38 protein-coding genes and 1 riboswitch are annotated in these 45,354 nt (G+C 65.3%); of the genes, 28 read left to right on the top strand and 10 right to left on the bottom strand.

Going from position 1 to position 45,354, the window contains the following annotated elements:
• Positions 1-384: 384 nt before the first annotated feature.
• Positions 385-855: an ankyrin repeat domain-containing protein gene (locus PMI15_RS25370; protein ID WP_081499638.1), complete on the top strand. Its 471-nt coding sequence runs from the start codon at positions 385-387 to the stop codon at positions 853-855.
• A gap of 27 nt (positions 856-882) precedes the next feature.
• On the opposite strand, the gene PMI15_RS18565 is transcribed toward PMI15_RS25370, so the two are convergent.
• The 3 genes from PMI15_RS18565 to PMI15_RS18555 form a co-directional block, all read right to left on the bottom strand.
• On the bottom strand, positions 883-1,560 hold the full coding sequence (locus PMI15_RS18565; RefSeq protein ID WP_007872672.1) for a hemolysin III family protein: 678 nt from the start codon (positions 1,558-1,560) through the stop codon (positions 883-885).
• Complete coding sequence (locus tag PMI15_RS18560) at positions 1,557-4,352, bottom strand: DUF349 domain-containing protein (RefSeq protein WP_007872669.1); 2,796 nt, start codon at positions 4,350-4,352, stop codon at positions 1,557-1,559. The genes PMI15_RS18565 and PMI15_RS18560 overlap by 4 nt, the downstream gene beginning before the upstream one ends.
• A gap of 183 nt (positions 4,353-4,535) precedes the next feature.
• On the bottom strand, positions 4,536-8,444 hold the full coding sequence (locus PMI15_RS18555) for a DUF748 domain-containing protein (RefSeq protein ID WP_007872668.1): 3,909 nt from the start codon (positions 8,442-8,444) through the stop codon (positions 4,536-4,538).
• A gap of 744 nt (positions 8,445-9,188) precedes the next feature.
• On the opposite strand from PMI15_RS18555, the gene PMI15_RS18550 reads away from it, so the two are divergent.
• The 19 genes from PMI15_RS18550 (at position 9,189) to tolA (ending at position 27,145) form a co-directional block, all read left to right on the top strand.
• The gene (locus tag PMI15_RS18550) at positions 9,189-10,067 is read left to right on the top strand and encodes a lytic transglycosylase domain-containing protein (protein WP_007872667.1); all 879 of its coding nucleotides are present in this window, start codon (positions 9,189-9,191) and stop codon (positions 10,065-10,067) included.
• Between the two features lie 136 nt (positions 10,068-10,203).
• A riboswitch (ZMP/ZTP riboswitch) is annotated at positions 10,204-10,333 on the top strand.
• 44 nt (positions 10,334-10,377) lie between these two features.
• A complete protein-coding gene (glyA, locus tag PMI15_RS18545) occupies positions 10,378-11,622 on the top strand; it encodes a serine hydroxymethyltransferase (protein WP_007872664.1) in 1,245 nt (414 codons plus the stop codon).
• A 99-nt stretch (positions 11,623-11,721) separates the two neighbouring features.
• Positions 11,722-12,171: a transcriptional regulator NrdR gene (nrdR, locus tag PMI15_RS18540; protein WP_007872661.1), complete on the top strand. Its 450-nt coding sequence runs from the start codon at positions 11,722-11,724 to the stop codon at positions 12,169-12,171.
• 91 nt (positions 12,172-12,262) lie between these two features.
• Entirely contained in the window at positions 12,263-12,910 is a 648-nt protein-coding gene (locus tag PMI15_RS25360; RefSeq protein ID WP_007872651.1) for a GspH/FimT family pseudopilin, read from the top strand.
• Complete coding sequence (gene pilV, locus PMI15_RS24105) at positions 12,901-13,482, top strand: type IV pilus modification protein PilV (protein WP_007872648.1); 582 nt, start codon at positions 12,901-12,903, stop codon at positions 13,480-13,482. Before PMI15_RS25360 ends, pilV begins: the two co-directional genes overlap by 10 nt.
• A gap of 38 nt (positions 13,483-13,520) precedes the next feature.
• The gene (locus PMI15_RS18525; RefSeq protein ID WP_007872646.1) at positions 13,521-14,420 is read left to right on the top strand and encodes a PilW family protein; all 900 of its coding nucleotides are present in this window, start codon (positions 13,521-13,523) and stop codon (positions 14,418-14,420) included.
• Entirely contained in the window at positions 14,407-14,955 is a 549-nt protein-coding gene (locus tag PMI15_RS24100) for a PilX N-terminal domain-containing pilus assembly protein (RefSeq protein ID WP_007872644.1), read from the top strand. The genes PMI15_RS18525 and PMI15_RS24100 overlap by 14 nt, the downstream gene beginning before the upstream one ends.
• 29 nt (positions 14,956-14,984) lie before the next feature.
• On the top strand, positions 14,985-18,677 hold the full coding sequence (locus PMI15_RS18515) for a pilus assembly protein (RefSeq protein WP_157214673.1): 3,693 nt from the start codon (positions 14,985-14,987) through the stop codon (positions 18,675-18,677).
• A gap of 40 nt (positions 18,678-18,717) precedes the next feature.
• Positions 18,718-19,200, top strand: coding sequence for a type IV pilin protein (locus tag PMI15_RS18510; protein ID WP_036839907.1), 483 nt, complete (start codon positions 18,718-18,720; stop codon positions 19,198-19,200).
• A 42-nt stretch (positions 19,201-19,242) separates the two neighbouring features.
• Positions 19,243-20,367 carry a bifunctional diaminohydroxyphosphoribosylaminopyrimidine deaminase/5-amino-6-(5-phosphoribosylamino)uracil reductase RibD gene (gene ribD / locus PMI15_RS18505; RefSeq protein WP_007872626.1) on the top strand — a complete coding sequence of 375 codons (1,125 nt, stop codon included), beginning with the start codon at positions 19,243-19,245 and terminating at the stop codon, positions 20,365-20,367.
• Between the two features lie 86 nt (positions 20,368-20,453).
• Complete coding sequence (locus PMI15_RS18500) at positions 20,454-21,104, top strand: riboflavin synthase (protein ID WP_007872623.1); 651 nt, start codon at positions 20,454-20,456, stop codon at positions 21,102-21,104.
• Between the two features lie 3 nt (positions 21,105-21,107).
• Entirely contained in the window at positions 21,108-22,214 is a 1,107-nt protein-coding gene (gene ribBA, locus PMI15_RS18495) for a bifunctional 3,4-dihydroxy-2-butanone-4-phosphate synthase/GTP cyclohydrolase II (RefSeq protein ID WP_007872620.1), read from the top strand.
• 48 nt (positions 22,215-22,262) lie between these two features.
• A complete protein-coding gene (ribH, locus tag PMI15_RS18490) occupies positions 22,263-22,727 on the top strand; it encodes a 6,7-dimethyl-8-ribityllumazine synthase (protein WP_007872616.1) in 465 nt (154 codons plus the stop codon).
• 50 nt (positions 22,728-22,777) lie between these two features.
• Positions 22,778-23,305, top strand: a complete 528-nt coding sequence (gene nusB, locus PMI15_RS18485) for a transcription antitermination factor NusB (RefSeq protein WP_007872613.1) — start codon at positions 22,778-22,780, stop codon at positions 23,303-23,305.
• Between the two features lie 10 nt (positions 23,306-23,315).
• A complete protein-coding gene (locus PMI15_RS18480; protein WP_036839888.1) occupies positions 23,316-24,512 on the top strand; it encodes a pyridoxal phosphate-dependent aminotransferase in 1,197 nt (398 codons plus the stop codon).
• Entirely contained in the window at positions 24,509-25,048 is a 540-nt protein-coding gene (locus tag PMI15_RS18475; RefSeq protein ID WP_007872607.1) for a YbgC/FadM family acyl-CoA thioesterase, read from the top strand. Before PMI15_RS18480 ends, PMI15_RS18475 begins: the two co-directional genes overlap by 4 nt.
• On the top strand, positions 25,045-25,737 hold the full coding sequence (gene tolQ, locus PMI15_RS18470) for a protein TolQ (RefSeq protein ID WP_007872603.1): 693 nt from the start codon (positions 25,045-25,047) through the stop codon (positions 25,735-25,737). Before PMI15_RS18475 ends, tolQ begins: the two co-directional genes overlap by 4 nt.
• Positions 25,738-25,755: 18 nt before the next feature.
• Positions 25,756-26,196: a biopolymer transporter ExbD gene (locus tag PMI15_RS18465; protein WP_007872600.1), complete on the top strand. Its 441-nt coding sequence runs from the start codon at positions 25,756-25,758 to the stop codon at positions 26,194-26,196.
• Positions 26,197-26,230: 34 nt separating this feature from the next.
• Positions 26,231-27,145 carry a cell envelope integrity protein TolA gene (gene tolA, locus PMI15_RS18460; RefSeq protein ID WP_007872597.1) on the top strand — a complete coding sequence of 305 codons (915 nt, stop codon included), beginning with the start codon at positions 26,231-26,233 and terminating at the stop codon, positions 27,143-27,145.
• Positions 27,146-27,169: 24 nt separating this feature from the next.
• Here tolA and dnaE read toward each other — a convergent pair whose 3' ends face one another.
• Positions 27,170-30,652, bottom strand: a complete 3,483-nt coding sequence (dnaE, locus tag PMI15_RS18455; RefSeq protein ID WP_036839904.1) for a DNA polymerase III subunit alpha — start codon at positions 30,650-30,652, stop codon at positions 27,170-27,172.
• 86 nt (positions 30,653-30,738) lie between these two features.
• Between dnaE and PMI15_RS18450 the strand changes: the two genes are divergently transcribed.
• Together PMI15_RS18450 and egtB are read left to right on the top strand one after the other, a co-directional pair.
• Positions 30,739-31,545: a sulfurtransferase gene (locus PMI15_RS18450; RefSeq protein WP_007872591.1), complete on the top strand. Its 807-nt coding sequence runs from the start codon at positions 30,739-30,741 to the stop codon at positions 31,543-31,545.
• 76 nt (positions 31,546-31,621) lie between these two features.
• Positions 31,622-32,962, top strand: coding sequence for an ergothioneine biosynthesis protein EgtB (egtB, locus tag PMI15_RS18445; protein ID WP_007872588.1), 1,341 nt, complete (start codon positions 31,622-31,624; stop codon positions 32,960-32,962).
• Here egtB and PMI15_RS18440 read toward each other — a convergent pair.
• From PMI15_RS18440 to PMI15_RS18415, 6 genes are all read right to left on the bottom strand, one after another.
• Positions 32,959-33,654, bottom strand: coding sequence for a DUF599 domain-containing protein (locus tag PMI15_RS18440; RefSeq protein ID WP_007872584.1), 696 nt, complete (start codon positions 33,652-33,654; stop codon positions 32,959-32,961). The genes egtB and PMI15_RS18440 overlap by 4 nt on opposite strands.
• Positions 33,655-33,668: 14 nt before the next feature.
• Positions 33,669-34,556, bottom strand: a complete 888-nt coding sequence (locus tag PMI15_RS18435; protein WP_007872581.1) for a pirin family protein — start codon at positions 34,554-34,556, stop codon at positions 33,669-33,671.
• Positions 34,553-34,960 (bottom strand): OsmC family protein, encoded by a 408-nt coding sequence (locus tag PMI15_RS18430; protein ID WP_007872578.1) that lies wholly within the window; start codon positions 34,958-34,960, stop codon positions 34,553-34,555. The genes PMI15_RS18435 and PMI15_RS18430 overlap by 4 nt, the downstream gene beginning before the upstream one ends.
• Before the next feature lie 26 nt (positions 34,961-34,986).
• Positions 34,987-35,541, bottom strand: coding sequence for a flavodoxin family protein (locus PMI15_RS18425; protein ID WP_007872574.1), 555 nt, complete (start codon positions 35,539-35,541; stop codon positions 34,987-34,989).
• A gap of 102 nt (positions 35,542-35,643) precedes the next feature.
• Positions 35,644-36,054 (bottom strand): DoxX family protein, encoded by a 411-nt coding sequence (locus PMI15_RS18420; RefSeq protein WP_007872570.1) that lies wholly within the window; start codon positions 36,052-36,054, stop codon positions 35,644-35,646.
• A 129-nt stretch (positions 36,055-36,183) separates the two neighbouring features.
• A complete protein-coding gene (locus tag PMI15_RS18415) occupies positions 36,184-36,885 on the bottom strand; it encodes a pirin family protein (protein ID WP_007872568.1) in 702 nt (233 codons plus the stop codon).
• A 119-nt stretch (positions 36,886-37,004) separates the two neighbouring features.
• Here PMI15_RS18415 and PMI15_RS18410 point away from each other — a divergent pair, with 119 nt between their 5' ends.
• The 6 genes from PMI15_RS18410 to PMI15_RS24880 all read left to right on the top strand — a co-directional run.
• A complete protein-coding gene (locus tag PMI15_RS18410) occupies positions 37,005-37,958 on the top strand; it encodes a LysR substrate-binding domain-containing protein (RefSeq protein WP_007872565.1) in 954 nt (317 codons plus the stop codon).
• A 169-nt stretch (positions 37,959-38,127) separates the two neighbouring features.
• Positions 38,128-39,204, top strand: a complete 1,077-nt coding sequence (locus PMI15_RS18405) for an NAD(P)/FAD-dependent oxidoreductase (protein WP_007872562.1) — start codon at positions 38,128-38,130, stop codon at positions 39,202-39,204.
• Between the two features lie 22 nt (positions 39,205-39,226).
• Positions 39,227-40,117, top strand: coding sequence for a tRNA glutamyl-Q(34) synthetase GluQRS (gene gluQRS, locus PMI15_RS18400; protein WP_007872559.1), 891 nt, complete (start codon positions 39,227-39,229; stop codon positions 40,115-40,117).
• Complete coding sequence (gene trmB / locus PMI15_RS18395) at positions 40,114-40,869, top strand: tRNA (guanosine(46)-N7)-methyltransferase TrmB (RefSeq protein ID WP_007872557.1); 756 nt, start codon at positions 40,114-40,116, stop codon at positions 40,867-40,869. The genes gluQRS and trmB overlap by 4 nt, the downstream gene beginning before the upstream one ends.
• Complete coding sequence (locus tag PMI15_RS18390) at positions 40,870-41,814, top strand: RluA family pseudouridine synthase (RefSeq protein ID WP_157214672.1); 945 nt, start codon at positions 40,870-40,872, stop codon at positions 41,812-41,814.
• Between the two features lie 496 nt (positions 41,815-42,310).
• Positions 42,311-45,354: ESPR domain-containing protein (locus PMI15_RS24880; RefSeq protein ID WP_202948897.1), on the top strand; the 3,044-nt coding region annotated here is incomplete at its 3' end.

Here is a 45,354-nt window from a genome sequence, read left to right as displayed (position 1 = left end):
CCTGCACCTGCACCTGCACCTGCACCTGCACCTGCACCTGCACCTGCACCTGCACCTGCACCTGCGCCAGCCGCCGCACCGCAACCGACACCCCAGGCCGACAGCCGCAGCGCCAAAGCGGGCCCGCCACCGGCCCTGAAAGCCCCCGCGACGCCCCCCGCCGGAAAACCCTCACCCCAGCCCTCCGCCACGGGCTCGGTGGCACCCAAGGCCGAAACCGAAGCCGCGCCGCCGTCCCAGGCAAGCGCGGTGCCTTCACCTGCGCTTTCACCCGCGCCTTCGTCAGTCCCCGCCCCGGTGGCTCCACCGCCACCCGCGCCAGAAGTTGCCGCCGCCAAAGAAAGCTCTCAGCGCGCACGCCCCGCGCCCCAGGCCGAAGCTGTGATGGGCGGACAGGCGGCCCCCATGCAGGACGCCGCGCCGGCCGCTGCGGTTGCCGCGGCCCCCGCCATGGCGGCGCCGGCGGCACGGGCCGCCGCTGCGCCAGCCGCGACCGCCGCACCGGAGCAGAAACGTGAAAGACTCGGCGCGCCAGCGCCTTCTCCGCGCGCGGAAGCACCCGGTGTATCCGGTGCGCCCAAACTGGCAGGCGCACTGCAAAACGCGGCGCGCGCGGGCGACCTGCCACAGGTGGAGCGCCTGCTCCAGCAAGGCGCGGCCCTCAATGCGGCCGACGCGGCGGGCCGCACGCCCTTGATGCTGGCCGCCATGCAGGGACACACGGCCGTGGTCCAGCGCCTGCTGGCGGCGGGCGCAAACACGGCATTGATCGACCACGACGGCTTGAACGCGCTGCAGCATGCGCGCCGGCTGGGTTATGACGGCATCGCTCACCTGATAGCAGCGGCCCGCTGAGCGTAGGGGCGCCGTGGGCGCTGTGCTTCAGCTCGCGTAATACAGCACGGCCACACAGTGGCAGGCGGTGCCCGAGGCCACGAACAGGTGCCAGATGAAGTGGCCGTAACGCAGCCTGGAATCGGTGGCGAAAAAGCCCACGCCCAAGGTATAGAAAAGCCCGCCGGCCACGAGCCAGAACAGCCCCCAGCCTGGGATGAGTTCCAGCATGGGCTTGACGGCGATCACGGCAATCCATCCCATCGCGAGGTACAGCGCCGTGGACACACGCGGGTAGCGTATGCCGGCGACGGCTTTGACCGCCACGCCGGCCAGCGCCATGGCCCAGACCAGGCCGAACAGCGTCCAGCCCCAGGGCCCGCGCAGCACGCCCAGCGTGAAGGGCGTATAGGTGCCGGCGATCAGCAGGTAGATCGCACCGTGGTCAAGCACCTGGAACACGCTCTTGGCACGCGCGGCGCGCACCGCCGGCAGCGCGTGGTACAGCATGGAGGTGAAGTACAGCAGCACCATGCTGGCGGCGAACACCGAGGCGCCCGCGATGTCGATGGCATCGCCCTGCCGCATGCTGCCCATGACCAGGAAAGGCACAGCCGCCATCGCGGCGAGCAATGCCACGCCGTGGCTCACGCTGTTGGCGATTTCCTCGCCCAGGCTTTGCTGCCGATCCTGGGGAAAAACCTCAGCAGCGACAGTAGCGCTCATCGTTTGAGCAGCGCCTTGAGCACGTTCTGCACGCGCCTGGCATTGCCGGCGTCAAAGTCGGCCGCCAGCACCTGGGCCGTGTCTTCACCCCAGGTTTCGGCCGGCGCGGGCGCGTTGCGTTTGGTGAGCAGCTGCAGCTGCAGCATGCGGCGCGCGCTGATGTGCTCGGCCGGCGTGGGCAGGTCGGCGGCGATTTCCAGGCGCAGCAGCGCTTCGGAAGCGTCCTTGCCCGAAGGTGTGCTGACGGCCTGCACCCAGCGGTTGCGCACCGCGGCCGGCACGGCCTTGCCGAGCTCCTGCGCGCTGGGCAGTTGCGCCGGGTCGCGTTTTTCCCAGGCGCTGAGCAGGTGCGTGAGCACCTCGCCGTGTGCCTGCACGGCGAGCTTTTTCAGGGCCTGGTTGGCCGCTTCAAAGGCTTCGCGCTGGGCACGGAAGGCGGCGTCGCCCAGGCGCGGGCCGCGCTCTTCAAAGGCCGGGCGCTCGCTGGTGCGCGGGCCGCGCTCGTCACGGCCCGGACGGGCGTCACGGTCGGGACGGTAGGGCTCGAATTTGTTGTCGGTGCCCTGGCGCGGGCCGCCCGGCTTGCCGCCGGGACGCGCGTCCTTGCGGTCGCCGAACTTGCCGCCGCGCCCCGCTGCCACGGGATCGGCTTTTTTCATGCCGGGGCGATCGTCGCCGCGCCTTGCCACGATGGGCTTGGGCGCGGGCTTGGGTGCGGGCGGTGGTTCGGCGGGCGCGCTGGCCGGCTCGCCGGCTTCGGCAAATTCTGCGGCCGCGGCGGCTTCAGCGTCGGCGACAGGTTCGGCGGCCTGAGCGGACGGCTCGCTGCCGGCGGCGGCCAGCGTTGCTTCCACGGAAGGGGTGGCGGGAGCGGGTGCGGGAGCGGGTGCGGGGGCCGCTGCGGGCACGGACACCTGGCCGCGCACAATGGCTTCCAGCGCCTTGGCGGCGGCATGGATCTTCTGCGCGTCGCCGCTGGCGGTGGCGGCTTCCACGGCCTTGGAGGCTTCCAGCACCATGCGGTCGTATTCGCCCAGGGCCGCGGCGGCTTTTTCGCGCTCGGCGGTCTTGCGCTGGAACGCGTCGTCTATGGGCTTGCGGAACGCGTCCCACATCTTCTGCTCCTGCTTGCGCTCTATGGGCACAGCCTGCGCCTCATGCTGCCAGCGCTGCTGCAGCGACTTGACGGCGTCTATGCGCAGCTGCGGCTCGGCGCCCAGCACTCCGGCTTCTTCAATCATGGCCTTGCGGCGCGCGATGCTTTCGCTGCGCGCGGCGGTCAGCGCGGCGTCGGCCGTGTCCATGGCGGCCTTCCACACGGGCTGGATTTCGGCAAAGGCTTTTTCACCCAGGTGGCCGGCCTCGCGCCATTTTTCGACAAAGCCGTTGAGGCTGCGGATGTGGTACTTCCAGTCGGTATTGCCCTTGTTGGTTTCGGCCCAGGCAAGGACTTCGTCGATCAGCAGCTTGCGCTCGGCTTTGACGGTTTCGTTTTGCTCCTTGACCTTCTCGAGCCAGGCTTCAACGACCTTGTGGGCTTCGTTGCAGGCGTCGTCAAAGCGCTTCCACAGCGTGTGGTTGGGCGTGCCGCCCTGGTCGCTGGTCTTCCACTGCTCGCGCATGGCGCGCAGGGCTTCCTGCTGCTTGCGACCGCCCAGCGGCTTGGCCACCAGGGCCTCGGCCTTGACGACCAACTCTTCGCGGATCTGGTCGGCGCGCCAGCGCTGCCAGCCTTCGAGTTCGCCGGCCGCGGTGAGCGCGGCATGCGCGGCGGCTTCGAGCTTGCTGTCGATGTTGCGGATGTGCTCCTTGAGCGCCTGGCGCAGCTCGGCCGCGACCTTGGGCGTGGACTTGCCGTGGCCTTCGGTAACCTCATGCTCGAGCTTGGCAAGCGCGGCCTGCACGACGGCCGAGGACTTTTCGCGCATTTCCTTGAGCACGGCCGGATCAATCCTGGCTTTGGGCGCGCGCGCGGGCTGCTCGCCCTCGGCTGGGGCCTGGCCGCGCGCGGCGCGCAGTTCGTCGGCCCACACCGGCACGGCGGGCAGGGGCGCGCCAGCGTCTTCAGCGGCCTTCTGGGCCTGGGCAAGCGCACCCTGGAAGGCGTCCCACACGGCAAGCAGTTGCGCGCGCGATGCGTCGAGCAGCGGCGGGAATTTCGCGTCCACGCTGGCCCAGTTGGCGTCCTGGATGATTTCACCGGCTTGCGACTGCCAGTGCGTGACATCGCCGCGCAAGGATTCGAGAGCGGCTTCGGCGTCGCGCCAGGGCTTGAGCGACAGCACTTCAGTACGCTGGGCCAGCAGCACGGCGGCCTCGCGCTGCACCTGGGTGCGGTGCTGCAGGTCTTCAATGGTCTTGACGCGCTCGGCCAGTTGCGCCTTCAGGCCCGCCAGCGGTTCCTTGGACAGGGGCGCGCCGGCCTTGGCGGCGTCGCGCTGCCAGGCCAGGGCGTCGGCCAGGTTGAGCTTGGGCACGGCCAGCAGCGCCTGGGCTTTTTCGGCCCACTCGGCGGCCACGGCTTCCTGGCCCTTGCTGCGTTTGATCTCGTCGAGCTTTTCCTTCAGCGGCTTGGCCGCACCCTTGTCACGGTTGGACAGGTCCTTGTAGACCTCGGCCATCTGCTCGGCCGTGGGCTCGGTGGCCAGCCAGCTGCGGATGCGCGAGGCGCGCTCGCCGGAGGTGGGCGCGGAAAACGCGCCGCCGGTGAGGCCGTCCAGCGGATGGGCTTCGGCCTGCTTGGTGGATGGCGTTTTCACGGCGGGAGTGTCGGGTTTTGAAGATTTAAACATGGGAACGCAAGGTCAAAAAATAGTTGCCGCCGACCGCAAGGCCTCCCGGTCACGGGGAGCTTTGCGCGGCGGCAGCAGGTATTGGAATGGATGGGAGGCCGCGCCGCGCAACCGCGTTGCGCGCATTGGCCCTGGTCCCATAAAAGCTTTATCAATAAAGCGCTGGTGCTATTTTCGCCTTTTTTAAGGCATCGCCAAATTCAGCTCCGCGCGAGGCGTCCATTTGGCCTCCGGCGGCACGGCTTTGGCCGCGCCCAGGAACAGCCTTTCGGGCGGCAACTCGCGCGAGGCGAGGTAGTCTTTCACCGCCACACCGCGCTGCACGGCGAGCTCGCGCATGGCGTCGTCATTGACCTTGATGTCGGCCAGCAGCAGCTTTTCCATCTCGGGCACGGGCAGGTCCTTGGCCAGGCCTATCAGGTTGCGCGGCTTGGGCATGTCGGCGCGCTTATAGACTTCCTTGAGCAGATCCGGGTATTCGGCCGGGCTGATGCTGACGGCGGCCGAGGTGGTGCCGCCCTCCTTCACGGTGATGCGGCGTTTTTCGGCACGCACCAGCGCGTCCAGCCGCTCGCGCTTGAAGCCCTCGCGCTCGGCCTCCACGCTGCTGGTGCCCACCACGGTGAGCTGCAGCGATGGCCTGTCGGCCAGGGCCTTGGCAACCTTGTCCAACCCGGCCTTGGCTTCGGGGCGCAGCTCGGCGCTGCCGGGCGCGAAGCCCACGACGCTGAGTTCCTCGCCGCCGCCGCCGAAGGCGTTGGCCAGCAGGCTGAAAGGCGCGGTGATGGCCTTGACGATCACGTTGACGATGACTTTGACGATGATGGGGCCCAGGCTGAACTGCGGGTCGTTCAGCGAGCCGCTGATGGGCAGGTCGATGTCGATCACGCCGTTGCGGTCGGCCAGCAGCGCAACAGCGAGTTTCACCGGCAAACTGGCGGTGGAGCCGGGTACCTTCTCGCCGAAACTGAGCTGGTTCAGGATCACCTTGTTGGTGGCGGTGAGCCTGCCGTCGGGCTGTACCAGGTAGCTCACGTCGACGCTGAGCTTGCCGCGGTTGATGCCGTAGCCCGAGTACTTGACGGAGTACGGTGACAGCGGCGGCAGCTCCAGGTCGCGCACCTTGCCCTTGATGTCCAGCGCCAGCGGCTTGGCCAGGGGGTTGAGCTTGCCCAGGATTTCGAGCGAGGCCGTGCCCTCGGCCCGCCCGCGCAGTTCCAAATCCGCCATATTGGGGGCGGCCGCCGCGCCGCCCGCAGGCGCGGGAGCCACCGACGAGAAAGCGCTGAGCTTGCCGGTCAGGTCGCTGAGGTCGGCCGAGTAGTTCGGCTTGACGAAGCGGTCGGAAAACAGCACCTTGCCGTTGATCAGGCTGATGGGGCCAAAGCTCACAATGGGCTGCGGGGCCGCCGGGGCCGGCGGGCCTTTGGCATCGGCAACCGCCGTTTTGGGCGGGGCCGCGGGCGCGGAGGCCGGCGCGGCGGCTGCGGCGGCCGTATCACCGGCCGCCGCGGGGCCACCGGATTTGACGAGATCCTGCAGGTTGATACGGCCGTCGGGCATGACGATCACACGCGCGAAAAAGTCGGTCAGCACGGTTTCCTTGACCTCCACGCGGGTTGCCTTGGCCGGCTCCAGCGCCACATGAAAGCCGCGCAGGTTCAGCGCTTTCCAGGCCAGCAGGTCTTCGCTGGGGGCCAGTGTGTTGGCGCGCAGCTCTTCCAGCGACACATCGCCCGTCACCTGGGCCTGGGGCCCGCCCGGCGTCTGTCGGTAGGCCACCCGGCCCTTGAAGCTGGCATCGGCGCGCAGCAGTTCGATATTGAGGATGTCGGCGAAGTAAGGCTCAAAGGCCTGCACAGGCAGGCGGTCAACCAGCAGCCGGCCCTGGGCCTGCAGCGGCGCCAGGCCCAGGCTGCCGTTGAAGTCCACCTTGCCGGGCTCGAAACGGCCGGTGGCCAGGCGCAAGGAGGCGGTCAGCGGCATGGGCTTGGCGGCCTGGGGCCGGGACGCGAGCCTGTCGTCCAGCAGCAGCCCGCCCAGTTGGGCCTTGGCCGCGGTCACCTCAAACCCCACCGGTTTGGCGCCGGCCTTGTCGGAAAACGACATCGCACCGCCTTCGAGCTGCACGTCGCTGATGGCCACAGCCCAGGAGGGCGCGCTCGCCCGCGTGGCGGCATCGGTGGGCGGCGGCGCAGGCCTTGCCGCGCCGGAATTCACCATCCAGCGCTCATACATCCAGCGCTTGTCGCTGCCCCGCTCCACCAGGGCCCTGGGCTGGGTCAGCAGCAGTTTTGCGGCCTTGAAGCTCTGGCCGGTCAGGTCGATGTCCACCTGCGCCAGGTCCACGCGCTTGACCGACACCAGCGAGACCTTGCCCTGGGCCAGTTGCACCTCGCTCAACGCGATCTGCGGCGCGCTGAGCTGCAGCACTTGCGGCTTTTCGCCGCTGGCCGCCTGCCAATTCACGCCCAGTTCGGCGTCGAGCTGGCCGCCCAGCGCCGGCAGCAGGAACTGACCCACGTATTTGGCGGCCATGCCCAGCGGCCAGGAGGCCAGCCTGGCCGTGAGCTGGGCGGCCTGGTCGGTGGCGCTGCCCTGGAAAGTCAACAGTGCCGCAGCGGCGGGGGCCTGCGGCGCGGCGAGTCTGGCGCCGGCCTTTGCGCCAGCCTTGACGAGCGGGGGCACCGGGGCGGTCGGCGGCTCAAGTCCTACCGAGCCGTCGAATTGCAGCGGCGCACCGGCCGAAAAAGGCATGGCGATGGCCGTGGCATTGAGCGCCAGGCCGGTCAACCGGATGTCGGCGGGCGAAGCCAGGGTTTCATCGAGCCAGTTCACGCTGCCCGCGCGCACGGCCGCACGGGCCACCTGCACTTTCCAGGGCGTAGACGCCGGCGCCCTGGCCGAGGCAGCGGGCTTGGCGGTATCGGGCGTGTTTGCTTCACTTTTTGCAGCAGGCGCGGCGGCCGGCGGCAACAGGTTGAGCCGACCCGCCCGGTCGCGAACCACCGACAGCGCGGGCGCGCTCAACTCGACCGACGCGAGCTTGACGAACTGCTCGAGGGGCCGCACGTCGGCCATGGTCACCTGAAGCCGCTCAAACGCGAGCATGTCGGGACGGGCCACGGGCGCCTGGCCAGCCGCCTGCACGCGCACTTTTTCCGCCGTCACCGTGCCGGAAATTCGCACCTGGGTGGCCGGCGCCTGCTCGAACGCCACTTTGGCGTCGGCATGCAGCACGGCGCTTTGCAACTTAAAGGGCAGGCTAGCCGGCCAGTACGCCAGGTAGGGCTTCAGGTCAAAGCCGCGCAAGGTCAAGGTGGCGTCGGTTTTGTGGGTCTGGGCAAAGGGTGTGCCCTCGGCAGCGGTATCGAAACTGCTGCCATTGAGCTTGAAGGCCAGGTGCGGCGAGGTCTTGATCTCGCGCTGGGACTTGAGGTTGCTCAGGAAAGGCACGGAGAGGTTCAGGTCCCTCAGTTCATGGGTCTTGCCGACGGACTGGTCGGCAAAATCCAGACGTCCGCCGCTCACCACGATGTTGTAGACCGCAAAGCGCGGCGCATCCGACGCCGGCTGGTCCGCGGGCGCCTTCAGGCGTTCCAGGATGTCGTCGATGTCGTAGCGGCCTTCGCCTTTGTGGGCCAGAAAGGCCACGGGTTCGTCGATCTGCACAGCGTCGGCCACCGGCGCCAGCCGCAACAGGGATTCCAGCTCTGCATCTATATATATGCGCTTGACGGCCAGCTGGGGCACTTCCTGGGGGGAAGCCGGGGGAGCGCCGGCGGCCCCGGCTTTGGCAATGGCCAGGTCGCGCAGCGTCAGTTCGAGCGACCAGGGCTTGAAGTCGACCGCGCCCACCGTGACCTGCCGGCCCAATTTTTCAGAGGCGATCTTCTCGAGTTGCGATTTCAGGATGGACGGCACGGCCGCATAGGCCAGCGCCCAGACCAGCAGCAGCACGCCCAGCGCCCACGCGGCGCGGCGCCGCCACAAAGGCGACCGGGCCACGCCGGCGGCCCGTGCCGGCAGGGTTTTTGCGGTGTTTCGCCATTCGATGTCGTGCCATTTGTTCTTCAGATCATTGATTGCCATAGGCGTCGAGTTTTTAACGCTGACGTCAATCGGTCAATGATTTATTTGAAAAAGACGGTCACCCAAAAGAAAAACCCCGGGCAGCTGAGCCGACCGGGGTTGACGGCGGGCGTTTATGCTCATGCCGTCGGGTTTCGCAAAGGAGAGATGAATCGTCCCCAGTGCGATGAAAGCAAGTGATTGCTTCCAGTTTTTCCGGGGTTGGTTACCCGGTTGGATGCCCGAATGAATCAGGCAACTGCAGGTTAAACCTCCCGCAGCGTGCAGGCAAGACCATCTTTTCAATCACCGGGACCGGAGTGATTGCCGTAGCCTTCGGGCTCCCGCCGGCGCCCGGAAATCGCCTCGACCGTCCCACATGGGGTATCGGAAATCGCCTACAGCCGGACTCGCGATCCGCCGATCCGGTATTTTTCACGTCGAATTTAACTTAGAGCTTGGTCTCAAAAAGAGGCCGTAACTACCTTGATTCAGGCGGGTTCTGCCCAGAATCAAGGTTTTTATTTGCTTATTCAATATAAAGAAACGATTTGTTATTATTGACAGGTTATTTAACGACCCCATAGAATCCCGCCAGTCCCACAGAAACCTAGGGACAACCCGAATCTCCGCTGCCCTCTTCACCAAAGAAGCCGGCAACGTCAAACAGGGGTCAACACCCCACAAGGCACGCCTTGGTTTGATGGCGACCCAATCAAAGCCTGCTTGGCCCCCAAAGGGCCTGCAAGCGTAGAAAGGAGTGCTATGACAGCGCTAGGACAATTCGGCCTTGAGGCGCACTTGAAAAGTGTACGCAGCAGTGTTTTAACCATTGCTGATGACATCGCCCAAGGCTTTTTCGAGATCACCCACAACAGCTTCGCCCTTTTGGGCCTGGCGGTCGTGTTCGCGGTGATCACACTGACTGCCCGGCCCGACTTGCGTCAGGCCGGTGAATTCAAGCTCATGACCTGGCTGCAGCAGCGCCAGGAAGCGGCCATCGGCTTTACCGAGCCCGCCGCCATCGAGCGCGCCACGGCGTCAAACCCCAAGGACCTGCCGGCCCAGCAGGCGGCGGTGGCTTACTGGCTCAGCAAGAAGTACGGCGTGGCGCCGGAGCCCTTGAGCGTGCTGGTGGCCGAAGCCTTCGACATCGGCCAGAAGGCCAAACTCGACCCGACCCTGATCCTGGCCATCATGGCCATCGAGTCCGGCTTCAACCCCTTCGCGCAAAGCCCGGTGGGCGCCCAAGGCCTGATGCAAGTCATGACCAAGGTGCACCACGACAAGTACGACAACTTCGGCGGCAAGCTGGCGGCCTTCGACCCGGTCACCAACCTGCGCGTCGGCGTCAAGGTGCTGCAGGAATGCATCGCCCGCGCCGGCTCCGTCGAGGGCGGCCTCAAATACTATGTGGGCGCCGCCAACATGGAAGACGACGGCGGCTACGCCGGCAAGGTGATGGGAGAACACGCCCGCCTGCTGGCCGTGGTGGCGTCGGCGTCCAAGCGCGGCAAGCCTTCGCCCTTCTTTGCCGAACCCGGCACTTCGCGCCCGGTTCCGGCCTCCCTGCCCGGCAAGTCGGACACCCCGGCCTCGGAGGGCAAGACGCCGGAAAAAGTGGCGCTGCTGAACCAGTCCTGATCCCCGCCGGGGCGCGGCCCGAGGGCCCGCCCGCTTGTGCCGCAAAGCCGGGCCGTCGCCAGCGCCCGGCTTTTTGCTTTCCGGGTGACGGGTATGGGACGGCGTGCCGCGGGTTTGACGCGCCCTCAGTTACACTAGCCGGGTGCGCGACTGGCGATAGGCTCGAGGTTCTCGCAACCATCGAAGCTGACGTGGGACACCACTGGGAAGCGCACCGCTGAAAGCCGTTGGGCCGAAGCGTTCAGCCGTTCGCCTGGGCAGCCCTTGTTTCATTCATTGAATAGCAGGGACCACGTCTTTAAGGACTGCCATGTACCACCGCAACATCCTGGTCGAACAGACCGACCCCGAAATCTTCGCCGCCATCCAGGCTGAAAACGCCCGGCAAGAGCAGCACATCGAGCTGATCGCCAGCGAAAACTACGCCTCGCCCGCCGTCATGGCCGCGCAGGGCTCGCAGCTCACCAACAAATACGCCGAAGGCTATCCGGGCCGCCGCTACTACGGCGGCTGCGAGCACGTGGACGTGGCCGAACAGCTCGCCATCGACCGCGTCAAGGCGATCTTCGGCGCCGAGGCCGCCAACGTGCAGGCGCACTGCGGCGCCTCGGCCAACGAGGCCGTGTTCCTGGCCTTCCTGAAGCCCGGCGACACCATCATGGGCATGAGCCTGGCCGAAGGCGGCCACCTGACGCACGGCATGGCCCTGAACATGAGCGGCAAGTGGTTCAACGTCGTGTCTTACGGCCTGAACGACAAGGAAGAGATCGACTACGACGCCATGGAGCGCAAGGCGCACGAGACCAAACCCAAGCTGATCATCGCGGGCGCCTCGGCCTACAGCCTGCGCATCGACTTCGAACGCTTCGCCAAGGTGGCCAAGGCCGTCGGTGCCATCTTCATGGTCGACATCGCCCACTACGCCGGCCTGGTGGCCGCGGGCGTCTACCCCAACCCGGTGCCGCATGCCGACATCGTCACCTCGACCACGCACAAAAGCCTGCGCGGCCCGCGCGGCGGCATCATCCTGATGAAGGCCGAGCATGAAAAAGCCATCAACAGCGCCATTTTCCCCGGCCTGCAGGGCGGCCCGCTGATGCACGTGATCGCGGCCAAGGCCGTGGCCTTCAAGGAAGCCATGACGCCCGAGTTCAAGGCCTACCAGCAGCAGGTCGTGAAGAACGCGCAGATCGTCGCCGACACCCTGACGCAGCGCGGCCTGCGCATCGTCAGCGGCCGCACCGAAAGCCACGTGATGCTGGTCGACCTGCGCGCCAAGGGCATCACCGGCAAGGAAGCCGAAGCCGTGCTGGGCAGCGCCCACATGACAATCAACAAGAACGCCATCCCGAACGACCCGGAAAAACCGATGGTCACCAGCGGCGTGCGCATCGGCACCCCGGCGATGACCACCCGCGGCTTCAAGGACGAGGAAGCCCGGGCCACGGCCAACCTGATCGCCGACGTGCTCGACAATCCGCGCGACGCGGCCACCCTTGAAACGGTACGCGCCAAGGTTCACGCCCTGACCAGCCGCTTCCCGGTGTACCGCTGATCGCAGCGGGCGGCGCGGGCACTATAATTTTAATAGCATCACGCGCCGACCTCCATGGGCTAAGGACCGATTGATGTCTTTAAATTCAGGCCAACACCCATGAAATGCCCCTTCTGCGGCCATCTTGAAACCCAGGTTGTCGAAACCCGGGTGGCCGAGGACGCCGACTTCATACGCCGCCGCCGCCAGTGCGGCGCGTGTGAAAAGCGCTTCACCACCTACGAGCGGCCCGACGTCACCTTCCCGTCCATCGTCAAGAAGGACGGCCGGCGCATCGAGTACAAGCGCAGCAAGATCCTGGGCTCCATGAACCTGGCACTGCGCAAGCGACCGGTCAGCACCGAGCAGATCGACTCGGCCATCGAGCGCATAGAAGAAAAACTGCTGAGCTTGGGGGTGCGCGAGGTCGCCTCCAACCGGCTCGGCGAACTGGTGATGCGCGAGCTCAAGAAGCTCGACAAAGTGGCCTATGTGCGTTTCGCCAGCGTCTACCGCAGCTTTGAGGACATCGACGAGTTCAAAACCCTGGTCGACGAGGTCAGACGCTAGGAGCCTGGGCGACGCCGACCGTTTGTCACGCAAAGCTGACCGAGCGTCGAATACAGGAGGCGGGAGCGCCGGCGCATGCTCACAATTGCGCATGTTCGAAAATCTATCGATCGCCGGCCGTGCCACTTCCCGTCCCCAACCGCCCTGGCGCGTGAGGCACATCCAGCACGGCTTCACCCTGATTGAAATACTGGTTGTCGTCGCCATCATCGGCATTCTGGCAACGCTTGCGGCGCCTTCTTTCCTGGGCCTGCTCGCCAACTCATCCGTCACCCGGGCCACCAACGGATTTATCTCGGATACGCGCTACGCCCGCGGTGAAGCCATGCGGCGCGGAAAGAGCGTGACGATTTGCAGGACCGCAAACTCGACCGCGGCGAGCCCCGTTTGCTCCACCGGAAACGGCGCAACCGTCGGCGGCTGGATGCAGGGATGGGTCGTATTCCTCGACAGCAACAGCAACGGCAGCTTCGACGCCGCGACCGACATCGTGCTGCGCGCCCAGGAGCCCATGGCCGGCGTCAGCGACTTTTTCGCCGTTGGCGTGTCCACCCCTACGGCCGTCAGCACCGGAAACGGCATCATTTATGACGCCACGGGCCGTGCCATCGGCCAGTCAGGCCGGTGGCTGGTCCATGCCTCGGGCTCATTCGCCACCAACAATTACTACACCCGCACCCTGTGCATGAATTCAGTGGGCCGGGTCAAGGTCCAGACGGGGGATGTCGCATGCTCGTAGGCTTCACCAGAAAATCCGCTCCTTCGCGCAAGGGGCAGCGAGGCTCGTCGCTGCTGGAGGTGCTCATTTCCATACTGCTCATGTCCTTCGGCATGCTGGCACTCGCCGGCATGCAGGCCTATTCGGTCGCGGCGCAGAAGAACGCGGCCAACCGCGCCATCGCAAGCGCCCTGGCCACGGAACTGGCGGAAGTGATCAGGCTCAACCCCACCGGTCTTTCAGGGGGCAATTACGACGTGGCGATGATGACCACCGGCAACCCCCCGGCCCTCGCGCCCTGCGTCTTTCCCAATTGCACCACCCCTGCGATGCTGGCTGCAGCGGACCTCACGGCCTTCCAGAGCCGGGTTCGCGCGCTGCTGCCCCAGGGCGGGGTTGAAGTGGCGCGACCCGGCGCGAGCGCAACCCAGGCCAATATCTGGATCCTCTGGGAAGAAGCCGGCGTGCTGGACAACACCCGCAAGGTCAGCGGTGTCGACCAGTCCGCCGAATTGACGTCCGACAACTGCTCGGCCACCGCAAAAGCCCTGGCCACACTGCCGCGCTGCTTTTACATGAAGGTGCAGTTATGACTTTGCGCGCAACAGGTTGCCCACAGCAGCGTTTCCGCATGCCCTCGGCAAGGTTCACCGGAAGGCAGCAGTCAGGCTTTACCCTGATCGAGCTGCTGATCTCCATGGTATTGGGCATGGTGATCATAGGTGCGCTGGTCGTCATGTACCTCTCCGGCAGCACGGCCACGCGCAATGCGCAGGCCCAGGGTCAGATGAACGAGGACGCGCAGATGGCGCTCGGCGTTTTTACGCAGGAGTTGCGCCAGGCGGGCTACAACCCCACGCGCACCGGCGGCGTCAAGAACGACCTGGGCCAGGGCGGCTGGAACCTGTACGCCTGCAACACGGGCTTCACGGACCCGGCCGTCGCCAACATGAGCGCCCTGACCTGCGCCGGGAGCGGCGGCTTCGGCCTGGCCGTGGCCTACGAGGGCGACCTCAACACCGGGAAAAACACCGCCGGCGGCTTGCCCATGGACTGCATAGGCAACGGCGTGGCGGCCGCGGGTGCGGGGGGCTACTACACCATGCAGTCGCGTATCGCCATCACGAACAACACGCTGACCTGCCGCGGAAGCGGGAACCTGGCGCAATCGCAGGTGCTGGCCGAAAACATTGAAAGCGCGACGGTCAATTTCGCGGTCGCCGAGCCCGCCGTCCCCAACAGCCAGAATGTGCGCGGCTACCTGAGCGCCTCCGGCATCATCAACCCCACGGACGCGGCCCTGACGGCCCTGCCCATGCTGGACCGCTGGAACAAGGTGGTCGCGGCCCAGGTCTGCGTGGTGGTCAGGAGCGAAGACATCGTGCTGAAGGACCTGGGCACCTCAGCCACCAAGCCAAGCTATCAAGACTGCGCCGGCGCCGATATCGATATCACCGACGGCAGGATGCGCCGCGCCTATCGCACCACGGTGCTGCTGCGCAATCACGGAGTAGGTTATGTCAATCCCTGAATCACGCCAAACCCCGAAGATGCACGAGCAGCAGGGCGTCGTGCTGATTGTGGCCCTGATCATGCTGATGATTCTTTCGGTTCTGGCCAGCATTTCAATTCGCGGCGCCTCGTCGACCGAACAGGTGGCCAACCAGAGCCGCCAGCAGGCGCTGGCCCGACAAACGGCTGAAACCGCCCTGCGTTTCTGCGAGCAGCAGGTGCAGCTTTACGCCGCCAACCCGGCCACCGGCTTCGCGCCAGAGGCTGCCCCGGTGGGCGCCGGCACCAAATACGGCTGGGAAACCATGGCCAACTGGGACACCCTCGCGCCGACGGCCAACCTCAAGACGGTCGCGTTCACCTCGGCCGGCGACGCCGGAACCGCTGTTTACTTCACCCGCCAGCCCGAGTGCATGGCGCAGTACCTGACCCCCGCCGACACCAAGGTTTTTGTCACGACAGCCAGGGGCTTCGGCCCTGAAGTCGGCGCGAAAGACGGGAGCGCCCCCAGGGGCACCGAGGTGTGGCTCCAATCTGTAGTAACCATGAAATGATGCTCGACGCGAGCATGAAAGGCCTGGCCATGAAATTTTCCTTTATGCGCAATGTCGCGTTTTACGCGGCCGCGCTGGTCGTGGCGGACAGCTCGTTCGCTGTCGTCGCGCAAGAGCCGCTGCTGTCCAAAACCGTGAACGTCAGGCCCAACATCGCGCTGGTACTGGACACCTCGGGCTCCATGGACTGGGAATGCGTTTATGCCAAGCATGTCAGCGCCGCGCTGCTCGCCGAATCCCCCGGATCCACCAGCATCCCGGGCTTTCATGTGGATTGCATTGGCGGCGGCGACCCTCGCCAAAGTTCCCCTGTCAACAACCTGCTGTTTTACAACCCCAAAAAAGTCTATGCACCGGGTTATGCCGGAGGTGTTCTCCAAGGAAACGCCGCAGTGGATAACAGCTCGGTCGTGACCATGTTCCTGCCGAAAACAGGCGTCAACCCGACAACCTTCACCACGTCCGCCGCCCTCTCGAATACCGCAAACTACGACAGCTACAAAGTTACAAACAGCAAGTTCCAGTTCAACGGTTCCAATACTTCCGGCAACAGCAACCCGTTTGGGGCGCATGGCGGCACCCGCACGGACTGCGCCGCCGCCACCTGCACGTTCAACGAAGAACGCCAGAACATCGCGAACTGGCGCGCTTACCACATAGACCGCATCAAATCGGCAAAGACCGGCCTGTCCGCGGCCTTCGTGAGCCAGGCTGACAATTTCCGCCTGGCCTATGGGGACATCAACGGCACGCCCAACATAATGACCGATTTCGGCATCGCCAAAAGCGCTTTTTTCACCTGGCTTGATGCACGCGTGCCCAATGGCGGCACGCCGCTGCGCGGCGCGCTCGACAGGGCCGGCAAGTACTACCAGAACAACGCCAACACCGGGCCCTGGGGATCCAAGCCCTGGTCGCCTCCCGCCGGCGAGACCGCGGCCAGCCACCTGTCCTGCCGCCGCTCCTATGCCATGCTGATCACCGACGGCTTTTACACGGACGCCGCACCGAGCGGTGTCGGCGACGTCGACAGCACCCTGGGGATCAAATACACCCATGCCCTGGACTCGACCAAAATCTACCAGTACAAGCCAGGCGACAAAACCGACGTCCGCAACCGGGGTAAATCGGACAAGGCAAACGGCACCAGCGGCACCGCCGACACGCTGGCCGACATCGCCCTGAAATACTGGGTTACCGACCTGCGCAACGACCTCGCGAACGACAACGGCACCGGCGACCCCTCCGCCCCTCCTTTCTGGCAGAACATGACCAGCTATATGGTCAGTTTCGGCGCCCCGGGCCAGATGACCAATGCCGAAGTGGCCAGCGCCAAGCTCGGCAACCTGAACTGGGCCACGCCCGTGCTGAACACCGTCACGACGATTGACGACATGCGCCATGCCGCCCACAACGGTGGCGGCGACTTCCTGACGGTGACCGATGCGCAACAATTCGCGACCGACCTGGGCAACGTCATCGGCAGTATCGCGAGCCAGCAGTTCTCGCAAGCCGGTGTGGCGGCATCCGCCGTGACCCTGACCGCGGGCACCAAGAAGTTCGTGCCCTACTACACCAGCGGAACCTGGTGGGGCAATGTGCAGATGGTCAACCTGACCGCCAACGGCGACAGCGCCGGCGTGGCATGGCAGGTCATCGCCACTGACGGCAACGGCCAGCCCACGGGCGTTACCACGCTGCCTGCGCCGGCTTCACGCAACATCGTCGTCTGGACCGACGCGGCCAAGCAAGGCCTTGACTTCACCTACGCCAACATCACCACGGCGGCCAACAGCCTCAAGGGCACCAACACCAATATGCAGATGAGCAATGCGGTGACCTCCGACATCGTGGATTACCTGCGCGGCGTGCGGACCAAGGAAGGCGCCGGCATGAGGAAGCGGCCCGCGATCCTGGGCGACATCGTCAACTCGACACCGTCCTTCATCAAGAACAATACCAACCCGCAGTATGAAAAGCTGCCGGCCTCCACCCCGGGCCTGACCACCTATGCCGCCTATATGGCCAGCAAGGCAGCCCGTCCCGAGGGTGTGCTGTTTGTGGGCGCCAATGACGGCATGCTGCACGCCTTCGGTGAAGGCAACGGTGCCGCCGTCGGCGGCCGCGAACTCTTTGCCTACGTGCCGCGTTCCGTGCTCGGCAAGCTGGAAGCCCTGACCGACACCGGCTATACCTATGCCCACACTTACTCGGTGGACGGCCCGCTGACCGAGGTCGACGCCTACCTGACCACCCCCAACCTGACCGGCGGAGGCTCGTCGACCGGATGGCGCAACCTGGTCATAGGCACGACCGGTGCCGGCGCCAAGTCCGTCTTCGCTCTGAACGCCACCGATCCCCTGAATATGAACGGCAAGGCGGTTCTGTGGGAACTCAACCCGGACCCGGCATTTCCGGTGATGCCGGGCAACTCCACGACCTCTTTCGCGGAACTCGGCAGCGTCCTGAGCACGCCCCAGAGCGGCATCACGGTCAGCGGCGACTGGGTGACCATCTTCGGCAACGGCTACGACAGCAAATCCGCCAAAGCCAGCCTCTTCGTCGTCGAAACCGGCACCGGCAAGCTGCTCAAGGAAATCAAGACCGACAACACGCTCGCCAACGGGCTTGGCGGCGTGCGCCTGGTGTACAACGCCAAACAGCAGATCATCGGCGCCTATGCCGGCGACCTGCAAGGCCGGCTGTGGAAATTCGACCTGAGCGGCGCCACTTCCTCCGCCTGGGGCCTGGGCAATGGCGGCGTCGCGCTGTTCACCGCGCTGAGCGGCTCCACGCCCCTGCCCATCACCGCCCAGCCGGCTGTCCTTGAACGGACCGACCAGGCCAGCTACCTGCCAAGCTACCTCGTGTCCGTGGCGACCGGCAAGCTGTTTGAAGCCGGCGATCCCGCCGTCACAACGCCCGTTCAGGCGGCTTACGGCCTGTGGGACAGAAAGCCCTTTGGTTCGACGGGCACCGACACCATTAACGAAACACAGCTGGAGGTTCTCAAGGCCACCGCCGTCACGGTCGGCATAGACCCGACCACGGGCAACACCATTAACAACGGCGGCGTCACGGGCTTTTACACGGTGAGCTTTAACAACCCGGCGGTCACAAGCCTTGACTGGGCCACACGGCGCGGCTGGAAATTGCCCCTCAATGTGTTCACAGGTCAACGGGACGTCTACCCGCTGCAGATGCAAGGCGATGTCGTCAAGATCGATACGGTCGCTCCGCAGGCCAGCTCATCGAGCTGCCTGGCCTCCACGAGCAATGCCTTGAGCTTCTACATCAATCCCTTGACGGCCGCCTGCCGTTCAGGCGGCACGCTGGATACCAATGCCGACGGAAACATCGACGGCAGCGACGCCAATGTGTGCGCCTATACCTCACTGGCCGACGGTACGGACGTGGTCCTGACCATCCTCAACTCCATCGGCGAAGAAACGGGCGTGAAAGACGTGCAGAACTCCAGCGGCCACATCAAGGTGCGCACCGGCAACCCGCCCCCGCCGCAAGACTGCACCAACCCGGCCTATGCGGTAGCCCATGTGTCGGAATGCGGCAGCTGTGCGGATGCGGCCTATGCTGCGGCTCACCCGAGCGAATGCACGTCGGCCAACTGCAGCAGCGCCGCCTATCGCGCAGCCCACCCCGGCGAATGCCCTGGCTCGGTCCTGAATCGCTCGTGGCGCCAGCTGTTCCCACGCGCCAACTGAGCTTGATAATCGCTGCTTTTACCAAGAGAATCACCTCATGATGTCTAAACCCCAAAAAAACAGCGGCTCGGCGGGCTTTACGCTGATTGAGCTGATGATCGTGGTGGCGATAGTCGGCTTGCTGGCCGCGATCGCCCTGCCCTCCTACCAGAGCTACATCGCGCGTGGCAACCGCGCCGCGGCGCGGGCGCAGCTCTCGCAGGCTGCCCAGTACATGCAGCGTTTCTACGCGGCCAACGACCGCTACGACGCGGACCGCACGGGCTCCCAAACCATCTGGGCGACCATGCCGCCCGCCTTGCTGAGGGCGCCCGCCGAAGGCACCCAGCTCTATGCGATCTCCAACACCGGGGCCAATCCCAGCAGCGCCACTTCGAGCACCTTCACGCTTATCATGCAACCTTTGAGCACGGCCAACATGGCCAACGACAAGTGCGGCGGCTTCACCCTGACGCAGGCGGGCGCCAAAGGCATCACCGCAGCCTCCCCGACCGCCGCCTTGATCGCGGAATGTTGGCGTTAAAGCACTAGGCCCCGTCCTTGGATGTGGCCGCGGCAGGAAACCATGCAGCAGCCCATCCATACAGCTTCCACCCTCAAATTCATCCAGGCCGCCCTTCAGGCCGCGGCCAAGGCGCCCTTCAGCGCATCGCCCAATCCCCGCATTGGCTGTGTCCTGATATCCGCCGCGGGACAAACCATAGGCACCGGCTACACACAGCAGGCCGGCGGCCCCCACGCGGAAGTCATGGCCTTGCGGGATGCGGCGGCCCATGGCCACGCCACCCACGGCGCCACCGCCTATGTCACGCTGGAGCCCTGCTCCCACCATGGGCGCACCGGCCCCTGCTGCGACGCCCTGGTTGCCGCAGGCATCCGCAAAGTTGTTGCCTCCATGGCGGACCCCAATCCGCTGGTCTCCGGTCAGGGCTTTGAGCGCCTGCGCGCTGCCGGCGTCGAAGTGGACGTAGGGGCCGGCGCCGCAGAGGCCAGGGAACTGAATATCGGCTTCTTCAGCCGCATGGTCCGCAAAACCCCCTGGGTGCGCATGAAAATCGCCGCCTCGCTGGACGGCGCCACCGCCCTGGCCAACGGCCAGAGCCAATGGATCACCTCGCCCGAAGCCCGGGCCGACGGCCATGCCTGGCGCGCGCGGGCCGGCGCCGTGCTGACGGGCATAGGCACGGTGCTGCAGGACAACCCCAGGCTGGACGTGCGCCTGGTGGACACGCCCCGGCAGCCCTTTCGTGTGATCGTCGACAGCCTGCTGCAGACGCCGGTGGACGCGAAGATTTTCGAGGCCGGCGGGCCGGTATGGATTTACACGGCGGTTCAGGATGCTTCGCGGGAGGCCGCCCTCACCGCCAAAGGCGCCACCGTGACCTGCCTGCCCGATGCCCGCGGCAAGGTGGACCTGGCCGCCATGATGAAAGACCTGGCGCGCCGCGAAATCAACGACTTGCATGTCGAGGCCGGCAGCAAGCTCAATGGCTCCCTGGTCCGCGAAGAGCTGGTCGACGAGTTCCTGGTCTACCTGGCACCCAAGCTGCTGGGCCCGGGCATGGGCATGGCCTCGTTCGGCCCCCTGGAGCAGCTCTCCGATGCCATGGATCTGCAATTCCAGTCTGTTGAGAGGGTCGGCCCCGACCTGCGCGTGCTTGCCCGCGGCATAGGCAGGGACCAGTTCTAGCCAGGTTTGACGCGGCCTGGGCCGCTTTTACGGGGCAATAGTGGCCATTCCCCACGCCCGGGCCTGAATCCCTGCGAAAATAGCGCATGTTTACCGGAATCATTACCGGCTTGGGGCGCATCGTCGCCATCCAAAGCCTGGGCAGCTCTTCAGACCACGGCAAGCGGCTCACCATCGAGGCGCCTGCGGGTTACCTTGACGACGTGGGCCTGGGCGACAGCATCGCCCTCAACGGCGCCTGCATGACGGCCACCACGCTGGATCTGCCCCTCAACCGCTTCACCATCGACATTTCCGCCGAATCGCTGGCCAAAACCACGGGCCTGGCCGAAACCGGCACCATCAACCTCGAAAAAGCCCTGCGCGCCCATGACCGCCTGGGCGGCCACATCGTCTCGGGCCACGTCGACGGCATCGGCCGCGTCACGCATTTCGCCGAGGTCGGCGAAAGCTGGGAGCTGCGCATACTGGCGCCGCGCGAACTCGGCAAATACCTGGCCTACAAGGGCTCCATCACCGTCAACGGCGTGAGCCTGACGGTCAACCGGGTCACCGACCTGGCAGGCGACGCAGGTGGCACGGAGCTCAGCATCAACCTGATCCCGCATACCGTGCAGAACACCGCCCTGGGCCAGTTGGCCACCGGCTCCCGGGTCAACCTCGAAATCGACCTGATCGCGCGCTACGTCGAGCGCATGCTGGGCGACATTCACAACAACATCCCCCAAAAGCCCTGAACCATGACCACTGCCATTTCCCCTGTTGAAGACATCGTCGCCGACATGCGCGCCGGCCGCATAGTCATCCTGATCGACGAGGAAGACCGCGAGAACGAAGGCGACCTGGTGCTCGCGGCCGACCACGTCACGCCCGAGGCCATCAACTTCATGGCGCGTTTCGGCCGCGGCCTGATCTGCCTGACCCTGACCCGCGAGCGCTGCGAGCTGCTGCAGCTGCCGCCCATGGCGACGCGCAACGGCACCAAGCATTCCACCGCGTTTACCGTCTCCATCGAGGCCGCCGAAGGCGTGACCACCGGCATCTCCGCCGCCGACCGCGCCCGCACGGTGCAGGCCGCCGTCGCCAAAAACGCCAAGGTCAGCGACCTGGTGCAGCCCGGCCACATCTTCCCGCTGCAGGCGGTGGACGGCGGTGTGCTGATGCGCGCCGGCCATACCGAAGCCGGCTGCGACCTGGCCGGCATGGCCGGCTGCTCGCCGGCCGCCGTGATCTGCGAGATCATGAAGGATGACGGCACCATGGCCCGCCTGCCCGACCTGCTGGTCTTCGCGGCCGAGCACGGCCTCAAGATAGGCACCATCGCCGACCTGATCGAGCACCGCAGCCGCAACGACTCCCTGGTCGAGAAAATCGGCTGCCGCGTGCTGCAGACCGCCTTCGGCGAGTTCACCGCCCACGCCTTTCGCGACAAACCCAGCCAGGGCCTGCACCTGGCCCTGGTCAGGGGCGAATGGTCGGCCAACGACGTCGTGGCCGCGCGCGTGCACGAGCCGCTGTCGGTGCTGGACGTGCTGGAAACCGGCCGCCCCATGCATTCCTGGAGCCTGGACCAGAGCCTCAAACACATCGCCGATGAAGGCCGGGGTGTGGCCGTGCTGCTCAACTGCGGCGAAAGCGCTGCGCAGCTGCTGGCCCAGTTCGAAGGCACGGCGCGCGCCAGCCAGGCGCCCGAGCGCGGCCGCATGGACCTGCGCACCTACGGCGTGGGCGCGCAGATCTTGCGCGAATGCGGCGTGCACCGCATGAACCTCATGGGCAACCCGCGCCGCATGCCCAGCATGACGGGCTACGGCCTGGAGATCGTCGGCTACATCACCCGGGACTGAGCTGTTCGCCAGCCCAAAAATCTACAAATCAATCAAAAGGGAATCACCGTGTTCGGAGCAGAAAAAGGTACGGCCGACAAGCTGGACGGCAGAAAACTTTCCATAGGCATCGTGCAGGCGCGCTTCAATGAAAGCGTCACCAACACGCTGGCCGAGGCTTGCAAGCACGAGCTTGCCGCCCTGGGCGTGCATGAAGACAACATCCGCCACGTCAAGGTGCCCGGCGCGCTGGAGGTGCCCTGCGCGCTGCAGGCCCTGGCTGAAAGCGACAAGTACGACGCACTGATCGCCCTGGGCTGCATCATCCGCGGCGAGACCTACCACTTCGAGCTGGTGGCCAACGAAAGCGGCGCCGCCGTCACGCGCCTGGCGCTGGACTACCAGCTGCCCATCGCCAACGCCATCCTGACGACCGAGAACCTCGCGCAGGCCCAGGCCCGCCAGGAGGAAAAGGGGCGCGACGCCGCCCGCGTGGCCGTCGAAATGGCCAACCTGATCAATGAAATTGCCTGAGCGCCCGCTTGCCGAGCCTTGCTCCCACCCCTTAACCTGACTGGCACTTCATGGCTGAACCCATCATCAAACCCAAACGCCCGCCGCAGACCCGCACCGGCCTGACCGACACCGGCGTCAAAAAAGCAGCCGACAAATCGGCGCGCACCCGCGCGCGCGAATTCGCCCTGCAGGCCCTTTACCAGCACCTGGTCGGCCGCAACGAGGCCGACTCCATCGACGCCTTCACGCGCGACCTCGCGGGCTTTCACAAGGCCGATTCGGCCCATTACGACGCGCTGCTGCACGGCTGCATCGCCGACGCAAAAACGCTGGACGCCGGCATCGTTCCCCTGCTGGACCGGCCCATGGCCGAGATTTCGCCCATCGAGCATGCGGTGCTGTGGATAGGCGCCTATGAATTCAGCCACTGCCTGGACGTGCCCTGGCGCGTCGTGATCAACGAGTGCATCGAACTGGCCAAGGCCTTCGGCGGCACCGACGGCCATAAATACGTCAACGGCGTGCTCAACAAGATGGCGCCCGCCCTTCGCGCCACCGAAGTCGCCGCGGACAAAGCCCGACAAGCCGCCCGGTGAAAGGCCTGCCGTGAAAATTGCCCGGCGGGCTCAACGCATTGAGCCGTTTTACGTCATGGAGGTCGCCAAGGCGGCTTCGGCGCTGGCGCAGGAATTCGCCCACAGCGACCGGCCCATGATCTTCCTGAACATCGGCGAGCCCGACTTCACCGCGCCGCCCCTGGTGCAGGAGGCCGCCGCCCGGGCGATCTCGCAGGGCAACACGCAGTACACCCAGGCCACCGGCCTGCCGGCGCTGCGCGAGCGCATCAGCGGCTGGTATGCCGCGCATTTCGGCGTCGACGTGGCGCCCGGCCGCATCATCGTCACGGCGGGCGCCTCGGCCGCGCTGCAGCTGGCCTGCCTGGCCCTCATCGAGGCCGGCGACGAAATCCTGATGCCCGACCCCAGCTACCCTTGCAACCGTCATTTCGTCAGCGCCGCCGAAGGCAATGCCGTGCTGGTGCCGACCACCGCGGCTGAACGCTTCCAACTGACTCGCGAAAAAGTCGAGGCCGCCTGGAAACCGCAAACGCGCGGCGTGCTGCTGGCCTCGCCCTCCAACCCCACCGGCACTTCCATCGCCCCCGAAGAACTGCGGCGCATCCACGAGTTCGTGCACGGCCGCGGCGGCATCACGCTGATCGACGAGATTTACCTGGGCCTGAGCTACGAAGAGCATTTCGGCCACTCGGCCCTGGCCATGCCCGGCGAGCTGGGCCAGAGCGTCATCAGCATCAACAGCTTCAGCAAATACTTCAACATGACCGGCTGGCGCCTGGGCTGGCTGGTGGTGCCCGAGGCGCTGGCGCCCGTGATAGAGCGCATCGCGCAAAACCTCTTCATCTGCCCCAGCACCGTGGCCCAGCATGCGGCCCTGGCCTGCTTCGAGCCCGAAAGCCTGCGGGAATACGAACGCCGCCGCGCCGAATTCAAGGCGCGCCGCGACTACTTCATTCCCGAACTGAATCGCCTGGGCCTGACGGTGCCGGTGATGCCCGACGGGGCCTTCTATGCCTATGCCGACTGCACCCAGGCGGCCGCGCGCCTGGACGTGAGCGGCAGCTGGGACTTCGCGTTCGAGCTCATGAAGCGCGCCCACCTGGCCGTCACCCCGGGCCGCGATTTCGGCCATGCGGCACCTGAACAATTCATCCGCTTTTCCACGGCCAACTCCATGGCGCAGTTGCAGGAGGCCGTGGCCAGGCTCAGGGCGGTGCTGGCATGAGCGCAGGCGCGCGGGTTTTCAGTTGGCCTTTGCGGGTCTATTGGGAAGACACCGACGCGGGCGGTATCGTCTTTTACGCAAACTACCTGAAATTTTTTGAACGTTCGCGCACCGAATGGCTCAGATCACTCGGTATTGAACAGCAGCGCCTGCGGGAAAGCACGGGCGGCATCTTCGTGGTGGCGGAAACCAGCATACGCTACCATCGTTCCGCCCGCCTGGACGATGAACTGATTGTTACGGCAAGCCTGGTCGAAGCGGGCCGCGCGTCCATGATAATCAGCCAGCAGGTGCTATTAAAAACAGAGCGGATGAACCCACACAAAAGCTTGAGCGACGAGCAATTTTCCGACGGGCCGCCCCTAGGAAAATTAGTCCCCTCGGGGGGCAGCGTAGTACGCGAAGCGACAAGCGTGGGGGCACTACTTTGTGAAGGCAGCATACGCATAGGCTGGGTCGACGCCGCCAGCCTGCAGCCACGGCGCATTCCGGCTTCCATTCTTGACAGCTTAAAAACCGATACGGCCACAACATGAACCAAGACCTGTCCATCGTCAGCCTCATCCTCAATGCCAGCTGGGTCGTGCAGGCCGTCGTGGCGCTGCTGATCGGCGTGTCCATCGCCAGCTGGGCCGCGATCTTCCGCAAGATCGTGGCGCTCAAGCGGGTGCAGAAACTCAACGACGAATTCGACCGCGAATTCTGGTCGGGCACCAGCCTGAACGACCTCTTCGCCGGCGCCGCGCAAAACGCCAAACATTCGGGCGCGATGGAGCGGATTTTCGCCAGCGGCATGCGTGAATACCAGAAGCTGCGCGAGCGCCACATCACCGACCCCGGCACGCTGCTGGACGGCGCGCGCCGCGCCATGCGCGCGAGCTACCAGCGCGAGCTCGACGCCATCGAATCCAACCTGTCCTTCCTGGCCACCGTCGGCTCGGTATCGCCTTACGTGGGCCTGTTCGGCACGGTCTGGGGCATCATGCACGCCTTTACCGGCCTGGCGGCCCTGGAGCAGGTCACGCTGGCCACGGTGGCGCCCGGCATTGCCGAGGCGCTGGTGGCCACCGCCATTGGCCTCTTCGCGGCCATTCCGGCCGTCGTCGCCTACAACCGCTTCTCGCACGACATAGACCGCGTCGCCAACCGGCTGGAGACCTTCATCGAAGAGTTCTCCAACATCCTGCAGCGCAACCTGGGCGCGCACTCGCCCTCCGGACACTAGAACTGCAAGGAGACCGCCATGCCTGCAGTCAATTCCCGCCGAGGCCGCGGCCGGCGCACCATCAGCGAGATCAACATGGTGCCCTTCATCGATGTCATGCTGGTGCTGCTCATCATCTTCATGGTGACGGCGCCGCTGATCACGCCCAGCATGATCGCGCTGCCCAAGGTCGGCCGCGCGCCCAGCCAGCCGCAGAACCCGGTGCAGATCCAGATCAGCAAGGACGAAGCCGTGCAGATCAAGATCAAGACCGACAGCGTGCCCAGCAATGTGCGCAACGTCGCGGCCGACATCGCGAAACTGGAACCGGGCGTGAAGGCCGAGGGCGCGCAGGCCGTGCCCGTGGTCATCAGCGCCGACAAATCCATCAAGTACGAAACCGTGGTCCAGGTCATGGACAACCTGCAAAAAGCCGGTGTCTCGCGCGTGGGCCTGTCGGTGCAGACCGGCAACAAGTAGCCAGCAGGCCGCCCTTACCTGCCCTTAACCCGCCATGCCAAGCGCCGCAGACCGCCTCGATTTCCTCCCGCCCCGGGATGGGGGGTCAGGCCGCGCGTTTGCGCTGGCGCTGCTTGCGCATGCCCTGCTGATCGCCGCCCTGACCTGGGGCGTGAGCTGGAAACGCAGCACTCCCGACGTCGCCTTCCAGGCCGAGCTGTGGACCAATGTTCCGGCCCAGCAGGCGGCGCCCAAACCGGTCGAAGTGCCCACACCGCCGCCGCCCCCGCCGCCTCCGCCCACCCCTGAGGTCAGGACACCTCCTCCTCCGCCCGCACCCAAAGTGGACATCGCCCTGGAGCAGGAAAAAAAGCGCAAGCAAGTGCAGGAACAAAAGGAAGCGGAAGCCGAACGCCTGAAAGAAAAACAGAAGGCTGAACTGCAGGCCAAAAAAGACAAAGAGGCCGAGAAACAAAAAGCCGCCGAAAAGAAGGCCAAGGAAGACCTGGCCAAACGCAAGGCCGCGGAAGACGCCAAAAAACTCGAAGCCCAGAAGGACAACAAGGACGCCGCGCAGCAAAAGGCCGCCCAGGCCGCCGCCGAAAAACTGCGCCAGGAAAACCTGCGCCGCATCACCGGCATGGCCGGCGCCACCGGCGATGCGGACTCCAAGGGGACGGCGCAAAAATCCACCGGTGGGTCCACCACCTACGGCGCCATTGTCAGGGCAGCGATCAAGCCCAATGTGGTTTTCACCGAGGAATTCACCGGCAACCCGATGGCGAAAGTGGAAGTGCGGCTGACGCTGGACGGCACCGTCATCAGCCAGCGCCTGCTTCAGTCCAGCGGCAACAAGGCCTGGGACGACGCGGCGATCAACGCCATCATCCGCACCCGCGTCATGCCGCGGGACGTCGACGGCCGGATACCCGACACCACGCTGATCCTCGAGATGAAGCCGCGCAACTAGGCGCCCGGGCGGCGGCCGCCCGGCTTATTCGTAAACAATCTGCACCAGCCCCTTGTCGGCCTGCGCTATCCAGCTGGCCAGCGCCGCATCGGTCGGGAAGAATTTGGCGGCTTCACCCAGGTGCAATTCGGCCGTCGCGCCGCCCGCCGAATTTTGCCGCCTGAGGCTCAGGCGCACCGGCAGGCCGCGGCTGATCTCGCCCTGGTCGGACATTTCGCGGCGCGGCGGGAAGTCCCGCACCAGGCGTGAGATATCGGGCGCGCTGCCGTTGACGGCCACGCGCAGGTACTTGCCGAACTTGCAGCGCGCGGTTTCCAGGTCCCACACCTGCGTGACCTTGAAGCGGCGCCCGAAGCGCTCCGACGCTCCCTGCAGCGTGCCCTGCACGATCACCAGTTCGTCGTCCTTGAGCAGGTTGCGGTTGGCGTTGAAGGTCGCCTCGTCCACCGAGGCCTCGAGCACGTCGGTCTTGTCGTCGAGCTTGAAGATGATCAGCTTGCCGCGGTTGCCGTTGATGATGCGCAGGTCGCTCAGAATCGCGGCCAGCAGCTGCGGCTCGCGCGAATCGATCAGGTCATCGATCCTGCGCTTGGCGAACTGGCGCACCTCGGTTTCCACCTCGTCGAACAGGTGGCCCGAGAGGTAGAAACCGATGGCGGTTTTTTCCTGCACCAGGCGCGCCTTGACGCCGAAGGGCATGGCCTCGACCAGCGGCGGCTCCTGCGTGCTGGCCGCATGCGAGTCCGACATGTCGAACAGCCCGCCCTGGTTGGCGTTGGCTTCGGTCGCGGCGGCGAATTCAAAAGCGCGGTCCACCGAGGCCAGCAGCGAGGCGCGGTTGAGCTGCAGGTTGTCGAAGGCACCGCCCTTGATGAGGGCTTCCACCGTGCGCTTGTTCAGGCGGCTGCGGTCCACGCGCACGCAGAAATCATAAATCGAGGTGAAGGGGCCGCCTTCCTTGCGCGCCGCGACGATGGCGGCAATCGCCTGCTGGCCCGTGCCCTTGATGGCGCCCAGGCCGTAGCGCACCGAACTCGCGCTGATGGGCTCGAAGCGGTAGTCGCCGCGGTTGATATCGGGCGACTCGAACTGTATGCCCATCTTCTGCGCGTCGCCGAACAGGATCTTGAGCTTGTCGGTGTCGTCCATTTCCACCGTCATATTGGCGGCGAAGAACTCTGCCGTGTAGTGCACTTTGAGCCAGGCCGTGTGATAGGCCAGCAGCGCATAGGCGGCGGAGTGCGACTTGTTGAAGCCGTAGCCCGCGAATTTTTCCATCAGGTCGAAGACCTCGTCGGCCTTTTCCTCGCTGAGGCCGCCCTCGCCCGCGCCCTTGCGGAAGATCTCGCGCTGGGCATCCATCTCCTCTTTCTTCTTCTTGCCCATGGCGCGGCGCAGCAAGTCGGCGCCGCCCAGCGAGTAGCCGCCCAGGATCTGCGCGGTCTGCATCACCTGCTCCTGGTAGACCATGATGCCGTAGGTCTCTTCGAGGATGGCCTTGACGCGCGGGTCCGGGTATTCGGGCACTTCCTTGCCCTGCTTGCGCGCGATGTAGGTCGGGATCAGCTCCATGGGACCCGGGCGATACAGCGCATTCATCGCGATCAGGTCTTCCAGGCGGTCCGGCTTGGCGTCCTTGAGCATGCGCTGCATGCCGATACTTTCAAACTGGAACACGGCTTCGGTCTGGCCCCGGCCAAAGAGTTCGTAGACTTTGCGGTCGTTGAGCGGCAGGTCTTCAAACTTGAAGTCCTTCTGGGCCGGGTGGCGCGCGATGATGAATTCCCTGGCGATCTCCAGGATGGTCAGGGTGGCCAGGCCCAAAAAGTCGAACTTGACGAGGCCAATGGCCTCCACGTCGTCCTTGTCGAACTGGCTCACCGCGGAATCGCTACCCGGCTGGGCGTAAAGCGGGCAGAAATCGGTCAGCTTGCTGGGTGCGATCAGCACGCCCCCGGCGTGCATGCCGACGTTGCGGGTCAGGCCCTCGAGTTTTTGCGCCAGTGCCAGCAGGGTTTGCACGTCCTCTTCCTTGCGCTCGCGCTCGGCCAGCACGGGCTCTTGCTCCTTCGCCTGTTCAATCGTGATGTGCTGGCCCGGCTTGTTGGGGATGAGCTTGGAGATGCCGTCGCAAAAACCGTAGGGGAAATCCAGCACGCGGCCCACGTCGCGGATGGCGGCGCGCGCCGCCATGGTGCCGAAGGTCACGATCTGGCTCACCGCGTCCTTGCCGTATTTGTCCTTCACGTAATCGATCACGCGGTCGCGGTTGCTCTGGCAGAAGTCGATGTCGAAGTCGGGCATGGACACCCGCTCCGGATTCAGGAAGCGCTCGAACAGCAGGTTGTACTGCAGCGGGTCCAGGTCGGTGATCTTGAGCGAATAGGCCACCAGCGAACCCGCGCCGGACCCCCGGCCCGGCCCGACCGGGCAGCCGTTGTTCTTGGCCCAGTTGATGAAGTCGCCCACGATCAGGAAGTAGCCGGGAAAGCCCATCTTGAGGATGGTGTTGATCTCGAACTCCAGCCGCTTGACGTATTCGGGCCGCTTCTGGTCGCGCACGGCCGCATCGCGGTACAGGTGGGCCAGGCGCTCTTCCAGGCCTTCAAACGAGGCCTGGCGGAAATACTCGTCGATGGGCATGCGCACGCCGCCCACTTCCGGTGTCGGGTAGTCCGGCAGCATGGGCTTGCCGAGTTCCAGCGTGAGGTTGCAGCGCTTGGCGATCTCCAGCGTATTGGCCAGGGCCGTGGGCACGTCGGCGAACAGCGCCTGCATCTGTTCGGCCGACTTGAAGTACTGCTCGCGCGTGAACTTGCGCACGCGCCGCGTGTTGCCCAGGATCTCGCCTTCCGAAATGCAGACGCGCGCTTCATGCGCCTCGTAGTCGTCGTAGGTCAGGAACTGCACGGGGTGGGTGGCCACCACGGGCAGCTTGAGCCGCGCCGCCAGCTGGACGGCGGCAACCACGTGGCGCTCGTCGTCGGGCCGCTGGGCACGCTGCAGTTCCAGGTAGAAGCGGTGCGGAAACAGGCCCGCGAAATACAGCGCGCATTCCGCGGCGCGGGCGCTGTCGCCCTGCAGCAGGGCCTGGCCCACGGAGCCGCCCTGCGCGCCCGACAGGGCGATCAGGCCCTCGCCCAGTTCCTGCAGCCATTCGAGCTTGACCACCGCCTGGTCGCGCACCACGTTTTTGGTCCAGGCCCGCGTGAGGATCTCGGACAGGTTCAGGTAGCCCTGGCGGCTTTGTACCAGCAGCAACAGGCGGGCAGCGGGCGCGCCAGCGTCCTTGCCCGGCACCTGCACCCAGATGTCGGCGCCTATCAGGGGCTTGACGCCCGCGCCGCGGGTTTCCTTGTAAAACTTGACGGTGCCGAAGAGGTTGCTCAGGTCGGTGATGGCCAGCGCCGGTTGCCCGTCGGCGGCCGCGGCGGCCACGACTTCATCGATGCGGTTGGTGCCGTCGACGACGGAAAATTCGGTGTGGAGACGCAAATGAACAAACATGAAGGGCATTTTAGGGCCGAGGCTGTCCGCTGAGGGGCCGCAGCCCGGTGCAAGGCCTTGCATGCCTGCCTACAATCGATCGCATCATGCAAATCCTGAACATTGCGGCCTACAAATTCGTCGCGCTGGCCCAGCCCGACGCGCTGCAAACCAGCCTGGCGGGCAGGCTGCAGGGCCATGCCATCAAGGGCACGGTGCTGCTGGCCGAAGAAGGCATCAACCTCTTCCTGGCGGGCCCGGCCGGCGATATTCATGATTTTTTGGCATGGTTGAAACAGGACCCACGCTTTGCCGACCTGCAGGCCAAGGAAAGCTGGTCCGGCGCCCAGCCTTTTCGCAAGCTGCTGGTCAAGGTCAAGCCCGAGATCATCCGCATGAACCATCCGGCCGTGCAGCCCGCGGCCGGCCGCGCGCCGGCGGTGGACGCCGCCACGCTCAAGCGCTGGCTGGACGCGGGACACGACGACACGGGCCGCCCCGTGGTGACGCTGGACACCCGCAACGACTTTGAAGCCGACGTCGGCACTTTTCACAATGCGATTGACTGGCGCATCCGCAAGTTCACCGAATTCCCCGAAGCCCTGCTGGCGCACAAACAGGAACTGGCCGGCAAGACCGTGGTGAGCTTTTGCACCGGCGGCATACGCTGCGAAAAGGCCGCCATCCTGATGCGCGAAGCCGGGGTGGAGAACGTCTGGCAGCTGGACGGCGGCATCCTCAAGTACTTCGAGGAAAGCGGGCACGCGCATTTTGACGGCGAATGTTTTGTCTTTGACGAACGCCGCGCGCTGGACCCTGCGCTCAAACCCCAGGTCAACCCGCCGGCCAAGCCTTTGAACCCGCCACGCGCCGCCCGCAGGCCCGAAGTTCTCGGGCTGTTGTCCGACAGCTGAGGCGAGGCGGGCGTGCGAAGCTTTTGAGTCGCTTGCATCCCACGTCCGCCAGCCGTCTCCTTTTACGGTAGCCACCATGCCCACAGACACTTACCCCGCACGCCAGCAGGCCTCCCACACCTCCCTGTCTCCTCTTGTCAGGCGCTTTGTCGCCCTGCGCCAGCAGACCGAGGCGCTGATACAGCCCCTGAGCCCGGAAGACTGCCAGCTGCAGTCCATGCCCGACGCCAGTCCCGCCAAATGGCATCTGGCCCACCTGACCTGGTTTTTCGAGACCTTTATCCTCGAACGTTTTGAGCCCGGCTTCACGCCTTTTGACGCCGGCTTTCGTGTGCTGTTCAACAGCTATTACAACGGCGTGGGCGACAAATACCCGCGGCCCAAACGCGGCCTGATCAGCCGGCCTTCGCTGGACGAGGTTCTGGCCTACCGCGCGCAGGTCAACCAGCGCATGCTGGCGGTGATGGACTCGGTCGAGGCCGGCGCCGACAGCGCGCGACGGCAGGAGCTCACCGAACTCGTGACCCTGGGCCTGCACCACGAGCAGCAACACCAGGAGCTGCTGCTGACCGACATCAAACACGCGCTGTCCTTCAACCCCGCGCGCCCGGCCTATGCGAGCCGTTGGCCGCTGGCCGGTATACACCCGCAGCCGGTGGAGTGGCTGCGCCATGAGGCCGGCCTGGTGGAACATGGCTACGACGCCGCGCGCGACGGCGAATTCGCCTTCGACAATGAAACGCCGCGCCACAAGGCCTATGTGGCGGCCTTCGAACTGGCCAGCCGGCCGGTGACCAACGGCGAGATCATGGCCTTTATCGCCGACAAGGGTTACCAGCGCCCCGAACTGTGGCTGTCCATGGGCTGGGACTGGGTGACTGAAAACAAGGTCAGCCTGCCCTTTTACTGGCAGGGTAGCGAGGGTGGCGAAGGCGGCTACCAGCACTTCACGCTGCAGGGCCTGATTGAAGTGGACCCGAACACGCCGGCCTGCCACCTCAGCTATTTTGAAGCCGACGCTGTTGCGCGCTGGGCCGGCGCCCGCCTGCCGACCGAGTTTGAATGGGAGCTCGCCGCGCGCGGCCTGCCGGCAGGCGCCGCGGGCCAGGGAAACTTTGTGGAGACATCGGCCTTCCATCCGCTGCCGCAGCAGGAAGGCAGCCGCGGCCTGCCTGCGCAGATGTTTGGCGACGTGTGGGAGTGGACGCAGTCCAACTACAACCCCTACCCCGGCTACAAGCCCTGGGAAGGCCTGGTCGGCGAGTACAACGGCAAGTTCATGTGCAACCAGTTTGTGCTGCGCGGCGGCTCCTGCGCCACGCCGCAAAGCCATATGCGCGCGAGCTACCGCAACTTCTTCCCGCCCGATGCGCGCTGGCAGTTCAGCGGCCTGCGGCTGGCGCGCGACCTTGCCTAATCGCGCAACACACCGAGCACGTCGGAGTTGAACTCGCGGTTATAGAGAATCAGCACCACCACCGCGGTCGCCAGCGCAAACGCGAAGGTCGAGAAAAACCAGGCCATGATGGCGAAGCTGAAATAGTAAGCCCTGAGCCCGTCGTTAAAGGTCTCCGCCGCCAGGCCCACCATGCGGCTGCTGCGCGCGGCAAAAGCTTCGCGGTCGAACTTGCCGACTTCAAACTCCTGCGGCGAAGGCATGGAGCCTATCAGCAAGGCCACAAAGGTGTACTGGCGCATGGACCAGCTGAAGCGGAAAAAGGCATACACGAACACCGCCACCATCAGCAGTACCTTGAGGTCGAAGATCAGCACCGAGGTGCGGACCGCGAACGGAATTTCGCGCACCAACTCGGCCGCCTTGTCGGTGGTGCCCAGCAGCGCGAACAAGCCGCCGATGATGATGATGGTGGTCGACGAGAAAAAAGCCGGCGTGCTCGAGAGGTTTTGCGTGATGATGCCGTCGATCACGCGCGGGTCGCGCGCGGTAGCCTGCAGCAGCCAGTAATGCCGGTAGCGGTTGGTGGTGCCCAGCAGCGAGGAGCGCTTCCCGCCGTAGCGCCGGGCGAACCAGGCATAACCCATCCAGCCCAGAAAAAACCAGGCAATCGCCAGCCAGTCGCTCCACGGAAGCAGGGTAAAGATTTGCATCGCCTGATCTTAATTTAGCCACCCGCCGTGAACTTCCGTTCCGGCAGCGGGATAAATTCAGTCTCGCCGGGCACCTGCCCCATGGCCTGCGCCTCCCAGTCTTCGCCGGCCTGCACGATGCGCTCCTTGCGGCTGGAGACAAAGTTCCACCACATGAAGCGGTGCGCATCGAGCGCGTCGCCGCCTATCACCACCAGGCGGGTTGGCACACCCGCGCTCAGTTGCACCGCCGCGCCGGGCGTCAGCGTCGCCAGGGTGTGCATGGCCAGCGGCTCGCCGTCGACCAGCAGGTCGCCGTCCACCGAATAGATTGCCATCTGCTCCGCGAGCGGCGGCAGCGTGAAAGGCGTACCGGCGGCCAGGGCCACGTCCAGGTACAGGGTCCTGGAAAAGGTCTTGACCGGCGAAGTCCTGCCGAAGGCCTCGCCGACCAGAATGCGCACGGCGGCGCCGTCCACCGTGGTGGCCGGAATGGTTTGCGCCGGCGTGTGTGAAAACGCCGGCGCGGTTTCTTCAAACTCCTTGGGCAGGGCGGCCCACAGCTGCAGGCCGTGGTTCACATAGGCGGTGCCGCGCAGGTCTTCGGGCGCGCGCTCCGAATGCACGATGCCGCGGCCGGCCGTCATCCAGTTGATGGCGCCGGGCTCTATGCGCTGGGCCGAGCCCAGGCTGTCGCGGTGCATCATCGCGCCCTCGAACAAATAGGTGACCGTCGCCAGGCCGATGTGCGGATGCGGCCGCACGTCGTGGTTGGTGCCGGGCTGCTCGGTCACCGGGCCGAAGTGGTCAAAAAAGATGAATGGTCCGACCGACTGCTGCTGCGCGGCGGGCAGCAGGCGGCGCACCATAAAGCCGCCGCCCAGGTCTTTGTGGTGGCCGGTGAGTTTCAACGCGGTGCTCATGGCAGGCGCTCCAGTTCAGTGATGATTTCCGTCGTGACGGTGGTCATGAGTTTGTGCACGGGGCATTTCTGCGCCACGGCGTGCAGCTCCTGCAACTGGGCATCGCTCAGGGCGCCCTTGATCTGCAACCTGGCCGAGAGCTTGTAGACGCCGCTGCGTTCCTGCGAGTCGTCGCGCTCTATGCGTGTATGGATGTCCTCGACAGGGATGCCTTTTTTACGGGCATACCACATCACGGTCAGGGCCTTGCAGGCGCCCAGGGCCGCGTCGTAGAGGTCGTGCGGGCTGGGGCCGCTGTCAGCGCCGCCTTCGGCTTGGCTGACGTCGGCGGTGAAGCTGTGGCCGCGGATCTGCACCTGCTGGGCCATCGCGGCAGTGAGATCGCGCTGGAGTTCAATGGTCATGGGGCTCCTTTGGGCAAGGGAAAAAGTCAGGTGGAGAATTTCGCGGCGATGGCGGCAACACGCTCGCCGAAGCTGCGCGCGGTTTCCAGGTCGCCGGGGGACATCTCGCCTGCGCCGGCATCGGAGGGCGACTGCGCGATGGCGCCGCTGTAGGAACCCAGGTAGTTGGCGTCGTTGCGCAGCGCGGCCTTGCTGTTGCTGGGCAGCATGCCCTGGCTGACCCAGATGCCGCCGTGCTGCATGGCCAGGGTGAACAGGTAGTTCAGCGTGGACAGCTTGTCGCCGTTCATCGCGGCGCTGTTGGTGAAGCCGGCGAAGAGCTTGTCTTTCCAGGCCTGGCTGTACCAGGGTCTGGAGGACGCGTCGGCGAACTTCTTGAACTGCCAGCTGACGTTGCCCATGTAGGTGGGCGAGCCCATGATGATGGCGTCGGCGGCATTGAGCGTCTCCCAGCCGCCTTCGGGCAGGTTGCCGTCGGCGTCTATGGCCAGCAGCTCGGCGCCGGCGCCTTCGGCCACCGACTGCGCCATGCGCTGGGTATGGCCGTAGCCGGAGTGGTAAATCACGACAACTTTGGGCATTCAATATCTTTCGCGGGAGAAGAATGAAATTTGAAACCAGGCTAAATAAAAGGGCTGCAGCCGGGCATGAAAGCCCCCGCTGCAGCCCTGCTTTTTCGCGGATCAGCCCTTGATCTTGGCGTCCACGCTCCAGGCGCCGCCGCCCCAGGCCGCCACGGTGAGCAGGCCGCCGACCACGGCGATGTTCTTGAAGAACATCAGTTGCTGCATCATGGCCTGTTCGGCGGGCACGCCCCAGTAGTTGTGGAAGATGAAGGTGATCACCACCGTGAAGAACGCGATGCCGAGCGCGGCCCAGCGCGTCATGAAGCCGACCAGCAGCAGCAGGCCCAGTCCCAGCTCAATCGCGATCGCGGCGGCCGCGGCGACTTCGGGCAGCGGCACGCCTTTGGAGGCGATGTAGCCGGCCGTTCCGGCAAAGCCGGCGATCTTGCTGAAGCCGGCGGGCACAAACAGCAGGGCCAGCAGCACGCGGCCGACCAGGGAGAGAGGGTTTTGCAGGGAGTTGAGCATGGTGAATCCTTATATGAGTAAGTGAACTAACGGGGAAATCATGGAGGAAAAAAACACTCTGGGCAAGCGCCGTGCGCTCATGCGCATTCGCGCTCGCCCTGGGTGTGGGTTACAGCGTGTTAGCCGGCGTTAAGGCGCCAGGTCAAACACCAGCACTTCGGCGTCCCGGCCATGGGCCAGTTGCAGCGTGGCTTCCGATTGCAGCATGGCGGCATCGCCGGCCTTCAGCACCCGGCCGTTGACTTCGAGCTGCCCGCGCACCAGGTGCACATAGGTCTTGCGCGTCGCGCCAAGTTCCAGCGTGGCGCTTTCCGCGCCGTCGAAGAGGCCCGCATACAGCCTCGCATCGGCATGGATCAGCACCGAGCCCTTGGCGCCGTCGGGTGAGGCCACCAGGCGCAGGGCGCCGCGTTTTTCGGCGTCGGCAAAGGTCTTTTGCTCATAGCTGGGCGGAATTCCGGTCACATTGGGTTCGATCCAGATCTGCAGGAAATGCGTGGTCTGGCCGTCCGCATGGTTGAACTCGCTGTGCTGCACGCCAGTGCCGGCGCTCATGCGCTGCACGTCGCCGGGCGGGATGCCCTTGATGTTGCCCAGGCTGTCCTTGTGCGCAAGTTCACCGCTCAGCACGTAGCTGATGATTTCCATGTTCTGGTGGCCGTGCGTGCCGAAGCCGCGGCCGGCCGCGATGCGGTCCTCATTGATGACGCGCAGGTTGCCAAAGCCCATGTGGGCCGGGTCGTAATAGCCGGCGAAGGAAAAGGAATGGAAAGACTTGAGCCAGCCGTGGTCTGCGTAACCGCGTTCGCTGGAGGTTCTTAAAGTCATCATGAGGTGCTCCTTTCGAGCTGGGTTGAGATTCGTTGGCGATGACTCCAATGTAGGCGGGGGACCCCGGCTTTCCATTGCTTCGCTTTGATGGCATCATTCAAATTATTTGAATCATTACTATGCCAGCGATCAACAACCGGGTACGCGACGCCTTGACGCCCGAAACCCTGGGCCTGATAGGCGCCATTCACGGCGCCGGCAGCATGGCGGCGGCCGCGCGCGCGCTGGGCCTGGTTCCCAGCGCCCTGACCTACCGGATACGCCAGGTGGAAGACGCGCTGGACGTGCTGCTCTTTGACCGCTCCTCGCGCCAGGCCAAACTGACCGAGGCCGGCAAGGAACTGCTGCGCGAGGGCAACCGCCTGCTGGCCGAGCTCGACGCCGTGGCCAACCGGGTCAAGCGCGTGGCCACCGGATGGGAGCCGCAGCTCACGCTGGCGGTGGACAGCGTGATCTCGCGCACCACGGTGATGGAGCTGTGCGAGGCGTTTTTCGCGCTGAACCCGCCCACCCGATTGCGCCTGCGCGAAGAGGCGCTGTCGGGCACGCTGGAGGCGTTGACCTCAGGCCAGGCCGACCTGGCCATAGGCGTGGCCATAGAGCCGTCCGTCAACAGCTCGGTGCAGCACAAGACCCTGGGCAGCATCCATTTCATCTATGCGGTCGCGCCCCACCACCCGCTGGCGCAGGCCCCCGAGCCCGTGACCGACGCCATGCTGATGCCGTACCGCGCCGTGGCCGTGGCCGATTCGGTGCAGCGCGGCAGCGGCATCACGGTGGGACTGCTGGGCGGGCAAGACATCTTCACCGTGCCCGGCATGCAGGAAAAACTCCAGGCGCAGCTGCGCGGCCTGGGCGGCGGCTTCCTGCCGGAATACCTGGCACGCCCCCATGTCATCACCGGCCGGCTGGTGGAAAAACGCATGCAGCGCGCCCCGCGCCAGGTGCCCATGAGTTATGCCTGGCTGCGCGCGCCCGACGGCAAGGAAGGGCGCGCGCTGCAGTGGTGGCTCAAACAATTGGAGAGCGCGGCCACGCGAAAAGCGCTGCTGGAAAGAGAGCAGTCCCTGTGAAAACCCGTAGTCGGTTCTTAATCCGGGCGAGGGAGCCCGGCCTGCGTGTAGAGTGTGCCTATGGTTTATGGTTGAGATGTGATGACCAATGCCGGGAGGCCGTGAATTGCGTGCGGGAGCAGCAAGGCGCCTCATTCATCAACCCGAAAGAAACTTAGAGACCTCAAATATGAAAAAAAACGCCAGCCTCCCCCTCCCTGAATCCGCGGCCCGGCGCCGCATCGCGGTCATAGGCGCGGGCATCGCCGGCATTGCCTGCGCGCGCACGCTGGCGCAGGCCGGCCACCAGGTCACGGTGTTCGAGAAGAGCCGCGAAGTCGGCGGGCGCATGGCCACCCGGGACAGCGAATTCGGCGGCTTCGACCACGGCACGCAGTATTTCACCGTGCGCGACGCGCGTTTCGAAAAAGCCCTGGCCACAGTCCCCGGGCTGGTGCGGCCCTGGAGCGCCAACACCGTGCGCATCCTCGACGAGCTGGGCCGCGTCGTGGCCTCGGCGCTGCCACCCAAGGAAGCGCACTGGGTTCCCACGCCGGGCATGAACGCGTTGCTGCGCCAATGGGCCCAGCCCCTGGCGGCCGCGGGCTGCCTGCTGCTGGAGACCGAGGTGCTGCGACTGGAGCGCGACAAACTGCACCCCGAACAGTGGCAGCTGCAGACCGAAGGACCGGGCGCCGGTAGCCGGGTGCACTCGGGCTTTGACGACGTGGTACTGGCCCTGCCCTCGCCGCAGGCGCACGCCCTGCTGCTGAGCTCGCAACAGGGCAAGCCGCTGATGGAGGCGCTCTCCAAGGTCAGCGTGGCGCCCTGCTGGACGCTGATGCTGGCCTTCCCCCAGGCCATGCAGCCCACCATGGCGCACCTGGGCCCCCATTGGAACGCGGCGCGCAGCACCCACCACCGCATCGCCTGGCTGGCGCGCGAGTCGTCCAAGCCCGGGCGCAGCCCGATCGAACGCTGGACCGTGCAGGCCAGCCCCGACTGGTCGCAGCGCCACCTGGAAGACGACGCCGAACGCGTCAAGGCCAAACTGCTCAAGGCCTTCACCGAAGTCACCGGCATACGCGCGGCGCCGCCCCATGCCGTGGTGCACCGCTGGCGCCATGCCCAGACCCTGCAGCCCCTGGGCAAGACCCATGTATGGGACGCCAAATCCCGCATAGGCGCCTGCGGCGACTGGTGCCTGGGCCACCGCGTCGAAGAAGGCTTTGTATCGGGCCTTGAAATGGCTCTTGCCATCGCCTGAAACCAGGTTCGGGAGCGCCCGCATGGAGGCCGAATACCGGGGCCGGTTTGCCCCATCTCCCACCGGCCCGCTGCATGCCGGCTCACTCGTCGCCGCCCTGGCCAGCTGGCTGGACGCCCGCGCGCACCAGGGCCGCTGGCTGGTGCGCATCGAGGACGTCGATACGCCGCGCTGCGTGCCCGGCGCCGGCCAGACGATTCTTGAACAACTGGCCCAATGCGGCCTGCTGCCGGACGAGCCGCCCGCCTACCAATCGCAGCGCGGCGCGCTGTACCAGCAGGCGCTGGATTCACTGGTCGCGCGCGGGCTGGCCTACCCTTGCGGCTGCACGCGCCAGGACATCGCCCGGGCGCTGGCGGCTTCCGGGCAGCCGCGCGAGCGCCATGGCGAGCTGGTTTACCCCGGCACCTGCCGCGACGGCCTGCACGGCCGCAGCGCGCGTGCCTGGCGGCTGGACACGCGAGCCCCCGCGAGCACCAACTGGCAGGACCGCCGGCTGGGCCCGCAATCGCAGGATGTGGCCCGCGAAGTGGGCGACTTCGTGCTCAAGCGTGCCGACGGCCTGTGGGCCTACCAGCTGGCCGTGGTGGTCGACGACGCGGCCCAGGGCATCACCGACATCGTGCGCGGTGAGGACCTGGCCGACAACACGGCGCGGCAAATCCTGCTGCAGCGCGCGCTGGGCCTGCCGCTGCCGCGTTACCTGCACACGCCGCTGGTGCTGGGCGAGAACGGCGAAAAGCTCTCCAAGCAAAACGGCGCGCAGGCCCTGGACACCTCCCAGCCGCTGGCCCTGCTGCGGCAGGCCGCCGCGGTTCTGGGCCTGCCGCCGGGCATAGACGCCGACACGCCGCAAGACTGGCTGCGCCAGGCCGTGCCCCTCTGGGCGGTGCGCCTTAAAATCAGCCGGTGACAGATACAACTTCCCCCCTCCCGCCCTCCGCCCTCCCCGACCCCTCCACCGAAGGCGCGGCCGCCGAGCCAGGCACACCGCGCAACATCCGCAGCTTTGTGCGCCGCACCGGCCGCACCACCGTCGGCCAGGCCAAGGCCTTTGCCGACGTAGGCCCCCAGTTCCTGCTGCCCTATGCGGCAGCGCCGGCGGACTTCGAGGCCATGTTCCAGCGCCAGGCCCCCACCATCCTCGAGATAGGCTTCGGCATGGGCGAAGCGACGGCCCACATCGCCGCGCTGATGCCCGAGAAAAACTTCCTGTGCTGCGAGGTCCACACCCCCGGCGTGGGCGCGCTGCTCAAGCGCATCAGCGAGCAGGGGCTCACCAACATCCGCATCCTGCAGCACGACGCCGTTGAGGTGATAGACAACATGCTCGCGCCGGCCAGCCTGGACGGTGTGCACATCTTCTTTCCCGATCCCTGGCACAAAAAACGGCACAACAAGCGCCGGCTGATCCAGGCACCGCTGGTCGCCAAGCTGGCCGCCCGCCTCAAGCCCGGGGGCTACCTGCACTGCGCCACCGACTGGCAGCCCTATGCCGAGCAAATCCTCGAAGTGCTGGCAGCCGAGCCGCTGCTGCGTAACACGGCGGAAGCTTCCCAGGGCGGCTACGCGCCCAAGCCGGCCTACCGGCCCCTGACCAAATTCGAGAACCGCGGCATCAAGCTGGGGCACGGCGTCTGGGATGTGGTGTTCACCCGTGTGTGAATGTCCGCCCCAGCCGGCATGAGCGGGCAGCCGTCCCACGGGCTGCCCACCCGCGAAGGTGTCAGCCCCAGCTGCGTGGGCCTGCCGGCGGGCGACTGGCCCAGCATCACCGACTTCCTGGTGCAGCGCTTTCCCGCAATCACGCGTGAAACCTGGCTGCAGCGCATGCGGGACGGCCTGGTGGCCGACGAGTTCGGCGTGCCCGTTACCGCTGAACGGCCCTACCGCGGCCACATGCGCGTGTACTACTACCGCGCGCTGGAGGACGAGCCCCGCGTGCCCTTCGAGGCCAGCGTGTTGTACCAGGACGAGCACCTGGTCGTGGCCGACAAACCCCATTTCCTGCCGGTCACGCCCTCAGGCCACTATGTGCAGGAAACACTGCTGGTACGCCTCAAAAACCGCCTGGGCCTGGACGGCCTGGCGCCGCTGCACCGCATAGACCGCGAAACCGCCGGCCTGGTGCTGTTTTCGGTCAGGCCCGCCGACCGGGATGCCTATCAGGCGCTGTTCAGGCGCCATGAGGTGGCCAAACACTACGAGGCCATCGCGCCATGGCGTGAAGACATTGTTTTTCCGCTGGTTCGCCAAAGCCGCATCGTGCAGGGCGAACCCTTCTTCCGGCAACAGGAAGCGCCCGGCCCCGCCAACAGCGAAACCCATATCAGCGTGCTGCAAGCCGGCGGCAACTGGGCCCGCTATGCCCTGAGCCCCGTCACCGGCAAGAAACACCAGCTGCGGGTGCATATGCATGCCCTGGGTATTCCCATCCTCAACGACAGGATCTACCCGCCTGTACACCCCACGCCCGACGACGACTACACCCGTCCCTTGCAGCTCCTCGCGAAATCCATGTATTTCATGGACCCGGTCACGGGTCAACAACGGTCTTTCCAGACCCGTTTGAGCCTGCTGGCAGGCCTGCCCCCGGCAACCGGCGGCTAAGCCTCTCTCGTTCTCTCCAGCCAAACCGCAGCATGCGGGTGCCCCTGCCCGCGCAGCCGGGCTGCGTCCGACAGCCGTGATGACAGGCTCCCGGCCTGCCCATGTCTCCTCATCCCAACGCATTTCCCGACTCCACAACCCCCTGGAAGGCCGACATGGGCCGGACCCCGGTATTAATCCAAAAGTGACGCTTTTCGTGAAATCGGTCACCAAAGATGTCAGGAAAGAGATGAAAAATCGCGTATTAGTTACATATTGAATCACTTTTCAGGATTCTCTACGTAGAAACCGATATATCTAGCATCTTGCATGCACGTGATTTTTTTCTCAAAAAATCAATCTAATCAATGCTTTACAAGAAATATACGAGGATTTTTCACATGCATTTTCCGAAGCCTATGGGAGAATCCTGTGAACTAGTTACATCGTTTGTACATATTTTTACAAGTAGCACTTAAGAAAACACCACTGGCCATACCCCTGTCCTCACCCCACCATGAACAAGTTCTACCGTACCGTCTACAGCGAGCTTCTGGGCACCTGGGTCGCCGTGTCCGAGAACTCGAGCGCGCGCGGCAAACGCAGCGGGTCCAGGGTGGTGCAGGTCGGCGCCGCAGGCGCTGTGGTGTTTGCAGGGCTCTTCAGCGGCGGCCTCAGCCCCGTGAGTTCAGCCTATGGGCAAACATTGCCGGAAGCCGCCTGTACCGCGGGCAATGGCGGCACGATGTACTCCGCCGCCTCGACCTGCGTGAATTACGTCAACAACACACGCATCTACCTGAATTCGCTGTCGACATCGACCTCCACCGGACTTAGCAGCCTCTCCACAGGGCTCAGCACCACCGACAGCAACGTGACTTCGCTGTCGACCTCGACGTCCACGGGCCTGAGTACCGCCACCAGCCGCATCAACTCGCTGTCAACGGGGCTGAGCACCACGGACAGCCGCGTCACCTCGCTGTCGACGTCTACATCCACGGGCCTGAGCACCGCCACAAGCAGCATCACGTCCCTGTCGACCTCGGCCTCCACCGGCATCAGTTCGCTGTCCACCGGCCTGAGCACCACCAACAGCGGCGTCACCTCGCTGTCGACGTCCACCTCGACCGGTTTGAGCACTGCAGCAAGCGGGATCGTCTCGCTGTCGACCGGCCTTAGCAGCACCAACAGCAGCGTGACGTCCTTGTCGACGTCGACCTCCACGGGCTTGAGCACCGCAAGCAGCGGCATCATTTCGCTGTCCACCGGTTTGAGCACGGCCAGCAGCAGCGTGGCCTCGCTGTCGACCTCGGCGTCCACCGGCATCAGTTCCCTGTCCACCGGCCTGAGCACCACCAACAGCGGCGTCACTTCGCTGTCGACATCCGCCTCGACCGGTATCAGCTCCCTGTCCACGTCGACGTCGACCGGATTGAGCACCGCTACCAGCGGCATTACATCGCTGTCCACCGGACTGAGCACGACCAACAGCAGCGTCACGTCGCTCTCCACATCGACCTCCACCGGCCTCAGCACAGCAACCAGCAGCGTCACGTCGCTGTCGACATCGGCCTCGACAGGCCTGAGCACCGCCACTAGCGGGATCACCTCACTCTCCACCGGCCTGAGCACCACCAACAGCAGCGTCACCTCGCTGTCGACATCGACATCGACAGGGCTGAGCACCGCTTCCAGCGGAATCACGTCCCTGTCCACAGGCCTGAGCACGGCCAACAGCAACGTCACTTCGCTGTCAACTTCGACGTCGACGGGCCTCAGCACTGCAACCAGCCGCATCAACTCGCTGTCAACGGGACTGAGCACCACGGACAGCCGTGTCACCTCCTTGTCCACCTCCACTTCGACAGGCCTGAGCACGGCGACCAGCGGCATCACCTCGCTCTCCACCGGGCTCAGCACAACCAACAGCAGCGTGGCCTCGCTGTCGACCTCGGCATCTACGGGCTTGAGCACCGCCACCAGCGGAATCACTTCCCTGTCCACAGGGCTGAGCACTACGGACAGCCGTGTCACGTCGCTGTCCACCTCGACATCGACCGGCTTGAGCACCGCAGACAGCCGGATCACGTCACTGTCAACCTCGACGTCGACGGGCTTGAGCACCGCCACCAGCGGCATCACTTCACTGTCTACCGGCCTGAGCAGCACCAACAGCAGCGTGGCCTCGCTGTCGACCTCGGCATCGACGAGCGTCAGTTCGCTCTCGACCTCCACGTCCACCGGCCTGAGCACGGCTAGCAGCGGCATCATTTCGCTGTCGACGGGCCTGAGCACCACGAACAGCAGCGTGATATCACTGTCGACTTCGACGTCTACGGGTTTGAGCACAGCCGCCAGCGGCATCACCTCGCTGTCAACGGGACTGAGCACCACCAACAGCAGCGTCACCTCGTTGTCGACCTCCACCTCAACGGGACTGAGCACTGCGGCAAGCGGCGTCGTTTCCCTCTCCACGGGCTTGAGTACTACCAACAGCAGCGTGGCTTCGCTGTCAACTTCAGCATCGACGGGCATCAGCTCTCTCTCGACCTCCACCTCCACAGGTTTGAGCACGGCCACCAGTGGCATCACTTCACTGTCCACGGGTCTGAGCACAACCAACAGCAATGTGGCGTCCCTGTCGACGTCGACCTCCACAGGCTTGAGCACGGCCGATAGCCGGATCACATCCCTTTCCACCTCGACATCGACCGGCGTCAGTTCCCTATCCACGGGCTTGAGCACCGCAAGCAGTGGCATCATTTCGCTGTCCACAGGGCTGAGCACCGCGGACAGCCGCGTCACTTCGCTGTCCACCTCGGTATCGACCGGCTTGAGCACCGCAGACAGCCGGATCACGTCACTGTCAACCTCGACGTCGACAGGCTTGAGCACCGCCACCAGCGGCATCACTTCACTGTCCACCGGTCTGAGCGGCACCAACAGCAGCGTGGCTTCGCTGTCGACCTCGGCATCGACAGGTATCGGCTCGCTCTCGACCTCCACGTCCACCGGCCTGAGCACAGCCGCCAGCGGCATCATTTCGCTGTCCACGGGCTTGAGCACAACGAACAGCAACGTCACTTCGCTGTCGACCTCGACGTCCACGGGGCTGAGCACCGCCACCAGTGGCATCAGCTCCCTGTCGACCGGCTTGAGTACGACCAACAGCAGTGTCGCGTCCCTGTCCACGTCCTCGTCCACGGGCCTCAGCTCGCTCTCAACCTCAACGTCCGCCGGCCTGAGCACGGCTGCCAGCGGGATTACCTCGCTGTCCACCGGGCTAAGCACCGCCGACAGCCGTGTCACTTCGCTGTCCACCTCCGCATCGACCGGCCTGAGCACCGCAACCAGCGGCATCGCATCCCTGTCGACTTCGACCAGTTCGCTGTCCACCGGCCTGAGCACGACCAACAGCAACGTGACATCACTGTCGACTTCCACGTCTACGGGTTTGAGCACCGCCGCCAGCGGCGTTACCTCGCTGTCGACCGCCAGCAGCTCGCTGTCCACTGGGCTCAGCACGGCCAACAGCAATGTCACCTCGCTCTCCACGGGCCT

Origin of the sequence: Polaromonas sp. CF318, assembly GCF_000282655.1 — a bacterium.
Lineage (GTDB): Bacteria > Pseudomonadota > Gammaproteobacteria > Burkholderiales > Burkholderiaceae_C > Polaromonas.
This window is presented reverse-complemented; position numbering and strand designations above follow the sequence as displayed.

Excerpts from the sequence above, each read along its gene's own strand:
- PMI15_RS25370 (WP_081499638.1), top strand. The coding sequence starts at position 385 with ATGGGCGGACAGGCGGCCCCCATGCAGGACGCCGCGCCGGCCGCTGCG.
- PMI15_RS18565 (WP_007872672.1), bottom strand. The coding sequence starts at position 1,560 with ATGAGCGCTACTGTCGCTGCTGAGGTTTTTCCCCAGGATCGGCAGCAA.
- PMI15_RS18560 (WP_007872669.1), bottom strand. The coding sequence starts at position 4,352 with ATGTTTAAATCTTCAAAACCCGACACTCCCGCCGTGAAAACGCCATCC.
- PMI15_RS18555 (WP_007872668.1), bottom strand. The coding sequence starts at position 8,444 with ATGGCAATCAATGATCTGAAGAACAAATGGCACGACATCGAATGGCGA.
- PMI15_RS18550 (WP_007872667.1), top strand. The coding sequence starts at position 9,189 with ATGACAGCGCTAGGACAATTCGGCCTTGAGGCGCACTTGAAAAGTGTA.
- glyA (WP_007872664.1), top strand. The coding sequence starts at position 10,378 with ATGTACCACCGCAACATCCTGGTCGAACAGACCGACCCCGAAATCTTC.
- nrdR (WP_007872661.1), top strand. The coding sequence starts at position 11,722 with ATGAAATGCCCCTTCTGCGGCCATCTTGAAACCCAGGTTGTCGAAACC.
- PMI15_RS25360 (WP_007872651.1), top strand. The coding sequence starts at position 12,263 with ATGTTCGAAAATCTATCGATCGCCGGCCGTGCCACTTCCCGTCCCCAA.
- pilV (WP_007872648.1), top strand. The coding sequence starts at position 12,901 with ATGCTCGTAGGCTTCACCAGAAAATCCGCTCCTTCGCGCAAGGGGCAG.
- PMI15_RS18525 (WP_007872646.1), top strand. The coding sequence starts at position 13,521 with ATGCCCTCGGCAAGGTTCACCGGAAGGCAGCAGTCAGGCTTTACCCTG.
- PMI15_RS24100 (WP_007872644.1), top strand. The coding sequence starts at position 14,407 with ATGTCAATCCCTGAATCACGCCAAACCCCGAAGATGCACGAGCAGCAG.
- PMI15_RS18515 (WP_157214673.1), top strand. The coding sequence starts at position 14,985 with ATGAAATTTTCCTTTATGCGCAATGTCGCGTTTTACGCGGCCGCGCTG.
- PMI15_RS18510 (WP_036839907.1), top strand. The coding sequence starts at position 18,718 with ATGTCTAAACCCCAAAAAAACAGCGGCTCGGCGGGCTTTACGCTGATT.
- ribD (WP_007872626.1), top strand. The coding sequence starts at position 19,243 with ATGCAGCAGCCCATCCATACAGCTTCCACCCTCAAATTCATCCAGGCC.
- PMI15_RS18500 (WP_007872623.1), top strand. The coding sequence starts at position 20,454 with ATGTTTACCGGAATCATTACCGGCTTGGGGCGCATCGTCGCCATCCAA.
- ribBA (WP_007872620.1), top strand. The coding sequence starts at position 21,108 with ATGACCACTGCCATTTCCCCTGTTGAAGACATCGTCGCCGACATGCGC.
- nusB (WP_007872613.1), top strand. The coding sequence starts at position 22,778 with ATGGCTGAACCCATCATCAAACCCAAACGCCCGCCGCAGACCCGCACC.
- PMI15_RS18475 (WP_007872607.1), top strand. The coding sequence starts at position 24,509 with ATGAGCGCAGGCGCGCGGGTTTTCAGTTGGCCTTTGCGGGTCTATTGG.
- tolQ (WP_007872603.1), top strand. The coding sequence starts at position 25,045 with ATGAACCAAGACCTGTCCATCGTCAGCCTCATCCTCAATGCCAGCTGG.
- PMI15_RS18465 (WP_007872600.1), top strand. The coding sequence starts at position 25,756 with ATGCCTGCAGTCAATTCCCGCCGAGGCCGCGGCCGGCGCACCATCAGC.
- tolA (WP_007872597.1), top strand. The coding sequence starts at position 26,231 with ATGCCAAGCGCCGCAGACCGCCTCGATTTCCTCCCGCCCCGGGATGGG.
- dnaE (WP_036839904.1), bottom strand. The coding sequence starts at position 30,652 with ATGTTTGTTCATTTGCGTCTCCACACCGAATTTTCCGTCGTCGACGGC.
- PMI15_RS18450 (WP_007872591.1), top strand. The coding sequence starts at position 30,739 with ATGCAAATCCTGAACATTGCGGCCTACAAATTCGTCGCGCTGGCCCAG.
- egtB (WP_007872588.1), top strand. The coding sequence starts at position 31,622 with ATGCCCACAGACACTTACCCCGCACGCCAGCAGGCCTCCCACACCTCC.
- PMI15_RS18440 (WP_007872584.1), bottom strand. The coding sequence starts at position 33,654 with ATGCAAATCTTTACCCTGCTTCCGTGGAGCGACTGGCTGGCGATTGCC.
- PMI15_RS18435 (WP_007872581.1), bottom strand. The coding sequence starts at position 34,556 with ATGAGCACCGCGTTGAAACTCACCGGCCACCACAAAGACCTGGGCGGC.
- PMI15_RS18430 (WP_007872578.1), bottom strand. The coding sequence starts at position 34,960 with ATGACCATTGAACTCCAGCGCGATCTCACTGCCGCGATGGCCCAGCAG.
- PMI15_RS18425 (WP_007872574.1), bottom strand. The coding sequence starts at position 35,541 with ATGCCCAAAGTTGTCGTGATTTACCACTCCGGCTACGGCCATACCCAG.
- PMI15_RS18420 (WP_007872570.1), bottom strand. The coding sequence starts at position 36,054 with ATGCTCAACTCCCTGCAAAACCCTCTCTCCCTGGTCGGCCGCGTGCTG.
- PMI15_RS18415 (WP_007872568.1), bottom strand. The coding sequence starts at position 36,885 with ATGATGACTTTAAGAACCTCCAGCGAACGCGGTTACGCAGACCACGGC.
- PMI15_RS18410 (WP_007872565.1), top strand. The coding sequence starts at position 37,005 with ATGCCAGCGATCAACAACCGGGTACGCGACGCCTTGACGCCCGAAACC.
- PMI15_RS18405 (WP_007872562.1), top strand. The coding sequence starts at position 38,128 with ATGAAAAAAAACGCCAGCCTCCCCCTCCCTGAATCCGCGGCCCGGCGC.
- gluQRS (WP_007872559.1), top strand. The coding sequence starts at position 39,227 with ATGGAGGCCGAATACCGGGGCCGGTTTGCCCCATCTCCCACCGGCCCG.
- PMI15_RS18390 (WP_157214672.1), top strand. The coding sequence starts at position 40,870 with ATGTCCGCCCCAGCCGGCATGAGCGGGCAGCCGTCCCACGGGCTGCCC.